The following is a 56,650-nucleotide window of genomic DNA, read 5'->3' as shown; positions in this document are numbered from 1 at the left end:
CACGAAGCCGTCGGTCGAGGCCATGGCGCGGGCACGCGCATTGGCGGTGAAGGGAAACTTGCCGACCTTGTAGGGCGCGTTGCGGGCCTTGAGCTGTTCCTCGGTCTCACCCACCGTCGCCACTTCCGGCCATGTGTAGACCACGCCAGGAATGGCCGCGTAGTTCACGTGGCCATGCTGGCCGGCGAGGATCTCGGCGACCGCGACGCCCTCCTCCTCGGCCTTGTGCGCGAGCATGGGGCCGGTGATGACGTCGCCGATCGCGAAGATGCCGGGGACGTTGGTCGCGAACTTCGCATCCACCGTGACGCGGCCGCGCTCGTCGAAGGCCACGCCCGCTTCCTTGGCGCCCAGGCCCTCGCTGTAGGCGCGGCGGCCGATGGCGAGCAGCACGACATCGGCGGTGAGCGTCTCGGCGGCGCCGCCTTCGGCGGGCTCCAGCGTGAGGGTCACGCCCTCGGGTGACTTCGTCGCACCGGTCACCTTCGTCTTGAGCCGGAACTTGATGCCCTGCTTGCCGAGGATGCGCTCGAAGGCCTTGCCGACCTCGAGGTCCATGGCCGGGACCAGGCGATCGAGGAATTCGACCACGGTCACCTCGGCGCCAAGGCGCTTCCAGACGCTGCCGAGCTCGAGCCCGATATAGCCGCCGCCGATGACGACCAGGTGCTTGGGCACTGCGGAAAGCTCAAGGCCGCCGGTGGAGGTGACGATCTGGGCCTCGTCCACCTCCAGGCCAGGCAACGGGATCGACTCGCTGCCCGTGGCGATGACGATGTTCTTCGTCTCGTATTCGGTGCCATCGACGCTCACCTTGCCCGGCGCGGTGATACGGCCCTCGCCCTTGAGCCAGGTGACCTTGTTCTTCTTGAACAGGAACTCGACACCCTTGGTGTTGGCCGTCACGACCTCGCCCTTGCGCGCCTGCATCCGCGCCAGGTCGAGGCTGACGGTGCCGCCGATCATCACGCCATGCTCGGCGAGCTTGTGATTGGCCTCCTCGAAATGCTCGCTGCTCTGCAACAACGCCTTGGACGGGATGCAGCCGACGTTGAGGCAGGTGCCGCCGAGGGTGGCACGCTTCTCGATGCAGGCGGTCTTGAGGCCGAGCTGGGCCGCGCGGATGGCGCAGACATAGCCGCCGGGGCCGGAGCCGATCACGATGACATCGAAGCTGTCCGGCATGGGAAGCCTTTTTGACGGAGGGAATTCGGGCGGGAAACTGCCGCCGGACGGCGCTGGGCGCAACCCCAGGGAGTTGTTCCAAACCGCGGGGCAGCCTTGCTAGGGTGGCGGCAGAAGCCTCGTGCAAGGGGCGATGTGCTGGAGGATGTCCATGGATCCCATCTCGCCCGGTCTCGGCCGGCGCGCTGCCCTCGCGTTGGGCGCGGCCGCGCTGGCTATGCCCGCCATCGCGCAGCCGCGGTTTCCCGAACGCCCCATTCGGCTGATCGTGCCCTGGCCCCCGGGCGGGTCGGCGGATTCCCAGCTGCGTGGCGTCGCGGAGATCTGTTCGCGCAAGCTGGGCCAGCCGATGCTGGTCGACAACCGCTCCGGCGCCGGCGGCACGCTGCACGCGCTGCACCTCGCACGCGAGGCGCGGCCGGATGGCTACACGGTCGGCCAGATGCACCTCTCGGTCCTGCGCCGGCCCTTCCTGGTGCGCACGCCGCAATGGGACCCGGTCAACGACTTCACGCACATCATCGGCATGACCGGTTGGTTGTTCGGCGTGGCGGTGCGCGCCGACAGCCCGCACCGCACCTGGGCGGACTACATCGCCTTCGCGCGCGCCAATCCCGGCCGGCTCACCTTCTCGACCAGCGGCATCGCGACCACGAACCACATTGCGATGGAGGATATCGCGCAGCGTCTGGGCGTGGAGTTTGTTCATGTGCCTTTCCGCGGCGCCAATGAGGGGGTGACGGCCGTGTTGGGGGGCAATGTGGATTCCATCGCGGACAGCTCGACCTGGGCGCCGCAGGTGGAGGCGGGGTCGATGCGCCTCCTTTGCGTGTGGTCGGCCGAGCGCGCCGCGCGCTTCCCCAACGTGCCGACGCTGAAGGAGCTCGGCATCGATATCGTGGTGAATTCGCCCTACGGCATTTCGGGTCCGCCGCGGATGGACCCTGGCGTCGTGCGCGTGCTGCACGATGCCATGAAAGAGGCGCTGTTCGACCCGCAGAACGCGGCGGTGCGAGCGCAGTTCGACATGCCGCTCGTCTATCTCGACACCGAGGCCTACCGCGATTTCGTGGTGCAGCGCGTCGCCTATGAACAGGCGATGGTGCAGCGCCTCGGGCTGCGGATGGAGTGAGGGGGATGGCAGTCTTCACCCGCCGTGCGGCTTTGGCCGGCTTGGCGCTGGCGACGCCCGCCCTCGCCCAGCCACGCTTTCCCGACCGGCCGATCCGCTTCCTCACGCCCTGGCCGCCGGGCGGCTCGCTCGACGCGCTCCAGCGCACCATGTTCGAGGTGGTGGGACGCGACCTCGGCCAGCCGATCGTCAGCGAGAACCGGCCGGGCGCGCGCGGCACCATGGCGGCGCAGTTCTTAGTGCAGCAGGCGAGGCCCGACGGCTACACGCTGGCGCACCAGCATCTGTCCATCCTGCGCCACCCCTTCCTGACCCGGCAGCCGAGCTGGGACCCGGTGGCCGACTTCACCTACATCATGCAGTTCTCCGGCTTCACCTTCGGTACGGTGGTGCGCGCCGACAGCCCGCACCGGACGCTGGCCGAATTCTTCGAAGCCGCGAAGCGCAACCCCGGCCGGATGACCTATTCGACCAGCGGCATCGCAACCTCGAACCACATCGCGATGGAGGACCTGCTGCGCCGCGTCGGCGCGGAGATGCTGCACGTGCCGTTTCGCGGCGCGCAGGAAGGCGTGACCGCACTGCTCGGCCGTCAGATCGACATGGTCGCGGACGCGCAATCCTGGCGCCCGCAGGTGGAAAGCGGCGAGTTCCGCCTGCTCAGCGTCTGGACGCGAGACCGGCTGGGCGGCTTCCCCAACGCCCCGACGCTGCGCGAGCTGGGGCACGACATGGTGGTGACCTCGCCCTATGGCGTCGCAGGACCCAAGGGCATGGCGCCGGAGGTCGTGGATATCCTCCACCGCAGCTTCAAGAAAGCCTGGGAGGATGAGAGCGCGCAGGCGATCGTGCGGCGCTGGGACATGCCGCGCGAGTATCTCGGGCCAGCGGAGTACTTGGCCTTCGTGGTAGAGAGGGTGGCGTATGAGCGGGAATGGGTGGCGCGACTGAACCTCAGCATCGACTGAGAAAGGCTGGGGAAAAGAATTTCCCCAGACGCATTCTTTGATTTTTGATTCCTTGGTGGCCGTTCGCAAGTGGCACACTCATGCCAGATCAACGTCGTCCGCGCGGCATTCCCAACGATAAAAAAGAAAGAATGGGGCTTTGGGGAAATTCATTTCCCCCATGCTTTTCTACCGGGGCGGCGCTGCTTCCATATGCCCCAACCTGCGCGGATCAGGCATCGCGATCGTGGCCACCAGCACGATCGCCATCATCGCCGCCACGTACCAGTAGAAGCCGCTCTCGATCCCATGCGCCTTGAAGTTCAGGCCGACATATTCGGCGGTGCCGCCGAACATCGCGTTCGCGATCGCGTAGCAGAACCCCACGCCCAACGCCCGCACCTGGGCGGGGAAGAGTTCCGCCTTCACCACGCCGCTGATCGAGGTGTAGAGGCTCACGATCGCCAGCGCTGCCAGCACCAGGCAGACGCTGAGAACCGGCTGGCCGCCGCTGCCCGAAATCGCCGTCATCAGCGGCAGCACCGCCAGCGTGCCCAGCACGCCGAAGGCCAGCATCTGCGGCCGCCGGCCGATGCGGTCCGACAGCGCGCCGAACAGCGGCTGCATCAGCATGTAGACGAACAGCGCAACCAGCATCATCACGCTGGCCTGCTTGGCCGGATAGCCGACCGTGTTGACCAAATACTTCTGCATGTAGGTGGTGAACGTATAGAAGATCAGGCTGCCGCCGGCTGTGATGCCCAGTGTCACCAGCACCGAACGCGGATGCGCGATCAGCGCACGCAGCGTCCCCGCATCCTTGCGCGCCAGCGTGGTCGCATCGCCCGTCTCGTGCAGGCTGCGGCGCAGGAACAACGCCACCAAAGCGGCCGCGGCGCCAATGAGGAAGGGAATGCGCCAGGCCCAGTCGCGCAGCGCCTGCTCGCCCACGCTCTGCTCCAGCGCCACGGCCACCAACACCGCCAGCAACTGCCCGCCGATCAGCGTCACGTACTGGAAGGACGAGAAGAAGCCGCGATTATGGCTGCCGGCCACCTCGCTCATGTAGGTGGCGGAGGTGCCGTATTCTCCGCCGACCGACAGCCCCTGCAGCAGCCGCGCCAGCAGCAGCAACGCGGGTGCGGCGATGCCGATGCTGTCATAGGTCGGCAGCACGGCGATCATGAGCGAGCCCCCGCACATCATCAGCACCGAGAGCATCATGGAAAATTTGCGCCCGCGCCGATCCGCGAGCATGCCGAACAGCCACCCGCCGATCGGGCGCATCAGGAACCCCGCCGCGAAGACCCCCGCTGCGCTGAGCAGCTGCACCGTGGGATCTGAGGCTGGGAAAAACGCATGCGCAAAATACAGCGAGAAGAAGGAGTAGACGTAGAAATCATACCACTCGACGAGATTGCCCGAGGAGCTGGCGACGATCGCCACCACCCGCCGCCGGGTTTCGTGCTCGCCGCTGATGGCACTGGCATCGGCGATGCTGGACATGCTGGTTCTCCCGTGGCTGACAAATCAACGCACGAGCGCGCATACGGCTGCCCGACGATCGAGCCGGGGGAATGCATCCCCCGGCCTCGCCGCCGCTTAGAGGTCCAGCATCAGCCGGCGCGGATCCTCGATGCTTTCCTTCACGCGCACCAGGAAGCTCACCGCCTCCTTGCCGTCGACGATGCGGTGGTCGTAGCTGAGTGCGAGGTACATCATCGGGCGGATTTCGATCTTGCCGCCGACCACCATCGCGCGGTCCTGGATCTTGTGCATGCCCAGGATGCCAGACTGCGGCGGGTTCAGGATCGGCGTGGACATGAGCGACCCGTAGATGCCGCCATTGGTGATGGTGAAGCTGCCGCCCGACAGGTCCTCGAGCTTCAGCCCGCCGTCGCGCGCCTTCTTGCCATAGGCGCCGATGGTCTTCTCGATGCCCGCGAAGCTGAGGTCCTGCGCGTTCTTGAGCACGGGCACGACCAGGCCGGAGGGCCCACCCACCGCGATGCCCATGTGGATGAAGTGCTTGTAGACCACGTCGTCGCCGTCGATCTCGGCGTTCACGGCGGGGAATTCCTGGAGTGCTGCCACGCAGGCCTTCACGAAGAAGGACATGAAGCCGAGCTTCACGCCGTGCTTCTTCTCGAACACCTCCTTGTATTCGGTGCGCAGCGCCATCGCAGCGCCCATATCCACCTCGTTGAAGGTGGTGAGCATGGCGGCGGTGTTCTGGGCCTCCTTCAGGCGGCGCGCGATGGTCGCGCGCAGGCGCGTCATCTTCACCCGCTCCTCGCCATTCTCCAGGGCGCGCGGCGCCTTCGCGGCGACCGGGGCGCCGGCGGGAGCGGCCGGGCGCGCAAGGAAGGCGGCGACATCGCCCTTGGCGATACGGCCATCCTTGGCGGAGCCCTGGCCGACCTGCTCGGCGTTGACGTTGTTGTCGGCCATCATCTTGGCGGCGGCGGGCAACGGCGCATGCGCCGGTGCGGCGGAGGTGGGTGCCGCCTCGGCGCGCGGCGAGGGGCCGCCCGGAACCGCGACGGGACCCGAGGGCGCCCGCACCGGCTCGGTCTTCGCCGGCACCGGGGCAGCCGCGGCGGGGGCCGCGGGTTTCGCCGCACCATTGGCCGCGGCACCCGTACCGGCTGCGATGGTGCCGAGCACGGAGCCAGCGCTGACCTCCGCACCCTCCTGCGCCGAGAGGCTCTCGATCACGCCGCCGGCGGGGGCAGGGACTTCCACCGTGACCTTGTCTGTCTCGAGCTCGACCAGCGGCTCGTCCGCGGTGACGCTCTCGCCCACCTTCTTCAGCCAGCGTGCGACGGTCGCACTGGACACGCTCTCGCCCAGGCTGGGCACAAGGATATCGGTCGCCATTGTCTATTCGCCTTTTCTGAGCCGCGCGGTCACAGCCCGAGCGCTTTCCGCACCAGGGCTTCCTGCTGCGCCGCATGAATCTTGGCGAGGCCCGTCGCCGGGCTCGCCGCTTCCTCGCGCCCGACATAGACCGGCCGCTTGGCCTTGATGTCGAGCGCGCCCAAGACCTTCTCGATGCGCCGGTCCACGAAGGTCCAGCCGCCCATGTTCTCAGGCTCCTCCTGGCACCAGATGACCTCGGCGTTGGTGTAGGGCGTCAGCGTGCGCGCGAGGCTGATGCGCGGGAAAGGGTGCAGCTGCTCCAGCCGGATCAGCGCGACGTCCTTCACGCCCTTGTCGCGACGCTCGGCCAGCAGGTCGTAATAGACCTTGCCGGAGCACAGGACCACGCGCTTGACCTCCGAGGGTGCCACCAGTTCGTCGGTTTCCGGCAGCACCAGGCGGAAGGCGGTCCCGGGGCCGAAATCCTCCAGCTTGCTGACCGCGAGTTTGTGGCGGAGCAGGGATTTCGGCGTCATCAGGATCAGCGGCTTGCGGTAGTTCGCGCGCAGCTGGCGGCGTAGCGCGTGGAAGTAGTTCGCCGGCGTGGTGATGTTGCCCACGCGCATGTTCCGCTCGGCGCAGAGCTGCAGGTAGCGCTCATACCGCGCCGAGGAATGCTCCGGCCCCTGCCCTTCATAGCCATGCGGCAGCAGCATCACGAGGCCGGACATGCGCAGCCACTTGGTCTCGCCGGATGCGATGAACTGGTCGATGATCACCTGCGCGCCGTTCGCGAAATCGCCGAACTGCGCTTCCCACAACACCAGCGTGTTCGGGTCCGCGAGCGAATAGCCGTAGTCGAAGCCGAGCACGCCCATTTCCGAGAGCAGGGAGTTGAACGCCTCGAACCGCGTCTGGCCCTCGCGGATGTTGTTCAGCGGCACATAGTCGGCCTGGGTCACCTGGTCGGTCAACACGGAGTGGCGCTGAGAGAAGGTGCCGCGCTGCACGTCCTCGCCCGAAAGGCGCACCCGGTGGCCGTCGAGCAGCAGCGTGCCGAAGGCCAGCGCCTCGCCGGTGGACCAGTCGATGCCCTCGCCGGTCTCGATCGCCTGCTTCTTGGCTTCGAGCTGGCGAATGATCTTGGGGTTGGCGTTGAAATCGGCCGGCACGCGGGCGAGCGCGGCGCCGACTTCGCGCAGCGTCTCCAGCGGAATCGCGGTCGGCTCGTCCTTCTCCTCTGCATCGGATCCGGCGGGCTTCAGGCCCGACCAGTGGCCCTCCAGCCAATCCGCCTTGTTCGGCTTGAAGCTCTGCGCGGCCTGGAAGGCGTCGTCGAGCTGGCCCCAGAAGGCGTCGTTGATCGCCTTGCTCTCCTCGGCCGGCACCGAGCCTTCCTTGGCCAGCCGCTCCGCATACAAGGTGCGCGTGGTCTGCATCTCGCGGATGCGGGCATACATGATGGGCTGGGTGAAGGCGGGCTCGTCGGTCTCGTTGTGGCCGTGGCGACGGTAGCAGACGATGTCGAGCACGATGTCGGCGCCGAACTGCATGCGGAACTCGGCGCACATGCGCGCGCAGAAGACCACGGCCTCCGGGTCGTCGCCGTTCACGTGCAGGATGGGCGCCTGGATCGCCTTGGCGATGTCGGTGCAGTACAGGCCCGAATAGGCATGCGCCGGGACGGTGGTGAAGCCGATCTGGTTGTTGGTAATGATGTGGACCGTGCCGCCGGTGCGATAGCCGATGAGCTGGCTCATCGCCATCGTCTCATAGACCAGGCCCTGGCCGGCAAACGCCGCGTCGCCATGCAGCAGGATACCCATGACGGAGCGCCGGCCGACCGTGTCGCCCGCCATGTCCTGGCGCGCGCGCACCTTGCCCATCACCACCGGGTCAACCGCTTCAAGATGCGAGGGATTCGGCTGCAGCGACAGGTGCACCATCTGCCCGGAGATCTCGAGGTCGGTCGAGGTGCCGAGGTGGTACTTCACGTCGCCGGAGCCCTGCACGTCATCGGGCGTGGTCGACGAGCCGCGGAATTCCGAAAAGACCTGGGTGAAGGGCTTCTTCACCACATTGACGAGCGTGTTCAGGCGGCCGCGATGGGCCATGCCGATCGCGATCTCCTTCACGCCCTTGGCAGCGCATACCTCGATCACGGTCTGCACCGCATTGATCGTGGTCTCGCCGCCTTCGAGGCCAAAGCGCTTCGTCGTCGCGTATTTCTTCGCGCAGAAGGATTCAAACCCCTCCGCCTCGGTCAGCTGCTGCAGGATCTGGCGCTTGGCGTTGGTGTCGAAGGCCGTCAGCCAGGGCGCGCCCTCGATGCGGCGCTGGATCCAGGATTTCTGCTCGGGATCCTGGATGTGCATGAACTCGACGCCGATCGGGCCGCAATAGCTGGCGCGGCAGATCGCGAGGATCTCGCGAAGGGACGCGGCTTCCTTGCCCAGCACCATGTCGAGGAAGATCGGGCGGTCCATGTCCTCGTCGGCAAACCCGTAGCTCTTGGGATCGAGCTCCGGGTGGAGCTTGATCTTCTGCAAGCCGAGCGGGTCGAGCTGCGCCATCAGATGTCCGCGGACGCGGTAGCTGCGGATCAGCATCAGCGCGCGGATGGAATCGAGAACGGCGCGGCGGGTGGCCTCCGGGTCAGCTTCGGCGGCGCCCTTCGCAGCGGGCTTCTTCGGCTCGGGCGGCTCGCCAAAGCCTCCGCGCGGGCGAGGCGCCCAGGAGGCGCCCGAGGCGTCGGTGAGGACGGAGCGGGCCTCGTCGTTCAGGGCGGCAAACAATTCCTGGAAGGAGGGGTCGACGCTGTCGGGGTTTTCCGCCCAACGCGCGTAGAGGTCCGCGAGGAAGGCGGCGTTGGCGCCGTTCATTACCGTCGCGAGGATGTCCACTCCAGCCATTTAGTCCTCCACAAAAAAGTCCGGGAAAAGAATTTCCCCGAACCCCATTCTTTTATTTTTGATTTTTTGGTGCTGGCCGTGAGGTAGCACCAATAGATAAAAATAAAAGATTTGGGGCGTAAACGTATACGTTTGCGGGGGGAATTCTTTTCCCCCAGTCTTGCTTACCCTGCCAACGCCTTGACCATCGTCGAACCAAGTGCCGCCGGGCTTTCGGCAACATGGATGCCTGCGGCGCGCATCGCATCCATCTTCGCCTCGGCCGTATCCTTGCCGCCCGAAATCACCGCCCCCGCATGGCCCATGCGGCGGCCCGGAGGCGCCGTCGCACCCGCGATGAAGCCCACAACCGGCTTGTTCGGCTTGCCGGGGCCGAAATTCTCCCGCGCGAGGTATTCCGCCCCGAGGATCTCCGCCTGGCCGCCGATCTCACCGATCATGATGATGGACTTGGTCTCGTCATCGGCCAGAAACAACTTCAGCACGTCGATGAAATCGATGCCCTTCACCGGGTCGCCGCCGATGCCCACGCAGGTGGACTGGCCGAGGCCGGCCGCGGTGGTCTGGGCGACCGCCTCATAGGTGAGCGTGCCGGAGCGCGAGACGATGCCCACCGAGCCGCGGCGGTGGATATGGCCCGGCATGATGCCGATCTTGCAGGCGTCGGGGGTGATGACGCCGGGGCAGTTCGGGCCGACGAGGATGGAGTCCGTGCCGCACAAGGCGCGCTTCACGCGCACCATGTCCAGCACCGGGATGCCCTCGGTGATGCAGATGATCAGCGGCAGCTTGGCGTCGATCGCCTCGAGGATGGCGTCGGCGGCAAACGGCGGCGGCACGTAGATGACGGAGGCGTTCGCACCCGTGGCGGCCACGCATTCGGCCACCGTGTTGAACACCGGCAGACCGATATGGGTGGTGCCGCCCTTGCCCGGCGTGACGCCGCCCACGTAGTTCGAGCCGTAGGCGATGCCCTGCTCGGCGTGGAAGGTGCCCTGGGCGCCCGTAAAACCCTGGGTCATGACGCGAGTGTTCTTGTCGACGAGAACGGACATGGTTCAGGCTCCCGTCGCGCCGGAGACGCGCGCTTCGTTGACCGCGGCGACGACCTTGCGCGCGGCGTCGGCGAGGTTGTCAGCGGGAATGATGGCCAAGCCGCTCTCGGCCAGGATCTTCTTGCCGAGCTCGACGTTGGTGCCCTCCAGCCGGACGACCAAGGGAACGGACAAGTGCAGCGTCTTCGAAGCCTCGACGATGCCGGCGGCGATCATGTCGCACTTGGCGATGCCGCCGAAGATGTTGACCAGGATGGCCTTCACGTTGACGTCCGAGGTGATGATGCGGAAGGCTTCCGTCACCCGCGCCGCGTTCGCCGTGCCGCCGACATCGAGGAAGTTCGCCGGCGAGGACCCGTACAGCTTGATGATGTCCATCGTCGCCATCGCGAGCCCGGCGCCGTTGACCATGCAGCCGATCTCGCCGTCCAGCGCCACGTAGTTCAGGTCGTTCTTGACCGCGTCGAGCTCCTTCGGGTCCATCTCGGAATCATCGCGGAGCGCCTCCAGATCCTTGTGGCGGAACAGCGCGTTGTCGTCGAAGGAGACCTTGGCATCCAGTGCGACGATCTCGCCGGCCTTCGTGACCACCAGCGGGTTGATCTCGACGATGGCGCAGTCGAGCTCGTGGAAGGCGCGGGTGAGCGAGGCGACGAACTTCTCGAAGCTGCGCACCTGGCCGCCTTCGAGCCCGAGGCCGAAGGCGAGTTTTCGCGCCTGGAAGGGAGAAAACCCGGCGGCCGGGTCGATCGCGACCTTGAGGATCTTCTCGGGGTGGTGCTCGGCCACCTCCTCGATCTCCATGCCACCTTCGGTCGAGGCCATGATGGTGACGCGCGCGGTCTCGCGGTCGACCAGCAGGCCCAGGTACAGCTCGCGCGCGATGTCGCAGCCTGCCTCGACATAGACGCGGGAGACGAGCTTGCCGGCCGGGCCGGTCTGCTTGGTGACCAGCGTCTTGCCGATCATCGCCTCGGCAGCGGCGCGCGCTTCCTCGACCGATTTGGCGAGCCGGACGCCGCCCTTGCCCTGCGGGTCCTCGGCGAAGCGGCCGGCACCGCGGCCGCCGGCGTGGATCTGCGACTTCACCACGTAGATGGGGCCGGGCAGCTTCTCGGCCGCCGCGGCGGCCTCATCCGCATTCCACGCGATATGGCCTTCGAGCACCGCGACGCCGTAGCGGCGCAGCAGCTCCTTGCCCTGGTATTCATGGATGTTCATGCGGCGAGCTCCGTCACGGGTACGGGATGCGAAAGCGGCCCGGGGAGGCTCCCCGGGCCGCGTGGCCGATCAGCCGACCAGCTTTTTCGAAGCGTCGATCAGTTCCTGCACCGCGGCGCAGGATTTCTTGAAGGCGGCATCCTCGGCAGGGGTGAATTCCACCTCCAGGATGCGCTCGACGCCGCCGGCGCCGATCACGACGGGAACGCCGACATACATGCCGTCGATGCCGTACTGGCCGGACAGCCAGGCGGCGGCGGGCAGCACGCGCTTCTTGTCCTTGAGGTAGCTCTCGGCCATCGCGATGGCCGAGGCCGCCGGCGCATAGAAGGCGGAGCCCTTCTCCAGGAGCTTCACGATCTCGCCGCCGCCATTGGCGGTTCGCGTGACGATCGCGTCGATCTTCTCCTGCGTCGACCAGCCCATCTTGATCAGGTCGGGCACCGGCACGCCGGCGACGGTGGAGTAGCGCGTCAGCGGCACCATCGTGTCGCCATGGCCGCCGAGCACGAAGGCGGTCACGTCCTCGACGCTCACGTTGAACTCATGGGCGAGGAACAGGCGGAAGCGGCTGGAGTCCAGCACGCCGGCCATGCCGACCACCTTCTCCGGCGGCAGGCCCGACTTCTGCTGCATCACCCACACCATCGCATCGAGCGGGTTGGTGATGACGATGACGAAGGCGTCGGGGCAATGCGTCTTGATCCCCTCGGCGACCGTCGCGATCACGCCGGCATTCTTGGCGACCAGGTCGTCGCGGCTCATCCCCGGCATGCGCGGGAAGCCAGCCGTGACGATCACAACGTCGGAGCCCGAGATATCTGCGTAGTCCCCGGTGCCCTTCATCTCGCTGTCGAACCCGTCCACCGGGCCGGACTGCATGATGTCGAGCGCCTTGCCGGCGGCGACGCCGGGGAAGACGTCGAACATGACGACGTCGCCCAGATCCTTCAGGCCAATCAGGTGAGCAAGCGTGCCGCCGATATTGCCAGCGCCGATCAGCGCAATTTTCTTGCGGGCCATCACCGCATCCTTCTCTGAAAGGGCCTCAACCAGGGCGACATAGGGGTCGCGCCTAACTAGACCCTGGCCCTACGCCGGGCAAGGCGCCCGGGTTACGGGCGGCCCAGCCATGCGCGGGCGCTTCGCCGAAGGCGCCTGATTTTCTGGCAACACCGACCGAAAGCGTCAGATCGGCAGGCAGCGCATGATCGTGGTGTGGCCATGCGCCGGCGTCTCGACCGTACCGGTCGGGCAGGAGATGGTCTGCACGCCCGCGGCCTGCGGCAGGCCAGACTGCCAGGCGAAGCGGCGCTCGCCGCCGCAGCGGACCGCGCCCCGGCCGCGCCCGCAGCTGGCGGCGTGGTGCGAGCCGCCGCGGGAGGCGGTCTGGTAATACCCGCCGCGCATCCCAGCGCGCCCGTACGGACCGCGTGCGAAGCGCGAGCCGTAGAGGCTGCCGCGTCGCGAGAACTGGCCGCGGGCGTGGCGCGACAACGGTGTCGCGGCCTGGCGACGCCCGCTCATCTGGCGCGCCATCGGCGGCACGGCGTGGTAGCGGCCGGCGGCGTGACGCGGTGTTTGCATCACGCTCGGGCGGCCGCCATGGGCCTGCCGCGCGACGGCGCCGCGGGTGGAGATCGCGGCGGGCGCCGTCGCCGTCCGCACCGGCCCGGGCTGGCTCACGCCTTGGCCGCGCCCGCGCTCGGAAGCCGCACTCGCCGCGCCCGCCAGGCCGCAGGAGAGAAGCGCCAATAGAATGAATCGCATACGATGATCCCCCTCTTGGTAACCGGGTGACATATCGCGTGAGCGGTTGCAAGCAGGGATTGCCGTTACATCGCATTCGCAAAGACGAGCCCGGGTGGCGGTTGCTCTATCCTTGCGCAGCCGGCGCCAGGATTACGTCAGATGCGGCAGCGCGAGGTAATCCTGGCTCTGCATCTCCGTCAGGCGCGACGCCGTGCGTTCGAACATCGCCGCGTTCTCGCCGCGCTCATAGAGAAGGTCCGGCGTCGCCTCGGCGGAGGCGACCAGCTTGCAGCGATGCTCGTACAGCGCGTCGATCAGGGTGATGAAGCGCCGCGCCTTGTCGAAATTCTCCGGCCCCAGGCGGGGAATGCCGTCGACGACCAGCGTGTGGAAATGGGTGGCGATTGCCAGGTAGTCGGCTGGGCCGAGCGGGCGCCCGCACAGCGCGTCGAAATCGAACCGTGCGACGCCGCGCGCCGCCTGCGGCACCGCGATGGTGCGGCCGAGCAGGCTCAGGCTGTCGGGCTTGCCGTGCGCCTCGCCCGTGAGGTCGGCGAAGGCGGCGTCGAGCGCGCGCTCGGCGCGGCCATCGGCCGGGCTGTGCCAGGTCGGCAGGCCGCGGATGCGCTCGCGGCGATAGTCGCGCGCGGCATCGAGGTGCACCACGTCGATATGCCGCTGGATCAGCGCGATGAAAGGCAGGAAGGCGTCGCGGCCGGGCTTGCCCTTGAACAGGTCGTCGGGCGCGGTGTTCGAGGTCGCGACCACCACCGTGCCGCGCTGGAACAGCGCCTCGAACAGCCGGCCCAGGATCATCGCGTCGACGATGTCGTGCACCTGGAACTCGTCGAAGCACAGCAGCGCGCCATCGGCAGCGATGGCGTCGGCCAGCGGCGGGATCGGGTCCGTCGCGTCGCCATGCTGCTGCTTCCAGACGTGGATGCGGCGGTGGCATTGCTGCATGAACTGGTGGAAGTGCAGGCGCTGCTTGCGCGGCACCTCGGCGGTGGCGAAGAACATGTCCATCAGCATGGATTTGCCGCGCCCGACGGCGCCGACCAGGTACAACCCGTGCGGCGCGTCGGGCGGCGCTTCCTCCATCGCCTTGCGGCGGAAGAAGCGGGCGAACAGCCCGCCCTCCTCCGCGGCTACGCCGGGCTTGGGGTCGTAGTGGCGGGTGCGGCGCCACAGATCCTGCAGCACCTCCGCCGCCTGCGCCTGGGCGGGGTCGGCGTTCAGCGCGCCCTCGGCGATGCGGGCGCGGTAGGCAGCCAGAGGACCGGAATTCGGGCCGGCGCTCGGGGGGGTATCGGCATCCATGGCGGCGCGGATAGCCGCATTGCCGGCCCGCGACAACCAGGGGCGTTTGACAGGCGCCAGTCGCCTCCGCAGCTTGCCGCCGCCAACGCCCGTGAGGAATTCCGCCGTGACCTTGCCCGCACCCGCGGCGCCACGTTTCGCCCTGGTCTACCACCCGGACGGCTACGCGACGAAGGGCGTGGAGCCGCTCGGCCGTCGCGTCGCCGGCGAGGAATTCTTCCTCGCGCTGGTCTGCGAGGGCGGCCTTGCCGAGATCATCGGGCTGGTCGGCGGCCGCGCCAATGGCGAGGCGTTCATCCGCCACGCCGCGGCGCTGAACCCCGCGCTACCCGCCCGCGCCGTGACCGCCGCAGACCCCGCCCCGCTCGACGAGGCCGGCACCCTGTTCATCCCCGGCCCCGGCCTCGCGGACAAGGCCTGGCTGCGGCGACGGCGGCGGCAGGATGGCCATAGCCTGCTCGGCATCACCCACACCACGGCGACGACCCGCGTCATGAACGCGCTGGCGGACAACCTTACCGCCCCGGTGCAGCCCTGGGATGCCATCATCTGCACCTCACGCGCGGTCCGCGCGATGGTCGCGCGCGTGATGGAGGAGCAAAGCGCCTACCTGCGCGAGCGATTCGGCGCGGCGCGCGTCGAATGGCCGCAGCTGCCGGTGCTGCCGCTCGGCGTCGAGACCGAGGGTTTCGCGGCGCTGCCCGTCGCCCGCGCCGCCTGGCGCGCCGAGCTCGGCATCGGGGAGGGCGACGTCGCGGTGCTGTGCGTCGCGCGCTTCAGTCACGAGACGAAGTTCAACCCGCTGCCGCTGTTCATCGCGCTGCGTGAAGCCCAGGTCCAAGCGCCGGCGCAGCGCTTCCACCTGCTGCTGGCCGGCTGGTACGAGAACGACGTCCAATCCGCGCTGTTCGCCGATGGCGCGGCCGCGCTCTGCCCCGGCATCACCATCCACCGGCTCGACGGGCGCGAGCCGCGGGTGCGGCGCGAGATCTGGTCGGCCGCCGACATCTTCACCCTGCCGGTGGACAATGTGCAGGAGACCTTCGGTATCGCCCCGGTCGAGGCGATGGCGGCGGGGCTGCCGGTCGTGACCGGGGACTGGGACGGGTTCCGCGACACCGTCGTGCATGGCGAGACCGGCTTCGCGGTCGCGACCTGCATGGCCGGGCCGCTCGACATGCTCGGCTACCGGCACGAGGCGGCGGTCGACGGCTATGGTCGCTACTGCTCCGCCGTCGCGCAGTCCACCGCGCTCGACGTCGCGGCCCTTGCCCAATCCTTTGCAACCCTCGCGCGCGATCCCGCCCTGCGCCGTCGGATGGGCGAGGCAGGCCAGCGCAGGGCGCGCGCCTTGTTCGACTGGCGCGTCATCGTGCCGCAATACCTGGCCCTTGCCGCGGAGCTGGCGGCGATGCGCGCGCGAGGCGGCGCCCGCGTGCCCGTGGCGCCGGGCCGCCCGGCCAACCCCGCCGCGCAGGATCCCTTCGCGCTGTTCGCCGAATACCCGACCGCGCGCCTTGCCTCCGGGGATCGCTTCGCTCTGTTGCCCGGCACCACGATCGCGACGATCGAGGCAATCGTCGCGCTGCGCAGTGCGGTGGCATTCGGCCGCATGCTGCCGGGGCGCGGCGGCCTCGCCTGCATCATCGCGGCACTCGAGGAGGCGCCCCAGGACGGCGCAGCCCTCGCACGCCGCTGTCCCAACCTGGAACCGGCGGAGGTGATGCGCGGCCTCGGCTGGATGATGAAATTCGGCCTGCTCACACGCGCAACTTGAAACCACTACGGCGTGAGGGCGTTTCGGTCACCGACACCCCCTTCCATCCAAACCTGGAGCTCGCCCCCATGGCCATGAACACGACCGGTACCCAGACCGAAGAAAACCTGCGCAACTCAGCCGAAGCTGCCAAGGACACCGTCCAGGCGGAAATCTCCGCGCTGCGCGCGAAGGTCGAGACGCTGATGTCCGACCGCGTCTCCCCGGCCGTGAGCCGCATCGTCGACCGCGCCGAGAACGTGGCCGGCGACGCCGCCGCGACCGTGCGCGAGCAGGCCAACCGCCTGTCCGACACCGTGCAGGAGCGCCCGATCGCGGCCCTCGCCGTGGCCGCGATCGCCGGCTTCATCACCGCACACCTGCTGCGCCGCTGAGCCATGCGGACCTTTCGGCTTCTTGCTGCTGCGGCGGAAGCCGAAGGGCTCCGGCTCAGGCGCACCGGCGAGGCGTTCGGTCGCCGCGCCGCGTTGACCGCCGTGGCCGCCGTCTGCGGCCTCGGCGCGCTGATCATGATCCACATCGCCGGCTGGTATTTGCTGGTGGTGCCACTCGGTCCTGCCGGTGCCGCGGGCGGGGTCGCACTCGTTGATCTCGTCATCGCCGGTCTCTTCCTGCTGCTTGCGCGACCGCGCTTCGATCCCGTTGCCCAGGAGGCGCTGATGATCCGGCGCGAGATGGTGCGTGCGGCTGTAGGTCCCGGCGCTCTCGGGTCGACCCTGTGGCGCCCGGCCGTCTCCGTGGGGAGCATCCTGACAAACATCCTGCTGGCCCGCCGCCGCCGCTGAGCGCGCGCTTCTCGTATCCGTGTTTCCGCGCGCCGCAACCGGAGTGCGCGGAAACGGTTCAAAGCGCAGCCGGGTTGTTTCCGGCCCATCCAAGGAGAACATCCATGAAGTCGCACAGAAAGATCTCGACAAGCAAGCGCAGCATCATCCTGCCGGCCACGCTCGTCGCCGGCATGATCGCGGCGCCGATGCTCGCCTTCAGCCAGACCGCCCCGGGCGGCGCCAACACCAACCCGCCGCCGGCCGCGTCGCCCGCCAATCCGGCGCCCGCGGCACCTGGCACCGCCGGCACAACGGCGCGCCCGACGACCACGACGACGACAACCACCGCGACCTCTCCGGGCACTGTGACCGGCACCCCGACCAACCGCGCCAGCCGCATCATCGGTGCCAACGTGCACAATGAGCGCAACGAGACGATCGGCGAGATCGAGGACCTGATCATCAACGCCAGCGGCGGCGCTCCCACGGCGATTCTGTCCGTCGGCGGCTTCCTCGGCATCGGCGCGCGCCTCGTCGCGGTGCCGCTGAGCGAGCTGTCTTTCAACACCGAGCGCGAGCGCTGGATGCTCAACGGTGCGACGAAGGAGTCGCTCCAGGCGCGCCCGGCCTATACCTACCAGTCGCGCAGCTGAACAAGGCCGCCAGCCGATTTGGCTGGCGTCAGGGACTGACCAACGGGGCGGGGTGGTGCATCATGCACCCCCCGCCCTAGTTGCGCCGAGGCTTTACAACATGGATGCCGCGCCAGCCTTTCACGAACAGCCAAGCCTGGCGCGGCGCGTCTGGGAGGCGGCCGCGTCCGACCGGATCTCGCTTACGGCCGCCGGCTGCGCCTTCTACGCGATGCTGGCCCTGTTTCCGGCGCTGTCGCTGGTGGTCTCGCTCTATGGCACCCTGTTCGACGTGCGCACCATTGAACCGCAGATCGAGAGCCTGCGCCGTTTGCTGCCGGAGGAGACCTTCGACCTCATCGCCGCGCGCCTGCACGACCTGGTCTCGGCCGAGCGCCACGGGCTGGGCTGGGGGGCGGTCGTGAGCGGCCTGATCGCGTTGTGGAGCGCGGGCGCGGGCATCCGCGCCATGCTGGCTGCGCTCAACATGGCCTGGAGCGCGACCGAGGCGCGCGGCTTCTTCTATTTCCACGCTCTCTCGCTTGGACTGACGGTGGCCGCGATGCTGGTCGCGGCGACGGCGATCGCGCTGCTGGTGCTGATGCCGCCGGCGCTGGCCTTCCTCGGCGTGGCGCAGCTCGACGCGCTGTACTGGCAAGGGGCGTCGCTGGGCGTCACGCTCGCCTTTGTCTTCCTCGGCATCGTCATCGTCTATCGCGTGGGGCCGGTGGGCGGCGGGCAGCATTGGCGGCGCATCGTGCCAGGGGCTGCGATCGCGACGCTGATCTGGGCGTTCGCCTCGGCCGCCTTCTCGCTCTATGTCGGCCGCATCGCCAATTACGACCGGATGTACGGGACGCTGGGCGCCGCTGTGGGTCTGCTGATGTGGTTCTATGTCAGCATTTATGTCGTGCTGCTCGGCGCCGAGGTGAACGTGGCGCTGACCCAGCGCGATGCGGAGCGCACGATCGCCGATGGCCGGGGATAGCCTCGCCCGGCACATCCTCGCCCTCGACCGTCGCGGCGCGCTGCGCGGCGGCGTCGCGTTGGCGGCATTGGCCGCCATCTCGGCACCGGCGCGCGGGGAGGACGAAGTGCGCGAGAACCCCTTCACGCTCGGCGTCGCCTCGGGCGAACCGCGCCCCGACGGCGTGGTCTTGTGGACGCGGCTGACCGGCATTGCCGCGCCGGTGCCGGTCACCTGGGAGGTGGCGGCGGATGAACGCTTCGCGCGCATCCTCCGCCGCGGCGAAGCGGTCGCGCAGGCCGAGGACGGCCACAGCCTGCACATCGAACTCTCCGGGCTCACGCCGTCGAGTACCTGGTTCTACCGCTTCCGCGCCCGCAGCTACGTGAGCCCCACAGGGCGAACCCGCACCGCGCCCGCGCCGGGTACGGAGGCGACAATCCGCTTCGCCAATGCCGGATGCCAGCATTTCGAGCATGGCCATTTCACCGCCTGGCGGCACATCGCCGAGACCCCGCTCGACGCCGTCTTCCACTATGGCGACTACATCTACGAGTATCGCGGCCTGCGCCCGGAGGATGGCGGCTGGGCGGCACGCTCGCGCATCCGCATGCACGAGGGCGGCGAGACGCTGACGCTCGAAGACTACCGCGCGCGCCACGCGCAGTACCGCGCCGACCCAAACCTGCAGGGGGCGCACGCCGCGCACCCCTTCATCGTGAGCTACGACGACCACGAGGTCAGCAATGACTGGGCCGGCGGAGCACCGCCCTCGGCGGAATTCGCGCTACGCCGTACCGCGGCGCTGAAGGCGTGGTGGGAGGCGATGCCGCTGCCGCGCGCCATGCTGGAAGGGCCGGCCTATCGGCGCTTCCGCTTCGGCCGCCACGTCGCCCTCCACGCGCTCGACACCCGCGCCCATCGCGATGCGCAGCCCTGCGGCGGGCGTGGCCGCTGCGACGCGATCACGCGCGCGGATGCACAGATGCTCGGCGCTGCGCAGGAGGCCTGGCTGAGCGAAGGCCTCGCCGCCGCGCGCGACGCGACCTGGCAGATCCTGGCGCAGCAGGTGCCGATGATGCGCCGCGTCCTGGGGAACGGCGCGCTGAGCCTCGACAAATGGGACGGCTACCCGGCCGCCCGCGCGCGGCTGCTCGGTGCGATTGCGGAGCGCGGCATCGGCGGCGCGGTGGTGCTTTCGGGCGATGTCCACCGCGCGTTGGCGGCGACCCTGCACGCCGAACCCGAGGATGCGGCGAGCGCGCCGCTCGCCACCGAGTTCACCGCCACCTCGGTGACCAGCGAGGGCGATGGTGCCGACATCACCGGTCGCCCGGTGCTGCTCGACCGCAACCCGCACATCGCGCATTTCGGCGCCCGCCGCGGCTTCACCCTTCACGAGGCCGGACCACGCGGATTCTCGGCCAGCTTTCGCGCCCTGCCCTACGTCTCGCGCCCGGACGCACCGCAGGCCGAGGACGCGCGTTTCCATGTCGAACCCGGCCGACCCGGGCTGCACCGGGCATGATCACGCGGCGCGCGCTGCTGGGCGCCGTGCCGGTGGTGGCGATGCTGCCACCTGCCTACGCCATCGGCATCGAACCCTACGCGGCGCCGCGCATCGCACGATACGCGCTGGCATGGCCCGGGCCACGCCTGACCATCGCCGCACTGGCCGACCTGCACGCCGGCGGGTCGACCATGACGGAGGCGCGGATCGCCGCCATCGTCGCGGCGACCAACGCGCTGGCGCCGGACCTCATCGTGCTGCTCGGCGATTACGGCTTTGCCAGCCTGCTCGGCGCGCCGCTGCCGCAGGCGGTGGTGGCGGGCCACCTTGCGGGTCTGCGCGCGTCGCTCGGCACCCATGCGGTGCTGGGCAACCATGACTGGTGGGAGGATGGCGCGGCGCGGCGCAGCGGCGATGCCAGCGTGGTGCCCATCATCGCCCGCGAGCTCGCCGGCGTTGGCATCGGCGTCCTTCGCAACGCCGCGCGGCGCTTCGACGGCTTCTGGCTCGCCGGCCTCGACAGCCAATGGGCCTTCGGGCGCAGCCTCGGCGCGCATGATCTTGGCGCGACGCTCGCCGCGATGACCGATCCCGCCCCCGCAATTCTGCTGGCGCATGAGCCGGACAGTTTTGCGCAGATGCCGCGTCGGTTCGACCTCACCCTCTCCGGCCACACCCATGGCGGGCAGGTGAGCGTGGCGGGGCGGGCGCCCTTCGTGCCGTCGCTGTATGGGCAGCGCTATCGTCACGGCCTGATCGTGGAGGATGAGCGCCGGCTGATCGTCTCGGCCGGTCTCGGCACCACCTTCCTGCCGGTGCGCTTCAACGTGCCGCCCGAGATTGTGCTGGTGACGCTCGGGACCTGAGCGGTCCATCATGCGGCCGGGAAAAACGGGAGGAACGGACATGGCACGCATCGGCTTCGTGGGCCTGGGCAACATGGGCGGCCCGATGGCGCGCAACCTGGTCAAGGCGGGGCACGAGGTCGCAGTGTTCGACCTGGTCGCCGAAGCCATGACCAGCGTGACCGGCGCATCGCCTGCAGCGACCGCCGCGGATGCCGCCCGCGGCGCGGAATTCGTCATCACCATGCTCCCCGCGGGCCAGCATGTGCGCGACGCCTGGCTCGGCGCCGGCGGCATGGCCGCCGCCAGCATCGAGGACGCCGTGCTGATCGACTGCTCCACCATCGACGTGGACTCCGCGCGCGCCGTCGCCGCCAGCGCGCACCGGCCCTTCCTCGATGCGCCGGTCTCCGGCGGCGTCATGGGCGCGGAGGCCGGCACGCTCACCTTCATGGTCGGCGGCACAAGCGATGCCTTCGCCCGCGCGCAGCCCATCCTGGCGCAGATGGGCCGCAGCATCATCCATTGCGGCGATGCCGGGGCCGGGCAAGCTGCGAAGCTGTGCAACAACATGATGCTCGCCGCCATCATGGGCGTGACCGCGGAAGCCTTCCTGCTGGCCGAAAAGCTCGGCCTCTCGCACCAGGCGCTGTTCGACGTGGCCAGCAAATCCAGCGGTCAAAGCTGGGCACTCACCACCTACTGCCCGGTGCCCGGCCCGGTGCCGACGAGCCCGGCCAACCGCGACTACAAGGCAGGCTTTGCGACGGCGCTGATGGTGAAGGATGTGGGGCTGGCGCAGGAGGCGGCGGCGGCGGCGGGGCTGGAGACGCCGGTCGCGGCGAAGGCGCTGGAACTGTATCGGCGGTTCGCGGCGGAGGGTGGGGCGGGGAAGGATTTCTCGGGGATTATCGAGATGATGCGGGGGTAGAAGAAGGCGAGGATAGAGTTCCCCTGGCCCTTTTACGCGCCGCTTCCGAAAACCCGCACCGCCGCCGCGAACACCTCGGGCGCCTCACGCGGGATGCAGTGCCCAACAGCGGGAATCACCTCGCGCGCGAAGGGTCCGGTGAAGTGGCGCTGGCAATCCTCGCTCTGCTCCGGCGGTGACACGCCGTCGGATTCCCCGTGCAGCACAACCGTCGGCACCGTGATCAAGGGCTGCGCGGCGAGGGCCGCTTCCATCGCGTCATAGGCGGGATCGCCGGCCGCCGCGCGATGGCGATGCCGGTAGGACTGGATCACCACGGCGGCGTAGTCGGGGTTGGTCCAGTCGGCGGCCGTCTCGAGGAATTCGGCGTCGGAGAAGTTCCAGTCCGGCGACCACATCTGCCACAGCAGCAGGTTCACGTCGGCGGGGGTGTCGCGCATCGCGGCGGCGCCGCGCTCGGTGTGGAAATACCATTGGTACCAGTGGCGGAGTTCCTGTGCGGGCAGGCCGGGCCTCGCGCTGCCGGCGATGTCCCGGATGTTGTAGCCGGTGCCTGTGACGAGGCCCGCGACGCGCTCGGGGTGCAGCGCGGCCACGATGCAGGCGGCGCGCCCTCCCCAGTCATAGCCACCAACGACGGCGCGCGGGATCGCCAGCGCATCCATCAGATCGATCAGATCCTGGCCGAGCGCGGCCTGCTGGCCCGAGCGTGGCGTGTCGTCGCGCAGGAAGCGCGTGGCGCCATGGCCGCGGAGCGACGGAACCACCACGCGCCAGCCCTCGGCGGCCAGGATGGGGGCAACCGCATCGTAGTCGCGCGCGCCATAGGGGAAGCCGGGCAGCAGGATGGCGGGCAGGCCATCCTCGGAGCCGGTGATGGTGCAGTCGATGTCGAGCGTGGGGGTGCGGACCAGGGTCATCGCCATTTCCTGTGCATCCAGAGCCATTGGCCGGGGTGTTCGCGGATCCAGCCCTCGACGACCTGATTCATCGCCGCGGTCGCGCCGGGCACGTCGACCAGGCCCTCCACATCCCGCGGCAGGTCGAGGGCGTCGGTCAAGTCCAGGCGGAAGCGGCCGTTGGGAAGTCGGATGGCGCGCGCGCCATGCACCGGGCAATCGAAGCGGCGGGCGAGCTGAGCGATCAGCGGATTGGCCGCCGCCTCGCGCCCGAGGAAGGTGATGCGCGGGCCGCGCCCGAAGCGCTGGTCGATCAGCATGCCCACATGCAGGCCGCGCTCCAGCGCGCTCGCCATGCGCAGCGGCGCGAAGGGGCCCGCCGGGATCAACTCGCCCATGGAATTCTTGCGCAGCGCCAGGATCTCGCGCGCGACGGCGCGGATATTGGGCGTGCGGTAGAGCGCCGCGGCGGGCAGCCCGCACTTGGCGGCCGCGATCATCGGCAATTCCCAATTCGCCAGATGCGCCGCGAAGATCAGCGCCGGCTTGCCGTCGCCGGCGAGCTCGAGGAAGCGCGCGGCGACCTCGGGCGCGATCAGGATGCGGCCATCCGGCGATGGCGCGTCGGGGTCGTAATCCCAGATCGTCTCCATGTGCACGTATTCGCAGGTGGTGCGGCCGAGATTGTCCCAGGCCTCGCGCAGGACGGCGCGGCACCAGGCCTCGTCGCGGTCGGGGAAGCTCGCCGCGATGTTGTCGCGCGCGATGCGGTTGTAGCTGGTGAGCGGGCCCAGGGTGCGGGTGAGGAAGGCGCCAATGGCCGGCGCCCCGCGCGAGCCGAGGACACGCATGAGCGCAAACAGGCCGCGCAACAGCGCGCCGAGGGCGGCGTCCATCACAGCGTCACGACGATCTTCCCGAACACGCGGCGGCTTTCAAGGCGTTCGAGGCCTTCGGTGAAGCGTTCCAGTGGCACCACGGTATCGACCACCGGCAAAATCCCTCGCGTCATCTTCGCGTAGCCATCGGCGATGTTGCGCATCGCGGCGCCGAAACTGCCGAAAATGCGTAGCTGGCGCTGGAACAGCATCATCAGGTTTGTCTCGGCGGAGACGCCCGAAGTCGACCCGCAGGTCACCAGTCGCCCGCCCATGCGCAGCGACAAAAGGCTACCGGACCAGGTGGTAGCGCCGACATGCTCGAATACGACGTCCACGCCCTTCTTGCCGGTGATGCGGCGCGCGACGGTGGGGAAATTCTGCGTCGAATAATTCACGACATGATCGGCGCCAAGGTCGCGCGCCTTGGCGCATTTCTCGTCATCGCCGGCGGTCGCAATCACCGTGCAGCCGAGATCCTTCGCTATTCGGATGGCGACCGTGCCGATCCCCGACCCCGCCGCATGGATCAGGATGGTCTCGCCGTGCTCGAGCTTCGCATTGTCGAACAGCATGTGCTCGACGGTGGAGAAGGTGATCGGCCCGCAGGCCGCGTCCTCCCAGGAGATGCCGTCCGGCACCGCGACCATCAGCCGCTCATCGAGGTTGGCGAGGTCGCGGGCGAAGCCATCGACGTGGAAGCCCATCACGCCGCGCACGTCCTCGCACAGATTGTCGCGGCCCGCGCGGCACGCCTTGCACACGCCGCAGGTCAGCGCGCCATAGGGGGCGACGCGATCGCCGATCTTCCAGCGCGTCGCGCCGGGGCCGGTGGCCACCACCTCGCCCACGGCTTCCGCGCCGACTGCGAGGGGGAGGTCGCGCTTGGCGAAGGCCATGCCGCGCCAGCCCCAGACATCGATGTGGTTCAGCGCCATGGCGCGCATGCGCACCTGCACCTGGCCGGGGCCGGGCGGGGCCGGCGCATCGACGGTGTCTAGCCGCAGGTCCCGGTCGCCGTGGAGGCGGAGCGCACGCATCATCGTCAGGCCTCGGGAGGTGCGGAGAGCAGCAGGCACACATTCTGCCCGCCGAAGCCGAAGGAGTTGGACAGCACGTGGCGCAGCCCGTTCACCTGGCGCGCGGTGTTCGGCACCACGTCGAGCATGATCGATGGATCGGGCTCCACATGGTTGATGGTGGGCGGCAGCACCTGGTCGCGGATGGAGAGCAGGCTCGCCGCCGCCTCGATGGCACCGGCGGCGGACAGCGTGTGACCGATCATCGACTTGATCGAGGAGATGGGCGGCGGTGCCTCGCCGAAGACGGCGCGCATGCCGAGCGCTTCCATCTTGTCGTTCTCCGGCGTGCCGGTGCCGTGGCCGTTGACGTAGCCGACTTCCACGGGGGCGACGCCGGCATCGGCGATGGCGTTGCGGATGGCGCCAATGATCGCGGCGCCATCGGGGTTGGAGCGGGTGCGGTGGAAGCTGTCGGCGCGCTCGCCGCAGCCGGCGACCAGGCCGATGATGCGCGCACCGCGTGCGCGGGCAGCCTCATAATCCTCCAGCACCAGCGCGGCCGCGCCCTCGGCCATCACAAAACCGTCGCGGGATTTCTCGAAGGGGCGCGCGGCGCGGGCCGGGTCCTCGTTGCGGGTCGACAGCGCGGAGAGCAGCGAGAAGCGGATCAGCGCCTCCGGTTGCACGCTGCCATCCGCACCCACGGCGATGGCGGCCAGCGTCTCGCCACGCTGGATGGCCTCGACCGCAGTCTGGATCGCGGTCGCACCGGTGGCGCAGGCCGTGGTGGTGGAGATCGGCGCGCCCTTGGTGCCGAAGCGCGCCGCGAGACGCTCGCCGATGCCGCCGAACAGGAAGGTCTCGTACAGGTCGCGATGGCCGGTCGCCGCGCGCACCATGTCCGGGTAGCGGCCGGCATGCGCGGCGCGGGCGAGGGCGAAGCGCTGAGGCCATTCATGCTCGACAGGCGGCATGCCGAGCATCAGCGCGCCCGGAAAATCGCCCTCGCTGCCAATGCGCGCTTCCGCGATGGCCTCGGCGATGGCAAAGGCGGCCATGCGCTCGACGCGCTGAGGGGAGGAGAAGGCGGTGCTGCCGCCATCGTCCTCCTCGGGCAGGTCCACGGTGCCGGCGATGGTGGTCTTGAGGTGATCGAGCGGAAACCGCCCGATGCGGCGGATGCCGCTGTCGCCGGCGAGCAGGCGCGCCCACGACAGCGCCGCACCCCAGCCGAGTGGGGTCACCATGCCGATACCTGTGACGGCGACCAGCGGGCGGCCGAGATGGTCCTTCATATTGCGGGCTCCACCAGGGCCAACGCCTCGCCGCGGAAGATGCCGAAGCCGGTCACCAGGATCTGGCGCGGCGCGGCACGCGACACCGTGTCGGCGGGGTCGAGCACGGGGTAGAAGCCGCCTTCCCCGATGGCGGTGGCGGCGAGGGCGACGTGCGCCGGGAAGCTCGCCTCGGTGCCATGGCCGATCAGGGTGCCCGGGCGGCGCGTCACCGCATCGGGCAGCGCGGCGAGGAAGCGCGCCTCATCGGCCTGCACGGCGGCACCCGAATCGCCAGACAGCACGCCAAGCGCACCCGCGGCGATCGGCAGCTTCGCCAGCAAGCCGGTGGCGCTCGCCGCGGCGTCGCCGGGGCCTGCGCGGCGGGATGCGTCGGTCGCCACGCCGCTGAGTTTCGCGATGCCGCGCACGCCGCGTGCGCGCGCATGCTCGGCGTGTTCCAGCACCAGGAATGCGGACATGGCGCCCAGCACCGCGCCACCACCGGCGCGTTCGGAAACCGGCACCGGCGCGCCCTGCCACAACGCGCCGCCCGGCGCGTAGAGCAACACCATGTCCCAGCGCTGCGCCGCGAAGGCGCCCCCCACCAGCGCGATCTCGCCGCGCCCCTCGGCGAGCCGCGCATGCGCGATTCGGATGGCGTCGGCCGCGGCACTCTCCTCGCCCATGAATGTGCGGGAGGAGCCGGTCACGCCATGCACGATGGAGATGTTGCCGGCGAGCAGGTTCGACAGCTGCGCCAGGAACAGCGTCGGGCGCAGTCCGTTGGCCAGGCGCTCGTTCAGGATGGGGCCGGATTCCGTCTCCGGCCGGTCGGCCAGCTCGGTGGCGATCGCCTCATCCACCGTAACGTCGCGCTCGCCGCCGCCGGCGGCGACGATCAGGTGCATGTCGGCGACCAGGCCGCGCGCGCCGGCATCGTCGATGGCCAAGCCCGCGGCATAGGTGCCCAGGCGCTGCCAGGGCTCCATCTGGCGCTGGTCGCCCTTGCGCGGGATCTGCGCATCGAGGTTCAGGACCGGCAGCGGGTGCACCGGGTAGGGCGCGAAGGTCTCGGTGTCGACGACCGGCGTCGCTCCCGCGTTCAGCGCCTGCCAATGCGCGGCGCGGCCCTCGCCCAATGAGGTGACGAGGCCTATGCCGGTGATCCAGATCTCGCGGTTCATGCGGGCGTCATCCCGATCTCGACGGCGCGCGCGCGCATCGCCTGCTCCAGCTTCGGATCCGGGAAATCCATGATGCGGAAGGTGAGCTCGGCGTCGCAGATGCGCTTGCCCTCCGCCAGTATGCGCGCCGAGGTCACGGCATAGCCCGACCCGTCATGGACCAGGGAGGCCTCGATGGTCAGCGCCGCACGCGGGGCGACGAAGCTGCGCAGCTTCGCCTCCTTCACCGAGGCGAGGAACGCCATGCGGGAAAAGTCGATGCGCGAAAGCAGCAGGAAGCCCGAGGCCTGCGCCATCGTCTCGATCAGCAGCACGCCGGGGACCAGCGGGTGGCCGGGGAAATGGCCCTCGAAGACGGGGCTGCTCTCGGGCACCGTCGATGTCGCGGTGATCGCCTCGGGCGTCACGGTCACCACGCGGTCGATCATCGAAAAATATTCGAGCAGCATCGCTGCCGAGCCTCAGGCGGCCTTCGCCGCGACCAGCTCCTCGACGCGGGTGGCGAGGTTCTTCATGACGAAATACTTCTCCGGCGGCGCGGTGCCGGCATTGACCTCCTGCGTCCAGGCCTCGACCGGCACCTTGATCCCAAAGGCCTTGTCGATGGCGAAGACGATGTCGAGGAAATCCAGGCTGTCGATGCCGAGGTCGTTGATCACATGGCTGTCGGGCGTGATCGCATCACGCTTGACCTCGCTGTTTTCGGCAATGATGTCGGCAATACGTTCGAACGCCGAGGCCATGGTGGCGCGCCTCCGGTCAGGGGTGTCGGGCTTTGGTGGGGGGGTCCATGCCCCGAAGCGGGCGGTTTGGCAAGCGCGAGGGCGGGCCGCCGCGTTCCGTGCCATGGTGGGGCACCCCATCCCGAAAGATCCCTCCAGGCGCCGCATGCTTCTGGCCGTGCTCGCGGCGTATCTTACCGTCAGGGCGGAGGAGCCGGTCGTCCGGTTCATGGTCATCGGGTTGCCAAACGGCGCCGCGCTGCCCATCGAGACCCCCCTGGTCTCCGGCGGAGGGGTCCGTGCCGCGCCACCCGGCTCGACGTGGCCGCGCCGACGCAAACCGGCGACTGCCGCGTCCGCCCGAGTTCCACGCCGTGGCGGGTGCCCGCCCTCTGCGGCAGCGAACCCGGCTTCGACCGCAGCGAATTCCACGCGACCTTCAACGCCGAGATCCTGCGCGTCCTGACCGCGGCGCTGCGGCCCTGATCCATCGGCCGTGCGGCGCGCGCGTCAGTCGACCGTGACGCTGGGGGTTGCACCGGCCGGGCGCAGGCGCAGCACGTAGTCCCGCAGCGCGGCAGCATCGTCGCCCTGCAGCGCCAGACCGACATACCCGTCCGGCCGCACCAAATAGGCCCCGTCCTGCGCCAGCCCTGCGTCGCGCGCCGCGTCGGACCAGGGAAATGCATGCAAAGGCAGCGCGAGTCCGCGCGCCGTCTCCGCCAGCGCCGGCGAGGCCTCGCCATAGACGTGCAGCTGCCAGTCCATCGAGGCCAGGGGTGCGAAATTGCCCGCCCCCTCCGCCACCCAGGGCAGGCGATCGCCGCCGGCGACGGCGCCGGCCTTGCCCGCGCTCAGGGGGCTGTCGCGATAGTGGATGCCGATCTGCGACATGGTGCGGAAGGCGGTGCGGCGCGTGCCGCCGAAGCGGGACACGACCAGGCCGACCAGCGGTGCCACGACCCGGCGGATCAGCGCGCCGCGCATTCCGCCGGCGATCATCGGGGTGAAAATGCGATGGGTGGTGGCGACCAGCCGGCGGGCGAAGGCGATGCGCTCGGCCTCGTAGCTGACGAGCAGGCCGGCCTCGGCACGGCCTTTCACGACATCGGCCAGCTTCCAGCCCAGATTGATCGCGTCGCCGATGCCGGTGTTCATCCCCTAGCCGCCGACCGGGCTGTGGATATGCCCGGCATCGCCGAGCAGGAAGGCGCGCCCGACGCGGAACGTGCCCGCGACCCGGTGATGCACGCGGTACCGCGAGAACCAGTTCACCTGCGCGACGCGAATGCCGACGAGCTCCTCCACCTCGGCGCGGAGATCCTCGAAAGTCAGGTCCGCCTTTTCCGCGAGGTGCGGCGGGACCAGGCCGATCAGCCGGTGCATGCCGGTCATTCGCACCGGAAATTTCAGCGCGAGGATGTCCTTGCCGAGGTTGAGGTAGAGGTCGTCATCGGCATTGCCCTCGATCCGCACATCGGTCACGTAGAAGGGCTGTTCGTAGGTGCCGCCGTCGAAGGCGATGCCGAGCCCCGAGCGGACCGCGCTGTGCGCGCCGTCGCAGCCGCACAGGTAGGCGAAGCTGGCCGTCTCGCTGCCCCGTGGGCCCGCGAGGGTCGCCGTGACCTGCGCCGCGTCCTGGTGGAATGCCGTGAGCGCGGTGCCACGCTCCACCGTGACGCCAAGGGCCGCAAGCTGGCGTTCCAGCAGGCGCTCGTGCAGGTCCTGCGGGTAGCTGAGGAGATAGGGGTAGGGGCTCAGGCCCGCGCCGAGATCGCCCAGCGCGATGCGGATCACTTCGTGGCTGCCTCCGGCGCCGTCGCGCTCGCGCAGGTGGATCGCATCGGAGCGGATGCCCTCGGCGATCACGGCGTCGGCGAAGCCGAGCTGGGCGTAGAACTCCAGGGTGCGCGCATGCACGACGATGGCGCGCGATGCTTCACCGGGGCCGGCGGCCTGGTCGATGATGCGGAACGGCACGCCCCGCCGCGCGAGTCCGATGGCGAGGACGAGGCCGGTCGGGCCGGCGCCCACGATCAGGATCTGCTGCTGGGGCAAGGCGCGTCCTCCATTGCCTGGCTTGGCGAAAGGGGCTGGCCCGCCCGAGCCTATGGCCCCATGGCCATGGGCGCCAGGGCCGGGCGCCTAGCGTTTCTTGGCTTTCACCTTGTCCGCCGCGTTCAGCGCGACGGCGGCGCGGACCAGCGCCGCAAAGGCCTGCTCATCCACCTGCTCACCTTCAGCCAGGTCGATGGCGCGCATCGCGTTGCCCTCGAGGCTGGCATTGAACAGCCCCGACGGGTCGGCGAGCTTGGCGCCCTTGCCGAAGGTGATCTTCACCTTGTCCTTGAAGACGCCGCCGGTGCACAGGATGCCGTCGCGCTCCCACACCGGCACGCCCGCCGGGTTGGTCGGCTTGCGCCACTTCACCGTCTCGACAATGGCCGGTTCGGCCTGGCGGATGAGGGCCCGCATGCGGGCGAGCGTCGCCCCGCGCCAATCGCCGATGGCGGCGATCGCGGCGTCGATCAGATCGGAGGCATTTTCCTGGGTCATTGGCCGAACCTCGTTGAGGAGGTGGTGCGGGCGGTCGGAATCGAACCGACACTCCTTTCGGAACCGGATTTTGAGTCCGGCGCGTCTACCAGTTCCACCACGCCCGCACAGGCTGCGATGCGAAACGTCTAGCGCGGGAGACCGGGCGAGGCCAAGGGCCCACTGCCTCAGCCTTCCGGGCCGAGCGCCGGTTCGGGCAGCACGGGCCGGAGGACGGCGTCCGCGGCCGAAAGCGCCCGCCCGTCCAGCGCGGCGATCCGCAGCAGCGCGATGCCCCGCGCGCCGCGCCCGCTGCGCATTTCGCCCTGGCCCAGGCCATCCGCGTCCAGGATCGGGGTGCCGTGCGGCGGAAGCGCGCCCTCGATCGCCACCGGCACCAGGCGGCGCTTCAGCAGGCCGCGATAGCGGGTCCGGGCAGTCAGCTCCTGGCCCATGTAGCAGCCCTTGGTCCAGGAAATGCCCTCCATGGCGTCGAACCCCGCTTCCAGCAGCACGGTCTGCTCAGGCTCCATGTCTGCGGCCTCGGGCAGGCCGAGCGCCAGGCGGTGGGCGTCCCAATCCCCCGGCCCGGCATCGGTCGCGACAGGTAAGGTGGCGAGGATGCGGATCCCCGCCGCCGGCGCGCGCGGGTCGGGCGCGGCGAGCGTGTCCGGGGGGGCCGCGGCGCCGCCCCAGCCCGCATGAACGGCGAATTCCCCAGCGACCCGCAGGGCCACCTTGGCGCGAAGACGGAAGCGCGACAGGCGCTGGACCAGGGGCGCCGCCCCGGCCGCCTCGGTGTCCAGCAGCAGGCGCTCGCCATCGCTGAGGATGAAGAAATCCGCGATCCACTTGCCCTGCGGCGTCAGCAACGCGGCGAAGACCGCCCGTCCAGGCGCGGCGAGCGCCACGTCGTTGGACACGAGGCCCTGGAGGAAGGACACGCGATCATCGCCGCTCACCTCGATCACGGCGCGATTGGGGAGATGGGCGATCGGCATGGGGGGCATGTGTGGCCGCGGCTGGCCCGGTGCAACTGCCCAAGGCGGCTGGCCCATGCTAAGCGCGCTGCCGTGCGCATCCTGTTCATCTCCTCGACCCGAATCGGCGACGCGGTGCTGTCCACGGCCTTGCTCGACCATTTGCTGCGGCAATACCCGACGGCGCGGTTCACCATCGCCTGCGGCGCGGTGGCGGAGGGCGTCTTCGCGCGCATGCCGCGGCGCGACCGCACCATCACCCTTGTGAAGAAGCCCTATGGCCGGCACTGGCTTGGGCTGTGGCGGCAGGTGGCGTTCACCTGGTGGGATTTGGTGGTGGATTTGCGCGCCTCGGCGCTGGCCTTCCTGGTGCCGACGGCCAGGCGCTTCATCGCCCGCGGCGGGCGCCATCCCGGGCACCGGCTGGGGCACTTGGCCGCCCTGCTGCGGATCGACCCGCCGCCGCGCCCGGTGGCCTGGTTCGCCGCGGAGGACAGCGCCCGCGCCGCGGCGTTGGTGCCGCCCGGCCTGCCCTTCATCGTGCTCGGCCCCTCGGCGAACTGGAACGACAAGGTCTGGCCGGCCTCCCGCTTCGTCGCGCTGTTCGAGGCGCTGACCGGGCGCGGCGGCGCCATGCCGGGCGCCAGCTGCGTGGTGCTCGCGGGGCCAGGCGCGCAGGAGCGGGCACTGGCCGCGCCGGTGCTGGCGGCGATCCCCGGCGCGATCGATGGCGTGGGCGCGCTGACGCTCCCCGAATGCGCGGCGCTGCTCGCACGGGCTGCGCTGTTCGTGGGCAATGATTCCGGGCTGATGCACCTGGCCGCGGCCGCCGGCGCGCCGACCATCGGCCTGTTCGGGCCGACGCCAGCCAGCGAATACGGCCCGGTCGGGCCGCGCGCCGTGGCGGTGCTGGCCGATGGGCCGCCGGGCGCGGCGCCGATGGACGCGCTGCCGGTGGAGAAAGTGGAGGCCGCGATCGCGCGGCTGCTGGTGCCGGCATGAAGCTCTCGGCCCTGGTCGTCGCCCGCAACGAGGAAGCGCGGCTGCCGGATTGCCTGATCTCGCTCGCCTTCGCCGACGAGATTTTGGTTGTGCTCGACCGCACGACGGATGGCTCGGCGGAGATCGGACGCGCGGCCGGGGCGCGGGTGCTCGAAGGTGCCTGGGCGATGGAGGGTGCGCGCCGCAACGCGGGCATCGAAGCCTGCACCGGCGAGTGGATCCTGGAGGTGGACGCCGATGAGCGCGTTTCGCCCGAGCTTGCGACCGCCGTGCGCGAGACCATCGCGACCAGCCCCTTCGCCTGGCACCAGGTGCCCAAGGACAATTACGTGGGCGAGCGGCTGATCCGCTTCGGCTGGGCCGGCAGCTTTGGGACCACCTCCGTCCCCGGCCTGTTCCGCAAGGGTGCGAAGCGGTGGCGGATGCAGCGGGTGCATCCCGGGCTCGACTGGACCGGCACACAGGGACCGAAGATCACGCGCGGTGCGCTGGTCCACCTGGTGGACCGCGACATCACGGACATGCTGCGCCGGCTCGACAGCTACTCGACGGCCAAGGCGCGCGACCTGATCGCGGCGGGCGATATCGGCACGCTGCGCGGCAATGTGCGGCGGTTCTTCAGCCGGGCGTGGAAGAGCTATGTCGGGCGGCGCGGCTATCGCGAGGGTGCCTGGGGCGTGCTGCTCGCCTTCTGCACCGGGGCCTTCCCTCTTCTCTCCTACCTCAAGGCGCGACTCGAACCCGAGAAGCATCGCGAATGATGGGGCTCGTGTGAGGGTGGCGCAGGTCATGGCGGGCGCGGCGATGGGCGGGGCGGAAGCCTTTTATGAACGCCTGACGCTCGCCTTGCATGGCGCCGGCGATGCGGTGCTGCCGGTGTTCCGCGCCGATCCGCGGCGCGCCACGCTGCTCGGGGCGCTTGCGCCGGTACAGTTGGGCTTTGGCGGCGTGTTCGACGTCACCACGACGCGGCGGCTGCGCGCATCGGTGGATGGCTTCGCGCCCGATGTGGTGCTGGCCTGGATGAACCGCGCCGCGCGGTACTGCGCGCGCGCCTGGCCGGCGCCGCGCCGGGCGCCGCTGGTGGGCCGCCTCGGGGGGTATTACGACCTGAAATACTATGCCGGCTTCGACCATCTCGTGGGCAACACGCGCGGCATCTGCGACTGGCTGGTGCGGGAGGGCTGGCCCGTCGAGCGCGCGCATATGGTACCAAATTTCGTCGAGGATTTCGCCGGCATTGCGCCAGCGCCTTTGGCAGGCAAGGTGCGGCTGCTGGCGATGGGCCGGCTGCACGCCAACAAGGGATTTTCCACGCTACTGCGAGCGATGCCAGCCCTGCCCGAGGCGCATCTCTCGCTGGCCGGCGAAGGGCCGGAGCGCGCGGCGCTGGAGGCGTTGGCGGCCTCGCTCGGCGTTGCGCAGCGTGTGAACTTTCTGGGCTGGCGGGAGGATCGCGGCGCGATGCTCGCCGGCTGCGACATCTTCGTCTGCCCCTCGCATCACGAGCCGCTCGGCAACGTCGTGCTGGAGGCGTTTTCCGCGTCACGCCCGATCGTGGCCGCTGCCGCCGATGGCCCGCGCGAGGTGATCGCCGACGGGCAGACCGGCCTGCTGGTGCCGGTGGGTGACGCGGATGCGCTGTCCGCCGCCATCGCGTCGCTCATCACCGACCCGGCGGGCGCGACACAACTCGCTGCGGCCGGGCGCGTCGAATTCGAGACGCATCACGCGCAGGCGCCGGTCGTCGCGCAATGGCGGGCCTTCCTCGCGGGGGTCGCGCGCTGATGTGCGGAATCGCCGGCCTCATGCTGCGCGCCGGCGCCACGCCGGACCCGGCCGTGCTGGAGGCAATGAACCGTGCGCTGGCCCATCGCGGTCCGGATGGCGCGGGGCAGCACGTCAATGGCAATGTCGCGCTCGCGCATACGCGCCTCGCCATCATCGACCTGGTCACCGGCGACCAGCCGCTATTCGCCGGCGCTGTCGCGCTGGTCGGCAATGGCGAGATCTACAATTACCGCGAGCTGAAGCGCGACAATCAGTTCCAGTGCATCACGCAATCCGATTGCGAGCCGCCGCTGCACCTGTACCGGCGCGACGGCATCCGCTTCGCCGATGCGCTGCGCGGGATGTACGCCATCGCGCTGCACGACCCCACCGCACGCCGGTTGCTGCTGGCGCGCGACCCCTTCGGGATAAAGCCGCTCTACATCGCCGAGTTTGATGGCGGCATCGCGTTTGCCTCCGAGCCGCGTGCGCTGCTTGATGCCGGGATCGTGGCACCCCTGATCGATGGCGGGCGGCTGAACGAGCTGCTGCAATCGCAATTCACCACAGGCGCCGACACCATCTTCCGCGGCATCACCAGGCTGCTGCCGGGCGAGACCATCGCCATTGCCGATGGCCGCATCGTGGAGCGCCACCGCCGCGCGGCACTGCCCGAAGGTCCGCCGGAGGTGATTGAGGAAGCAGAGGCTCTCACGCGTCTCGACACGGCGTTGGCGGAAAGCGTGGACCTGCACCAGCGCAGCGACGTGCCCTACGGGATGTTCCTCTCGGGCGGCACCGACAGCGCGGCGATCCTAGCGATGATGGCGCGGCTGAACACGCGCCCGGTGCTGGCCTATACCGCCGGCTTCGAGAGCGCCGGCGCGGCGGATGAGCGCGAGGCCGCGACGCGCGCCGCCCGCGCCGCGGGTGCGGAGCACGTCACCATCGGCATCACCCGCGCGATGGTCTGGCAGCACCTGCCGGCCATTGTCGCCGCGATGGATGACCCGGCGGCGGACTACGCCATCATCCCCACTTGGTTCCTCGCGCGCCGCGCGCGGCAGGATGTGAAGGTGGTGCTCTCCGGCGAGGGCGGCGACGAGATATTTGGGGGCTATGGCCGCTACCGCAGCGCCATGCGGCCCTGGTGGCTGGGTGGCAAGGCGCCGCGCGGCAAGGGCGCCTTCGACAAGCTGGACGTGCTGCGCGAGCCGCCCACCGGCTGGCGCGACGGCATCGCGGCCGCCGAGGTCGAGGCCGGCGCCGGCGGCCGTTCCCGCCTGCAGGGCGCGCAGGCGCTCGACGTCGCCGACTGGCTGCCGAACGACCTGCTGCAGAAGCTTGACCGCTGCCTGATGGCGCATGCGGTGGAAGGACGCACGCCCTTCCTCGACGTCGGCATTGCCACCGCTGGCTTCCGCCTGCCCGACGCCCTGAAGGTGAAGCGCGATATGGGAAAGTATTTACTGCGCCGATGGCTGGAGCGGCACTTCCCGGCATCCGAACCCTTCCGCCCCAAGCAGGGATTCACCGTCCCGATCGGCGCCTGGATCGAGGATGATGGCGCGCGCCTTGGCCAACTCGTCGCCCGCCAGTCGGGCGTGGCGGCGATCGCGAAGCCCGACCGGGTGGAGGCGCTGTTCCGCGCGGCGGCCGGCAAGCGGGAGGGCTTCGCTGCCTGGCACCTGCTGTTCTATTCGCTTTGGCACGCTCGTCATATCGAGGGGCGCGACGTCTCAGGCGATGTCTTCGCGACCCTCGGCGGGTAGCGCGCGCGTGGCCGCGATCAGCACCAGCAGCAGCGCAATCCACCACCCCTGCCACAGTCCGTAGCTGAGCGACCCGACCACCGCCGCGGCGGCGAGCGCGCCGATGGAAGACGGCGTGCCCGCGCGCAGCGCCAGCAGCGCCACCAGCAGCGCCGCGAGCACGCTGCCCACGATGCCCATCTCCAGGCGCAGCTGCAGCGGCGCGTTGTGCGGGTGCAGCGGCAGGCTTTCCGCATTGGGCAGCGCGAAGCGCGCGCGCTGGCCGGGATCGGTGACGCCGAGGCGGTCGAGCGTCGCCGGCGTCGCATTGGCCTTGCCGCCGGGGATCGCACGGCTCGATTCGAACCCCCATCCCAGCAGCGGGCGCTCGCCGATGCGCGCCATGGCGAAATCCCAGATGACGACGCGATGCGCGGCGGAGAAGGGGAGGAAGCCGGCGGTGGCTCCGCTGGTCAACGCCGCACCCAGCAGCGCGGGCATCGCCAGGATCGCCAGCGCGAGGCCCGCCGCCAGCACGACGCGCGTGGCGCGCGGCAGCACCCATGCAATGCCATAGGCGGCCACGCCCACGATGATCGCGATCTTCGCGGTCTCCGCCGGCAGCCACAGCGCCACGGCCACGCTGGCCAGCGCCAGCACCGCGCGCATCCATCCCGCCATGGGCGCCGCGATGGCGATCGGCAGCAGCACGGCGAAAACGGTAATCGCCGGCTTCAGGCCAAAGCTCAGCGTGATGTCATGCTCGCGCAGCCCGCGCACTGCGGCGCGCACCGCATTGCCCGTCGCATGGTCCAGCGCCGCGAGGAGCACGCCGCCGGCGAGCCCGAAGGCCAGCCAGCGCAGCAGCGTGTGCCGCGCCGACGCCTCGGCGCGCGAGATGACGCTCGCCGCAGCGGCACCCAGCGCAAAGAATGCACCGAGCAGCAGCGATTCGGTCAGCGCGCGCTTGGGGTCCACGGCCCATGTCGCGCTCAGCGCACCCCAGCCGGCGAGCGCGAGCGCGGCCCAGAGCACCGGCCCGCCTGGCCGGGCGACGCGCCACCCCATCACGACCACAGCGACGAGGGCCGCAATGGCCAGCGGCGCGATGGCGCGGAATTGCAGCACGCTCGCCGCCGGCATCACCAGCAGCAGAAGCGCGAGGGGGTGTGTGGGGGCCATGCGCCGCGGGACTAGCGCCCGGGCGGCGTGGCGTCCACTCTCCCCCTCGCACCCATAGCCAAAAATAAAAGAAGGGGTTCGGGGAATTCTTTCTCCGACCTGCTTCGACGGAGACCCACTCGATGGCCCATTACGACCTGATCCTGCGCGGCGGCGCCTGTGTCACCCCTGGCGGCATCGAGACCCTCGACATCGGCGTGCGCGACGGCCGCATCGTCGCCATGGGCGACCTGCGCGCCGACGAGGCGAACGAGACGCTGGATTGCCGCAACCTTCATGTGCTGCCCGGGCTGATCGACCCGCACGTGCATCTGCGCGACCCCGGCGATCCGGCGGTGGAGACGATGGCCACGGGCACGAAGGCGGCGCTGCTCGGCGGCTTGGCGGCGGTGTTCGACATGCCCAATACCCAGCCCTCCATCACCTCGCGCGACCAGCTCGACCGCAAGCGCGCGCAGATCGGCGCCGAGGCTTGGTGCGATGTCGGCATGTATGTCGGCGGCACGCGCGCGAACACGCCCGAGCTCGCGATGCTGGAGCAGCAGGAGAATGTCTGCGCGGTCAAGATTTTCGCGGGGTCTTCCACCGGCGATCTGATGATCGAGGATGACGAAAGCCTGGAGCGCGCGATGCGCAGCGGGCGCCGGCGCATCGCCTATCATTCGGAAGACGAGTATCGCCTGCAGGCGCGCAAGCCCAACTACACCAAGGGCATGCCGCACATCATGCACGCCGATTGGCGCGACGTGGAGGCGGCGTTCCTGGGCACGCGGCGGCTGATGGCGTTGGCGCGGAAGACTGGGCGGCCCGCGCATATCCTGCATGTCAGTACCGCGGAGGAGCTCGGCTATCTGCGCGATTTCCGCGATGTCGCGACCTGCGAGCTGCTCGTCAACCACCTGTCGCAGACCGACGAAGCGTATGAGCGGCTTGGGGGCTATGCGGTGATGAACCCGCCGATCCGCGAGGCGCGGCACCGCGAGGCGGCCTGGGCCGCGGTGCGCGACGGCATGGTGGATGTGGTCGGCAGCGACCACGCACCGCATTCGCGTGCGGCGAAGGAGAGGCCCTGGCCGGATACGGCGGCGGGGCTGACGGGCGTGCAGACGCTGGCACCCCTGATGATCGACCATGTGAATGCCGGGCGGCTGTCGCTGATGCGCCTGGTGGATCTGATGTGCGCCGGCCCTGCGCGGGTCTATGGCGCGACGGGCAAAGGGCGGCTGGCCGCCGGCTACGATGCCGACTTCACCATCGTGGACATGGCGGCGACGCGCACCATCGAGGATAGCTGGATCGCCTCGCCCTGCGGCTGGACGCCCTTTGCGGGGCAGCGCGTGACGGGGTGGCCGATGATGGTGGTGCTGCGTGGCGCCGTTGCGATGCGCGAGGACACGGTGCTGGGCACACCGCGCGGCCGGCCCGTGCGATTCGGGGCGGCGCGCGGCGCATGATGGGCGTGCATGAGGCCATCGCGGGCCGGCGCTCGATCCGGGCCTTCCGCGACGCGCCGGTCGCGCGTGACGTGGTCGAGCGCATCCTCGCGCTGTCGGCGCGTGCGCCGTCGGGGTCCAACACCCAGCCCTGGCGCGCCTATGGGCTGGCAGGCGCCCCGCGCGACGCGCTGTGCACCGAGATCCACGCGGCGCATATGGCAGGCGATGCCGGGGACCGCGAGTACCTCTATTACCCCGAGCCCTGGTTCGAGCCTTACCTGGCGCGGCGGCGGCAAGTCGGTTGGGCGCTGTACGCGACGCTCGGCATCACCAAGGGCGATAGCGCGCGGATGCAGGTGCAGCATGGGCGCAATTTCTCCTTCTTCGGCGCGCCGGTCGGGCTGATCATCACCGTCGATCGGCGGCTCAATCCCGGCAGCTGGCTCGACCTGGGCATGTTCCTGCAGAACATCATGCTGGCCGCGCGCGGCGAGGGGATGGAGACCTGTCCGCAGGCGGCCTTCGCGCCCTATCACAAGATCATCCGCCGGCACCTGCCGATCGCGCCGGAGGAGATGGTGGTCTGCGGCATGGCGCTGGGCGAGGCCGATTGGGACGCGCCGGAGAATGCGCTGGTGACCGAGCGCGCGCCGCTGGCCGATTGGGCGCAGCTCCACGGCTGGGAATGAGCGTCAGATCCACGGCCTGATGCGTCTATCCCCCATACGGCCGCACGGCTTCAACCCGCGTGCGGGCGCACGACCGTCACCGTGCAGGGCGCGTTCATCGTGACCTCCGCCGAGACGCCGCCGAGCAGGCGTCGCTTGGTCGATGCCGGCCGCGCGCCCAGCACCAGGTGGTCGATGCCGTTCGCTGTCACGTAGTCGATGAGCGCGCCGACGGCATCCACCGCCTCCAGCACGTGGAAGGTCACGCGCCCCTCCGGCAGGCCCAGCGGCGCCGCCCATTGCTGCAGCGCCACCAGGCGCCTCACATGCTTGTTGGCACCCTCGGCATCGAGGCTGGTGTCGGGCGCGAGCCGGTTCTGCCGCAGCACGTGCAGGCAGGCGATCCGCGCGCCGGCATGCGTCGCGAGCAGACCGCGCAGCGCCGCGCGCAGTGCGTCGTCCAGGCGCGGGTCCGGCGCCTCCGCGAGGTCGAGTGCGACCGCCAGGATCGGCGCCGGGGGGGCGGCACCTTCCTCGATGCGGCGGCGGAAGACCGGCCGCGCCTCGGGGTTGAAGCGCCGGCGCAGCGTGTCGCGCCAGCCATCCGCGCGCAGTTTTTCGGCGCGCGGCGTGAGCACCACCTGATCCGGGTTGCGCAGGTCGAAGGCGAGCTGCGCGGCGGAGGGATGGCGGCGCTCAGGGTCCACCTCCAGACACCGCAGGATGGTTTCCTGCAAGGGCTTTGGCACGTCCGGGTTCAGCGCGCGTGGTGGCGGCGGGTCACGCCAGAGCCGGCGCTTGAGGCCGGAGAGCTTCTGCGGATCACCGAAGGGACGGGTGCCGGTCGCGAAGAAATACAGCAGCGCGCCCAAGGCAAAGATGTCGCTGCGCGCTTCGCTGCGCACGCCCATCACCTGCTCCGGCGCCATGTAGGGCGCGGTGCCGTAGGGCAGGCGGAACTCCTCCTCCATCAGATCGGGCAGCTGGTCATGGTGCGACAGGCCATAGTCGATCAGCACCACCGCGCCGGTCTCGCGCAGCAGGATGTTGGAAGGCTTCACGTCCAGGTGGACGACATGCAGGCGATGGATCGCCTCGAGTGCCGTCGCGATCTGCGCGCCGAGCGGGGCGAGCTCCGCGTACGCCATGGGCAGTTGCGCGAGGCGCGGCAGCAGCGACCCACCAGGGATGCGTTCCATCACGATGAAGGGCAGCTCGGAGAAATCGCCGTTTGCGATGAAGCGCGGCACGTGCGGGCCGTGCAGGCGTGGCAGGATCATCTGCTCCATCTCGAAGCTGACGATGGCGGCCGGGTCCTCGCCCTCGAACAGGATCGGCACCTTCATCACCAGCGGAACCGCATGGGCGGGATGCGTCACCGCGTGGATCAGCGCCATGCCGCCGCGATGCAGGCGCGGGCCGACGGTAAAGCCGCCGATGACGTCGCCCTCGGTCAGGCGCACCCGGTGCATCAGTGGCCGTGGAGCAGCCGGCTGGCGAGACGCTCGGGCAGCCCGGCGGCCCGGATCTTGGCCGCCGCCGTGGCGATGTCGTAGGCGACGCGGCGGAAGGTGAGCTCGGCAGTGTCGGTATCGAAGATGGCGTAGCAGGCGGCCGGATTGCCGTCACGCGGCTGGCCCACCGAACCCACGCCCGCGAGCCAGCGGCGCGGCCGCGGCATCGGCACCGGCACGTCGGGAACCGGGCGGAAGCGGGTGATCTTCTCGGTCGCGGTCAGGCCGAACAGCACCGGCACATGGGTGTGCCCGGTGAAGGTCAGGCGCGCCTCTGTCGCCTCGATGCTGTGCCGCGCGGTATCGGCGTCCATCACGTAGCGCCAGCCCCCGGGGCGGGAAGCCTCGGCATGCACATAGAGCCGGTCCTCCTCCACTGCCTCGAGCGGGAGCCGTGCGAGCCAGTCGCGCACATCCGGGGCCAGCGTGGTGCGCGTCCAGGCGATGGCGGCGGCGGCATCGGCGGTCATGCCGGAGAGATCGGAGGTCGCGGCCTCGTCGTGATTGCCGCGGATGGCGATCGTGGCGCGCCCCATCGCCAGGCGTGTGACGGCATTGGGGTCCGCGCCATAGCCGACGAAGTCGCCCAGCGCGACGAGGCGGGCGCCGGGTGCCGCCTGGTCCGCATCGGCGAGGCAGGCGCTGAACGCCTCCAGATTGCCGTGGATGTCGGACATCAGGGCGATGAGCATGCGCGCCTCCCGTTATGGCCGGGTGCGGAGAAATCCCGCGCCCGCCTCCCTTGTTCTCAGGGCCGGATGAAGGTGCGCGTCGCGACGGCGACCTGGAAGATGGCGCCGAACACGTCGCGCGCGATCTGGAACACTTTCGGGTCAAGGTAGGGCAGCGCGATCAGCTCGTCGCCCGCCTGCGGCGGCTGGGTGGGCTCGAGGATGACCTCGCCGCTCGGGCGGCGCAGCATCAAGGTGTCCACGCGGCCGCGGCTGGAGACGCCACCGGCGGCGGCCAGGTACTGCGGAATCGTCCAGTCCGGACGCCAGACCACGGCCTGCGGCGCGTTCACCTCGCCCTGCACCATCACCGTCTGCGAACGCTCGGGGATGACGATGATGTCGCCATCCTCGAGCCGCACCGGATTGCACCGCCCGGTGCTGTCGAACACCACCAGCCGCCCCTCCGGCTGCACCCGGCGCGCGCGCTGGATGTAGGAGGAGATGAACTGCGCCTCCGCGGTGCGCACGGCGGCAACACCTTCCGTGGGCGACGGCGAGAGGAACAGCTGCCGCTCCAGCCGGTCCAGCGCCTCGTCGATCGAGCGGCGCTGCTGCGCGGCGACCGAAGGCCGCAGCAGGAACACGCCGCGCGGATTGGCGAGTGCCGCATCGACCGCGATGTGGTCGAGGATCTGGCACAGGTTCATGCCGCGGTCGGTCACCAGCACGGAGGGAAACAGCCGGCTGCCCTCGACCGATACGCGCACGGTGCTCGCCGCGACGTCGGCGGTGAAGGTGACCGTGTCCTGGTCCTGCAGCACGATGCCGCTGAGATCGTTGATCGTGACATAGCGCGAGAAAGGCTGCGAGCCGCGCACGCCGCGCACCACCGCGTTGGTCGCGGCCGGCAGCGGGCGCGCGAGATCGATCAGCTCGCGCCCGGTGATCGGGCTGCGCGTCGCCGCCTCGAACAGGTAGTTGTTGCGCACGGCGCCATCTGCACCCACCAGCGGGTTCTGCCGCGCGACGAGGATGGTGTCGCCTTCCTGCAGGGTCAGGCGCGGCAGGGTGCCGGCGAGGAGGAAACGGTAGAGGTCCACTTGCGCGACCGAATTGCCGCCGCGCTGGACGGAGATGACGCGGAAGCTGCCGCGGGTGGGATCCACGCCGCCGGCGCGGAGCAGGAAGTCGAGCACGGAATCCGATGCCGCCCCGGCATAGCGCCCCGGGTTGCGCACGAAGCCGGTGACGAAGACGCCGATGCGCTGGGTCTGCAGCACGTTGGCATAGACCTGGACCTGCTGCGTGTAGACCTGCTGCACCGCGCCGGCGACCACGCCCTGCATGTCGCCCACCCGCGTGCCGGCCAGGCGAACGGGGCCGACATTGGGGATGAAGACGTTGCCGGAAGGGTCGATGGCAGCGGTCTGCTCGGCATCCACCGCGCCCCAGGCGCGGATCGACACGCGGTCGCCTGGTGCCAGGACGTAGTTCGGGTTGGGCGCGTCCGACGACGTCGCCGGTTGGCCGGTGAACAGTGCAGCGCCAAACACGGCGGCGAGCGGAAACATCGCCCGCGGCCCCTCGCCCAGCGGCTGCACCAATGTCGGTCCGCCCTCGGCCTGGGTCGGCTGGCCGAGGCGCTCGATCCCGCGCAGCGGGCCCGGCGTATCGGCGAGGCTGCGCTGGTTGAACACCGGTGCCGGCCCGGTCGGGTTGGGTGCGAGGCCCTGGGCGGCGAGCGACGGGTCGGAAGGGCCGACCGGCGCCTGCCCGGTCTGCCCCGCCTGGCCGGATTGCGGCGCCTGCGTCTGGGTCGGCGGGCGCTGCTGCTGGGCGGGCTGCTGCTGCTGCGCCCTGGCACTATCTGGCGGTGCCAGCATCGCGGCGAAAACAAGAACCAACAAAACCGGGCGTAGCCGCATGACCGTCAACTCACGAAGCATTTTCGCGCAATCCAGAAGCGATGAGGCGGCCCACGGCATAGATGATGCAGAGGCAGCCGAACACGGAAAGGACAATCAGCATCCGCCGCGGATACAGCGGGTAGACGGGCAGGCTCGGCTGCACCACACGCGCCAGATAGAGCTGCTGGCGCTGCGTCTCGTAGCGCGCGCCCTCGAGCGAGGTGGTGGCCGAGGAGAGCTGCTTGTCGGCGAATTCCCGCTCCAGCACCAGGCGCTCGAAGGCGGAGACTTGCTGGAGAAGCGCGTCGCCGCCGCGCGTGCTCGCCTGGCGGTCCTCGGCGATCTGCGCCTCGATGGCGCGAATGCGGTTCTGCAGGATGATGTATTGCGGATTGTCGACGCGGAGGAAGTTGCGCGCGTTCTGCGCCTCGGTCCGCACCAGGGTCAGCTGCGCCTGCAGGGCGGTGATGCGTTCGCCCGCGGCGGCGGCGGAGCGGGTCGCGTCTAGGTTCTGCTCGCGCTCGCGGAACTCGGAAATCGCATCGCGGGCGGCCAGAACGCGGGCTTCCGCGATCGCGACCTCGCGGCGGCCGTTGTTGAGCGTGTCGTTGCGCTGGCGCTCGCTGAGCCGGTTGATCAGTCGCTCGGCCAGCGTCATCAAGGTCTCGGCGTAGTTGTGCGCATCCTCGGGCCGAAAGGCGCGGACGCGGAGGATGCCGGTGCCCGTTTCGGAATCGCGCGACACCGTCACCATGTTGTTCACGTAGCGCGTCATCAGCTCGGGCACGTTGCGGTCCAGGCGGAACCACCAATCCGCCTCCTCGCGCTGGTAGATGGCGGCGATGTCGAGGATCTCGTTGGCGTCGCGGATCGCGTCGAAGGAATTCACGTAGTCGCGCAGCGCCATGGCCTCGGCACCGCCGGAGGATGCGCCCGCCGCGGCCGCACCGCCGCCGATGCCGCCGATTGCCGCGGCGACCGGCCCGCCGCCGGCCGACTGTGCTGAACCGCGAACGATGAATCGGGCCTCGGAGACGTACTGGTCGGCGGCGATGCCATAGAGGTAGCCGCCCACGATCAGCGTCGGCAGCACCACGAGCCACAGGAACGGCGCGCGCAGCCGGTCGAGCCAGCTGGGTGGACGCTCATCCTCCTCTCCCGGCCAGCCCAGCTGCTCGCTGGTTTGGGGATCAGAGAGCGTTGTATGTGGCGAGAGCTTCATCGAGATCGTCATGAACCGTGAGGATGCCGGCGTCGAGAATCGCGGCGCGCCGGCAAAACCGATGGACGAGGGTGGGGGCGTGGGTGATGAGCACGAGGGAGGCGTGGCGAAGGCGCTGCTCGATGACATTGTTGAAGCGCTGGTCGGCGACGGCCAGCGCCTCATCGACCAGGTAGCAGTCGAAATCGAAGGCGAGCGAGAGAGCCAGCGCGAGCTTCGTGCGCATGCCGGAGGAATAGGTCGTCATCGGCATATACATGTAGCGGCCGAGTTCGGCGAGGTCGTCGACGAATTCCGCGATGCGCTTCGGCTGGCGGTTATACAGGCGGGCGACGAAGCGGATATTCTCCATCCCCGTGCTGTTGAGCAGGAAGCCCGACTGGAAGCCGAGCGGCCAGGACACCGACATCCGCCGCCGCACCGCCCCGGAGGTTGGCTTTTCCACCCCCGCCAGGATGCGCACCAGGGTCGACTTGCCGGCGCCGTTGCGCCCCAGGATGCCGATGGTGTCGCCGCGCTCCACGCGCAGGTGCACGCCGCGCAGCACGGTGCGGGTGGCACCTTCGACCTTGTAGCTCTTGTAGACGTCGCTGAGTTCAAGGGTCATCGCGCTCAGTCCAGGGCCAGCGTGTCGCGCACGCGACGCAGCGCGGAGAGCCCCAGCACGTGCAGGGCGCCGATGCAGATCAGGATGTACGGGATGTCCCAGTGGTACTTGTAGCGCTCGCCGGCCATGCCGTCGTGCAGCAGGTCGATCGCCAGCGCCCAGGGAAACCAGACCAGGATGTCGCGGATCGGCGGGGGGATGTTGTCGAGGATGAAGAAGATGCCCGACAGCGGCAGGAAAATATAGGAGACGATGTGCGCGCCGCGCTCGATCGCGGGGTATTCGTGCACCAGCGACGCCAGCAGGAAGGCGAGACCCTGGGTCAGCAGCATCACCAGCAGGAACCCCGAGATCATCTTGATGGGGCTGTCGGGGATCCGTGCGCCGAACAGGATGGCCGCGCCCACGAAGATCGTCATCACCGTGATGCTGATCAGGAACTCCACGATATGGCGCGCGACGAAGGAGGCCAGCAGCGTGACCCGGCTGTGATAGAGCAGGTTCTGGGTGACCGAGATCACCATGCCGGCGCGGTTGAGCATGTTGCGCAGCATGTAGAAGCACAGGTAGCCGACCGAATAGAACATCATGATCTCGGCGAACTCGCCGGCATGCATCACGGAGTTGATCGCGGTGATCGCCGCGCCGAGCACCAGCGGTTCGGCGAAGATGAAGAAGATGCCGATGCGGCCATGCCCGATCCGTTCCGCGACGTCGCGCAGGATCAGCGCCTCGATGACGTGGTGCTGCGCGACGAAGTCGCGCAGGACGCGGGAACGGCCGAGCGCGGCGCTCACTGTCTGGAGTAGACGTTGCTGAGCAACGGCCGCGCCTCGCGCCACTGGCCGTTCGGGTCGCGGCATACCAGGCGCAGACGCTCGACGCCGCCGGCGGGGGTTTCCTGCACCTCGCGGCATTCGGCACCGCTGGCTGCCGAGTAGGAGCGGGTGAGCCGGAAGCGGGAGGGCATGCCGGCACCGATATTCGCGCCTTCGGCCCCCGGGGCGGCACCGGCGACGAAGGCGATCAGCGGGTCGCCGGTGGAGACCGTCGCCGTCGTGGCGTCCACCGCGGTCGGCGTCTCGGCCGGGGTGACGCATCCGGCGAGGATCAGCGCCATGGCGAGGGCGGTGGAGACACGCAGGCTGTTACGTCGCGCGAACGACACGCGGCATGCCAAAAGGGTTCGGGACGCGATCATTCGATGCGTATCCGGCAAGATCGCCGCCAGGTCCATGACAATCATCCTTTTCCCGGACAGACTAGAGGAAGCTCCGGGGGGAGGCAAAACACAGCGCCACCGCGCCGCTCTTCTAGCGCAACCTTCGCCCAAAATAGAAGAAAAGATGGTAAACGTTTCAACCCATGCGTTCGTCGCCCGCCGTGTCCCTCGCCCCATCACCGCCCGGCTGGGCCGGCCTGGCCGTGGCGACAGACCCGCGCACGGCCTTGGCGATGCCGGGCCTGCGTCCGTTTTTTCCTGAGACGGTCTGGTCGGAGGCGCCCGAGGCGGCCACCGCCTGGGTCTTTGCGGAGGACGCGCCGGCCGCCGCGCCACCGCGGATTATCCGCGTCGGGCCGGGCCCCTGGCCCTGGGCGCGCTTCGGCGCCCGCATCGGCCGCGCCGCCCTCCTGGCCGCCGAACAGGCCATGCCGGGGCTGGTGCGGGAGGGTACGCGCGGCAGCGGGCTGGTCGCCGCGCCCGAGGCCGCCACCTTCCTCGCCGCGATGCGCGAGGCCCGGGTGGCGGGACCGGCGGGCCTCCCCGACCCCGGCGCCGCCGGGCTGGGTGTCGCCCCCGGTGACGCGGTGCTGGTGCTCGACCGCTGCGAGGCAGGCTGCGCGCGCGCCGTGCGCGCCATGTGGGACAGCGCCCGTGCGGTCGCGGCGGGACGTCCGGTCATCGCGGTACGCATCGGCACCGGGCAGGCCACATTGCCCGGCGCGATCGGCCCCTTCGCGGCCTGGACCCTGATCGAGGCGGCCGCCGAATGGCATGGGTTGGAGGATGACGGCCTCGCCCGCATCGCGGCCGCGGCGGGCGTCTCGGTCTACGCCCAAGCCGCGCGCCCCGCCTTCGGTGACCCCCACGACACGCCCCTCGAGCGCTTCGCCCGGCTGCTCGCCGCCACCCGCTTCGCGGATCCTTTCCGCCAAGTGCCCTGCAGCGCCGAGGAGGCGCTGACCATCATGGCGTCCTGGCAGCGCGCGGCCTCGGAGAACCGGCGGATCGCCGTGGCCTGCGGCATGGCGTCCTGGAAGCGGGCGCGCCTCGGCGCGGCACTGGCGAGCGAGGCGGGTCCCCCGGCCTTCCGCCGAAGCACGCGCGGTGCCGTCGCCGAGGCGAGCCGCCGCGGCGGTGCCATCGCCGTCTGGGCGACCCGCGAACCGCCTGGCCTGCGCAAAGCCGCCGCCGCCGCCGGGGTGGCGGTGCTGCGGGTGGAGGATGGCTTCCTGCGTTCGGCCGGCCTCGGCGCGGGCTTCCTGCCCGGCGGCTCCATTGCGCTCGACGCGCGCGGCGTCGCCTATGATCCCGCCATCGCCTCGGACCTCGAGGTCATCCTGGCGGAGACGGCATTCCCGCCAGCGATGCTGGCGCGTGCGGCGCGGTTGCGCGCGGCGCTGCTCGGGCGCGGGATCACCAAATACAACCTGCCCGGCGCCGACGCACCGCCGGACGTCGCCGCCGGACGCCGGCGCGTATTGGTGCCCGGCCAGGTCGAGGACGACGCCTCGGTGCGGCTCGGGGCCATGGCGGGACCGCGGAAGAACCTCGACCTGCTGCGGGCGGCGCGCGAGGCCGAACCCGAGGCCTTCATCCTGTATCGGCCACATCCGGATGTCGCCGCAGGGTACCGCGCCGGGCACGTGCTGCCCGCCGATGCGCTCGCCTTCGCCGACGTCGTGCAGGAGGGTGCAGCCATGCCGGACCTGCTCGATTGGACCGACACCGTGCACACCATCACCTCGCTCACCGGCTTCGAGGCGCTGCTGCGCGGCAAGCGTGTGGTCTGCCAAGGCATGCCCTTCTATGCCGGCTGGGGACTCACCGAGGATCGCCAGGCGCTGCCGCGCCGGACCCGGCGGCTCAGCCTCGATGCCCTGGTCGCCGGCGCGCTGATCGCCTATCCGCGCTGCATGGACCCCGTCACCGAACTGCCCTGCCCGCCCGAGGTGCTGGTCGACCGCCTCACCCAGCCCGCGGCCTGGCGGGCGGGGCGCGCGGCCTTGCTGCGGCGGATGCAGGGCAGGCTCATGGCCGGCCTCGCGCGTCGCGGCTGGCTGCGGTGAGCGGCGTGGGGCAAAATCTTCATCGGGCGCGGGCTCTTCTGCGCGCGTGAACGCCTGTCCCCCCATTGCCGGTCCGCGCCGCCGCTTCCTGTTCCTCCAGGGGCTGGCGAGCCCGTTCTTCGCGCGGCTCGGCGAAGCGCTCGCCCAGGCCGGCCACGTGGTCGAGAAGATCGCCTTCAACGGCGGTGACGCGATGTTCTGGCCGCGCGCGCGCATCCGCGACTACACCGGCACGCCCGAAGCCTGGCCCGCCGCGCTCGCCGCGATGCTGGCGGCGGACGGGGTGACCGATCTCGTCCTGTTCGGCGATGGCCGCGCCTGCCACGCGACCGCCATCGCCGTGGCGCGGGACCAGGGCATCCCGGCGTGGGTGTTCGAGGAGGGCTACCTGCGGCCCGGCACCATCGCGCTGGAGCTCGGCGGCGTGAACGTCGCCTCGCCGCTGCCGCGCGACCCGGCCGTGATCCGCGCGATGGCGGAGGGACTGCCGCCGGTGCCGCGCGAGGATGGGCCGGGCGAGCCCTTCCCGCGCCGCGCGACGCTCGACATCGCCTACAACATGCGCGTCACCGCCGCGCGCGGGCGCTTCCCGCACTGGCGCACGCATCGTGGCTGGAACGTGTTCCACGAATATCTCGGCTGGGCGCGGCGCGGCGCGCTGAAGCCGCTGCGCGAGCGTGCCTCGGCGCGTTCGATGGCGCGGCTGCTCGGCGAGGCGGAGGCGCATCCCTTCATCCTGTTCCCGCTGCAGCTCGAAGGCGACTACCAGGTGCGGCGCCATTCGGACCTGGCCACGGTGCGTCATGGGGTGGAGCGCGCGATCGCCTCGCTGGCGCGTGGCGCGCCGCCGGCGATGCGCCTGGTGGTGAAGGGGCACCCGCTCGACAACGGTCTGGTGCCCTGGGCACGGATCGTGCCACGCATCGCGGCGCGCGCGGGCGTCGCGGGCCGGGTCTTCTACCTCGACGAGGTGGCCTATGGCCCGCTGCTCGCGGCCAGCCGCGGCGTGCTGACCATCAACAGCACCGCCGGCCTGCAGGCGCTGCGCGAGGGCAAGCCGGTCGCGCTGATGGGGCGCGCGCTGTACGGGCTGCCGGGGCTGGTCTGGCAGGCCTCGATCGATGATTTCTGGGCGGCGCCGGCGGCACCCGACATGACCCTGGTGGACGCCCTGCGCCGGGTGCTGATGGCGCATGCGCTGATCCCCGGTGGCTTCTTCGCCGAACCCGCCATCGCCCGCGCGGTGGCGGGCGCGACCGCGCGGCTGCTCGCCCCGGCGCATGCGAACCCCTGATGGTACCGCGAAGCCTGGTGATCTCCGGCGCCTCGCGCGGGCTGGGTGCCGCGCTCGCGCTGCGCTTCGCGGCACCCGGGGTGACGCTGCGCCTGGTCGCGCGCGGGGCGCGGGCGCTGACCGCGGTCGCCGGCTGCTGCCGGGCGCGCGGTGCCGCGGTCGATTGCGCCACGATCGACGTGCGCGACGCGGCGGCCCTGGGCGCACAGCTCGCGGCTTGGGATGCGGCAGTCCCCATCGACACCATCGTCGCCAATGCCGGCATCTCGCGCGGCCGCACGCCCGAGGGTGGGCGCGAGGGGCACGATGCCGCGGCCGAGCAGGTGGCGGTCAACCTGCTCGGCGCGATGAACCTGATCGAGCCCCTGCTGGACGCGCCCGGGCTGCGCCGCGTGGCGGTGATCGGCTCGCTTGCCGGCTTCGTCGGCCTGCCCGATACGCCGGGCTACTCCGCCTCCAAGGCCGGGCTCATTGCCTATGGCGAGGCGCTGCGCGTGGCGCTGGCCCCGCGCGTCGCGGTGACGGTGGTGGCGCCGGGCTTCTTCGAGAGCGCGATGTCGGCCCGCTTCCTCGGCGCGAAGCCCGGGATGCTGTCGCTGGAGGCTGCGGCGGTGAGGGTCGAGCGCGCGATCCGCAGCGGTGATCCGCGCTGCGCTTTCCCGCCCGGCCTCGCCTTGGGGGTGCGGTTGCTGCCGCTGCTGCCGGCGCGCCTCTCCGACTGGATCCTGCGGCGCGAGCGCTTCCGGATCGCCCCGGAGTGATCGCGCAGCTGTTCGCCGGCGCGGCGCTGGCGCTCGGCGCCTGGCTGGTGCTGCGGCGTGGGCGCGGTGGGCTGAGCTGGATGGCGCTCGATTTCGCCCCGGTGCTGGCACTGGGCTGCGCCGCACTCGCGCTGACCGCGCGGCCGATCCTGTCGGGGGTGCTCGTCGCGGCGCTGCTCCTGGCGCTCGCCATGGTGGATCGCGCGAAGCGCGCGGCGCTCGGCGAGGGGCTGGTCTTCACCGACCATGCGCTGCTGCCGCTGGTGGCGCGCCACCCCTCGCTCTACCTGCCCTTCCTGCCACGCAACGCAGTTCCGCTGGGCGTGGCCGGCTTCGCGGCGTTGCTTGCGGGGCTCACCGCGATGGAGCCGGCGCACGCGGTGCCGCGCCTCCTCCTCGCCGCCGGCGCGATCCTGCTCGTGCTGCTGCTGCGCCGTGCCGAGGTCTTCGCGACCCCCTCCGGCGACCCCGACACCGATGCGGCGCGCTTTGGGCCGCTCGCGACCCTCGCGCTGCACCGGGCGGTCGCGGCGCGGGAGCGGCCGGCGCGGCAGGCGGCGTTGTTGCCGACACCCGCCACGCTGCGCGGAGTGGTGCCGCACCTGGTGCTGGTGCAGTGCGAATCCTTCTGCGATCCGCGCCGCTTCGCCGGGCTTCCCGCAACGGCGCTGCCGCATTGGGACCGGCTCCGCGCGGCGGCCCTGGCGCACGGGACGCTCGCCGTGCCGGGCTTCGGCGCCAACACCATGCGCACCGAGTTCGGCGTGCTCTCGGGCGTGCCGGACGCGGCGCTCGGGCTCGACCGGTTCAATCCCTATGCGAGCTTCGCGCGCCGCCCCGTCCATGGCCTGGCGCATGCCCTTGCCGGGCATCGATCGGGCGTTCTGCACCCGTTCGACCGGCGCTTTTTCGGGCGCGACGCCGTGATGCCCTGCCTGGGCTTTACGGCCTTCGACGCAGCCGAGGCCTTCGCGGATGCCCCGCGCGTCGGCGCCCATGTGGCGGACGCGGCTCTCGGCGCGCGGGTCGTCGCGCAGCTGCGCGCCGCGACCGGACCGGTGTTTCTGTTCGCGATCACCATGCAGGCGCATGGTCCCTGGCCCGGCGCGGATGGCGAGGCCCAGTGGCTCGGCCACCTGGCCGATACCGACCGGATGCTGGGCGCCATCGCCGACGCCGCCGCGGGCCTCGATCGCCCGCTGGTGCTCGCTGCCTATGGCGACCACCGCCCTGCGTTGCCGGCGGCGCGCGGCGGGCAGGACACGGATTTCCTGGTCTGGCGGAGCGATCGGGCTGCCCAGGTCGCGGCGCGCGCGCTCGACACGGCCGCCCTGCATCGCGCGGTGCTGGCCGCGCTCGATGAAATCCGGGAGCTCGGAGACTCTCACGTATGAATGAGCGAGACATCCGCAACAGGAGTGTAATACAACCGCCCTCGTAACGGCCTATGATGGCCCTACGAGATCAATTCGGGCTGTTGGTGAGATTGCGCCCGGTCGGCGCAACCGGTGCGAGGATATGGACAATGAGTGAATACGACCAGGATGGCCGCCTGTTGCGGATCGAGACGACGCTCGGCGCCAACAAGGTCCTGCTCATCGACCTGGAGGGCACCGAGGCGATCTCACGACCCTTCCTGTTCCGCATCACGATGGAGACGCAGGAGCCCGAGGCGAAGGTGCGGGAGATGCTGGGCGAGGCCGTCACCCTGTGGATCGGCGCCTCCGACGATTCCGACGCGCGCCCGATCCATGGCCATTTCCGCCGCATCTCGCGCCAACACACCAAGACCAACGACAACCACGTCTGGCAGGCCGAGGTGGTGCCGGCCCTGTGGTTCCTCTCGCGCAAGGCCGATTGCCGCATTTTCCAGAACATGACCGCGGTGCAGGTCCTGGAGAAGATGTTCAAGGCGCACGGCGTGCAGTTCACCGACAAGCGGACCAACGCCACCTATCCGACGATGAAGTACTGCGTCCAGTACCGCGAGACCGCCTTCGATTTCGTGTCGCGCCTGATGGAAGAATTCGGCATCTTCTACTGGCATGAGTTCGAGGCGAAGAAGCACACCCTCGTCTTCTCCGACGTGAACATCAAAGCCAAGATGATGAAGCCGGACACGGTGACCTATGGCGGGGTCGCCTCGGGCGAAAAGCTCGACTGGCTGACGCGGGATATCGATTTCCGCTCCGGCGCCTTCGCCATGCGCGACTTCAACTTCAAGACGCCCGGCACCATGATGGCCGCGCGCGAGCCGACCTCGCTGGCGGTCCCGCGCATGTCCGACCATGAGGTGTTCGACTATCCCGGGCGTTACCAGACGCCCTCGCGAGGGAGCGCGGTGGCGCGGCTGCGGATCGAGGCCGAGGAGGCGCATTTCAGCACGCTGAGCGGCGGCGGCGACACCAAGTCCTTCGCGGCCGGGTGCCGGGTCAATATCGACGACAGCGTCGTCAACGAGAATAAGCTCCATCTCATCACCGAGGTACGGCACTCCGCGCGCGACACCAGCTTCTGGGTCAAGTCCGGCGGCCATGACAGTCACTACAAGAATGAGTTCGCGGCGATCGAGGCGACGGTCCCCTACCGACCGCTGCGCCTCACCCCGCGCCCGATGGTGATGGGGCCGCAGACCGCGACCGTCACCGGGCCGCCCGGAAGCGAGATCCATACCGACGAGTTCGGCCGCGTGAAGGTGCGCTTCCACTGGGACCGCAACCCCGATGGCCACAGCGACACCAATCCCTCCTGCTGGGTGCGCGTCTCGCAGGGCTGGGCGGGCAAGAACTGGGGCATGATGCACATCCCCCGCGTCGGCCATGAGGTGGTGGTCGACTTCCTCGAGGGCGATCCCGACCGGCCGCTGGTGGTGGGCCGCGTCTACAACAACGAGAACATGCCGCCCTGGACGCTGCCGGCGAACAAGACCCAGTCGGGCATCATGAGCCGGTCCACGCTCGGCGGCGGTGCCGCCAACGCGAACATCTTCCGCTTCGAAGACAAGAAGGGCTCGGAGCAGATCCTGCTGCACGCCGAGAAGAACCTCGATACCGAGGTCGAGAATGACGAGACCCATTGGGTCGGCCACGACCGGACGACGACGATCGACCATGACGACAAGCTTCTTGTGAAAAACAATCTCACCACCGAAGTGAACGCGAACAAGAAGACCACCGTCGGCGGGAATTTCGAGGAGACCATCACCGGAAACGAGAAGCGCACCGTCTCGGGCAAGGTCGACGAGACCGTCACCGGCAACTACACCATGACCGTCAATGGCCGGCTCAACATGCTCGTCGCGCAGGGCGTGGGCATCACCACGCCGCTCGACGTGACCGTCACGAGCTCCACCGGCGTCACTGTCATCGCGCCGACCAAGACGACGGTCGCGCCCTCATGGTTCAAGTCTGGCGCGGCATCCGGTGACGCCTATGGCTTCAAGATGGGCATCGCGGGGATGAAGATGGACATCGTGGGCTTTGCGCTCGGCATGATCGTGCTGAAGATGGATTTCGCTGGAATCAAATTCGACACCTTCGGCATCGCGATCAAGACCGGCGGGCTCGAACTGAAGAATGCCACGCTCAAGGCCAAAACCTACGCCTTCACCATGGCTGCCGGCTTTCACATCAAGACCTGAATGGACGACGAGACGCTCATGCGCGGCTATTGGCAGCTCGGGCTGATCGCCTTGGCGCTCCTGACTGTCATCATCGGCATCCCCGCCGCTGTCTTCGGTCCCGGCTACCTGCGCCACCGCAACGAGGCGCGGCTGCGCAGCGAGGGCGTGTCCGCAATGGCGCGCATCCTCGCGCTCGAGGATACCGGCAGCCGCTTCAACGCCTCGCCCGAGATGATCGTGCGCGTCATGGTCACGCGCGACGGCGCGGCGCCCTGGGAGGCGTCCTTCCGGCGTGTCTTCGAGGTGCAGGACATCCAATTCTTCGTCCCCGGGCGGACCATTCCGGTGCGCTACGATCCCTCCCAGCCGGCAGTCGTGGCCTACGCGCCATGAAGACCATCAAGCCGATGTCGCTCGGCATCCTGCATCGGCCGATCGAGTTCCAGCGGCGTTTCTTCCTCGGCATCGCGAGCACCATGTTCTGCCCGATGGACGAGGCGCCCGGGATCCTGGGCGAGCTTGCGATGTGGAAGTTCCTGGCCACGGTGCTGCCGCCGGAAATCCCGCTCGACATGGCCCTGCCCAAGACGGCGGCCGAGTTCCTGGTCACCGGCAGCGCGTTTTCCCCCAATGGGCAGCGGGTTCGCGCGGTCCCGGTGTCGGCCACGCTTGGCACGTTGACCAAGCGTCTGATGGCCGTCGGCGACCGCTACATCGAGGATGGCCGCGCGAGCGAGCCGGTACCCTTCACCGAGATGCCGATGGGCTGGGACCGCGCCTACGGCGGCCCCAAGGTGGCCGAGAACCCGCTCGGGCGCGGCACCGAGGAGATGCCGCTGCAGGGCATCGGCTACCGCATCCCCCTGCCCAACGTGGTGGAGGCCGACCGCTCCGCCCGCGCGCAGGCGCCGGTGCCGCTCAATTTCGGGCCCATCGACATCGCCTGGCCGCAACGCGCGAAGCTCGCCGGCACCCATGACAAGCGCTGGCTGGAGGAGGATTTCCCCGGCTACGCGCGCGACATCGACTGGCGCATGTTCATGGCCGCCGCGCCCGACCAGCGCTTCGCGGGCTATCTGCGCGGCGACGAGGCCTACACCATCGAGAACATGCACCCGACGCAGCCGGTGCTGACGGGGCGCTTGCCGGGTGTGACGCCGCGCATCTTCGTCGAGCGCAAGGGCGGCGCCGGGCTGGAGGAGGTGCCGCTCAACCTCACCACAGTGTGGTTCTTTCCGAATGTGAAGCGGGTGGTCCTGATCCATCATGGCCGCGTGCGCGTCGCCGAGGAGGATGCCCGCGACATCCTGCGCGTCGTGCAGGGCTGCGACCCGATCGGCGCGCCGCGGCCGGTCGCCGATTTTGCCGAGGTCCTGGCTCGTCGCCTCGACCCCAAATACGGCACGATCGAAGCGCTGCGCGACAGCGCCCTGGTACCCGCCCACCTGATCGTGCCGGACCCGGATATCGAGGCCTCCAAGGCACAGCTCGCCACCGAGGACCTGGTGCAGAAGCGCCTGCGCCGGCGAAAGGAGCTCGAGATCGAGCGTGATCGCGAACGCATCCGTGCCCTCGGCCTCGACCCGGACAAATACGGCATGCCCGCACTGCCGCCCGACGAGCCCGAGCCGACGCTCGAGACGCTGCCGGCCCGCATCGAGGCGGCCGAGAAGGAAGCCGAGGCCAAGCGCATCGAGGGCGAGGCCTTCATCGCGGCGCAGATGGAGCAACTCAACGTCACCCTCGCCGCGCTCGGCCTGCCCAAGCAGGAACCGGCGGAGCGCAAGCTGACCGGGCCGCCGAAATTCTCCGCCTCTGGCAAGCGGCGAGAGCTCGAGGAGGTCGCCATCATGCTCGAGAGCCAGGGCGAGGACGCCTCGATCCTGCGCAACCAGCTCGCCGACACCGCGGCGATGGAGAGCTGGGACAAGGCCGAGGAATCGGTCCGCGAGGGCTATCGCCAGGGCGCGCATGAACAGAACCCCGTGCCGCGGCTGGGCGCTTCGGCCAATGCCGCGCTGCGTGCCTGGCTGCTCGATGGGCGGCGCGAGGCGAAGCGCGCGGATTGCTGCGGCGCCGACCTTTCAGGTGTCGACCTCTCCGGCATGGACCTCTCGGAGGCCTGGTTCGACGGCGCCGATCTCAGCGGCGCCAACCTCACGCGCGCGCGGCTCGACCGCGCCGTGCTGGCGCACGCCAATCTCGAAGGCGCGCGGCTGGCGGGCGCGCGCCTGAAGGAAGCCAATCTCGGCCGCGCCCTGCTGCGTCGTGCCGACCTTTCCGGCGCCATTCTGCATGAGGCGCTGCTGCACAATGCCGACCTGACCGGGGCCAATTTCCGCCGCGCCGATCTCTCCGACGCGCATCTGCACGAAAACCAGCTCGGCGGCGTCGATCTGTCCGATGTGATGGCGCATCGGCTGTTCGTCGCCAATGCCAGGATCGAGGGGTTGGTCGCGATCGGCGCCGACCTCGACGGCGCGATGTTCGTCAGCTGCGAGCTTGCCGGTGCCGATTTCTCCCACGCCAAGATGCGGACCGCGACCTTCATCTCGGCCAAGGCACCGGGTATCCGCTTCACCGGCACCGACCTCACCAAGGCCGTCTTCGTCGAGGCCTGCGAGCTGCCGGGCGCGG

50 protein-coding genes, 1 tRNA gene and 1 pseudogene (2 of these 52 only partly in view) are annotated in these 56,650 nt (G+C 69.9%); 24 read left to right on the top strand and 28 right to left on the bottom strand.

The window, feature by feature from the left end; all coding sequences use genetic code 11:
- Positions 1 to 1,185: the 5' portion of a dihydrolipoyl dehydrogenase gene (gene lpdA, locus GXW79_RS04880; protein ID WP_211873218.1), read on the bottom strand. Its footprint begins 210 nt before the window's first position; 1,185 of the gene's 1,395 nt are visible here — the first part of the coding sequence; it begins with the start codon at positions 1,183 to 1,185; its stop codon lies beyond the left edge, outside the window.
- 151 nt (positions 1,186 to 1,336) lie between these two features.
- Here lpdA and GXW79_RS04875 point away from each other — a divergent pair, with 151 nt between their 5' ends.
- Positions 1,337 to 2,317, top strand: a complete 981-nt coding sequence (locus GXW79_RS04875; RefSeq protein WP_211873217.1) for a tripartite tricarboxylate transporter substrate binding protein — start codon at positions 1,337 to 1,339, stop codon at positions 2,315 to 2,317.
- Positions 2,318 to 2,322: 5 nt separating this feature from the next.
- Positions 2,323 to 3,285 carry a tripartite tricarboxylate transporter substrate binding protein gene (locus tag GXW79_RS04870; protein ID WP_211873216.1) on the top strand — a complete coding sequence of 321 codons (963 nt, stop codon included), beginning with the start codon at positions 2,323 to 2,325 and terminating at the stop codon, positions 3,283 to 3,285.
- 168 nt (positions 3,286 to 3,453) lie between these two features.
- Here the strand turns inward: GXW79_RS04870 and GXW79_RS04865 are convergent, their stop codons facing one another.
- From GXW79_RS04865 to zapE, 8 genes are all read right to left on the bottom strand, one after another.
- Positions 3,454 to 4,770, bottom strand: a complete 1,317-nt coding sequence (locus GXW79_RS04865; protein ID WP_211873215.1) for an MFS family transporter — start codon at positions 4,768 to 4,770, stop codon at positions 3,454 to 3,456.
- Between the two features lie 96 nt (positions 4,771 to 4,866).
- The gene (gene odhB, locus GXW79_RS04860; protein WP_211873214.1) at positions 4,867 to 6,144 is read right to left on the bottom strand and encodes a 2-oxoglutarate dehydrogenase complex dihydrolipoyllysine-residue succinyltransferase; all 1,278 of its coding nucleotides are present in this window, start codon (positions 6,142 to 6,144) and stop codon (positions 4,867 to 4,869) included.
- A gap of 29 nt (positions 6,145 to 6,173) precedes the next feature.
- Complete coding sequence (locus GXW79_RS04855) at positions 6,174 to 9,038, bottom strand: 2-oxoglutarate dehydrogenase E1 component (protein ID WP_211873213.1); 2,865 nt, start codon at positions 9,036 to 9,038, stop codon at positions 6,174 to 6,176.
- Positions 9,039 to 9,202: 164 nt separating this feature from the next.
- Positions 9,203 to 10,093: a succinate--CoA ligase subunit alpha gene (gene sucD, locus GXW79_RS04850; RefSeq protein ID WP_211873212.1), complete on the bottom strand. Its 891-nt coding sequence runs from the start codon at positions 10,091 to 10,093 to the stop codon at positions 9,203 to 9,205.
- A 3-nt stretch (positions 10,094 to 10,096) separates the two neighbouring features.
- Positions 10,097 to 11,314 (bottom strand): ADP-forming succinate--CoA ligase subunit beta, encoded by a 1,218-nt coding sequence (gene sucC / locus GXW79_RS04845; protein ID WP_211873211.1) that lies wholly within the window; start codon positions 11,312 to 11,314, stop codon positions 10,097 to 10,099.
- A 69-nt stretch (positions 11,315 to 11,383) separates the two neighbouring features.
- On the bottom strand, positions 11,384 to 12,337 hold the full coding sequence (gene mdh, locus GXW79_RS04840) for a malate dehydrogenase (RefSeq protein ID WP_211873210.1): 954 nt from the start codon (positions 12,335 to 12,337) through the stop codon (positions 11,384 to 11,386).
- A gap of 165 nt (positions 12,338 to 12,502) precedes the next feature.
- Positions 12,503 to 13,084 carry a hypothetical protein gene (locus tag GXW79_RS04835; RefSeq protein WP_211873209.1) on the bottom strand — a complete coding sequence of 194 codons (582 nt, stop codon included), beginning with the start codon at positions 13,082 to 13,084 and terminating at the stop codon, positions 12,503 to 12,505.
- A 132-nt stretch (positions 13,085 to 13,216) separates the two neighbouring features.
- Positions 13,217 to 14,386: a cell division protein ZapE gene (gene zapE, locus GXW79_RS04830; protein WP_211873208.1), complete on the bottom strand. Its 1,170-nt coding sequence runs from the start codon at positions 14,384 to 14,386 to the stop codon at positions 13,217 to 13,219.
- Positions 14,387 to 14,492: 106 nt separating this feature from the next.
- Between zapE and GXW79_RS04825 the strand changes: the two genes are divergently transcribed.
- From GXW79_RS04825 to mmsB, 8 genes are all read left to right on the top strand, one after another.
- Positions 14,493 to 16,163 carry a glycosyltransferase family 4 protein gene (locus GXW79_RS04825; RefSeq protein WP_211873207.1) on the top strand — a complete coding sequence of 557 codons (1,671 nt, stop codon included), beginning with the start codon at positions 14,493 to 14,495 and terminating at the stop codon, positions 16,161 to 16,163.
- Positions 16,164 to 16,231: 68 nt separating this feature from the next.
- Positions 16,232 to 16,537 carry a hypothetical protein gene (locus GXW79_RS04820; RefSeq protein WP_211873206.1) on the top strand — a complete coding sequence of 102 codons (306 nt, stop codon included), beginning with the start codon at positions 16,232 to 16,234 and terminating at the stop codon, positions 16,535 to 16,537.
- Positions 16,538 to 16,540: 3 nt separating this feature from the next.
- Positions 16,541 to 16,948, top strand: coding sequence for a hypothetical protein (locus tag GXW79_RS04815; RefSeq protein ID WP_211873205.1), 408 nt, complete (start codon positions 16,541 to 16,543; stop codon positions 16,946 to 16,948).
- 104 nt (positions 16,949 to 17,052) lie between these two features.
- Entirely contained in the window at positions 17,053 to 17,583 is a 531-nt protein-coding gene (locus GXW79_RS04810) for a PRC-barrel domain-containing protein (RefSeq protein ID WP_211873204.1), read from the top strand.
- A gap of 100 nt (positions 17,584 to 17,683) precedes the next feature.
- Entirely contained in the window at positions 17,684 to 18,550 is an 867-nt protein-coding gene (locus GXW79_RS04805) for a YihY/virulence factor BrkB family protein (protein WP_211873203.1), read from the top strand.
- Positions 18,537 to 20,057 (top strand): alkaline phosphatase D family protein, encoded by a 1,521-nt coding sequence (locus tag GXW79_RS04800; protein WP_211873202.1) that lies wholly within the window; start codon positions 18,537 to 18,539, stop codon positions 20,055 to 20,057. Before GXW79_RS04805 ends, GXW79_RS04800 begins: the two co-directional genes overlap by 14 nt.
- Complete coding sequence (locus GXW79_RS04795) at positions 20,054 to 20,905, top strand: metallophosphoesterase (RefSeq protein ID WP_211873201.1); 852 nt, start codon at positions 20,054 to 20,056, stop codon at positions 20,903 to 20,905. Before GXW79_RS04800 ends, GXW79_RS04795 begins: the two co-directional genes overlap by 4 nt.
- Before the next feature lie 40 nt (positions 20,906 to 20,945).
- On the top strand, positions 20,946 to 21,815 hold the full coding sequence (gene mmsB, locus GXW79_RS04790) for a 3-hydroxyisobutyrate dehydrogenase (protein ID WP_211873200.1): 870 nt from the start codon (positions 20,946 to 20,948) through the stop codon (positions 21,813 to 21,815).
- A gap of 32 nt (positions 21,816 to 21,847) precedes the next feature.
- On the opposite strand, the gene GXW79_RS04785 is transcribed toward mmsB, so the two are convergent.
- The 7 genes from GXW79_RS04785 to GXW79_RS04755 are packed head-to-tail and all read right to left on the bottom strand — an operon-like array spanning position 21,848 to position 27,818.
- Entirely contained in the window at positions 21,848 to 22,735 is an 888-nt protein-coding gene (locus GXW79_RS04785) for an alpha/beta fold hydrolase (RefSeq protein WP_246503724.1), read from the bottom strand.
- Positions 22,732 to 23,610 (bottom strand): lipid A biosynthesis lauroyl acyltransferase, encoded by an 879-nt coding sequence (locus GXW79_RS04780; protein ID WP_211873198.1) that lies wholly within the window; start codon positions 23,608 to 23,610, stop codon positions 22,732 to 22,734. The genes GXW79_RS04785 and GXW79_RS04780 overlap by 4 nt, the downstream gene beginning before the upstream one ends.
- A complete protein-coding gene (locus tag GXW79_RS04775) occupies positions 23,610 to 24,635 on the bottom strand; it encodes a zinc-binding dehydrogenase (protein WP_246503723.1) in 1,026 nt (341 codons plus the stop codon). Before GXW79_RS04775 ends, GXW79_RS04780 begins: the two co-directional genes overlap by 1 nt.
- 2 nt (positions 24,636 to 24,637) lie before the next feature.
- A complete protein-coding gene (locus GXW79_RS04770) occupies positions 24,638 to 25,909 on the bottom strand; it encodes a beta-ketoacyl synthase N-terminal-like domain-containing protein (RefSeq protein ID WP_211873197.1) in 1,272 nt (423 codons plus the stop codon).
- Positions 25,906 to 27,075: a beta-ketoacyl-ACP synthase gene (locus GXW79_RS04765; RefSeq protein ID WP_211873196.1), complete on the bottom strand. Its 1,170-nt coding sequence runs from the start codon at positions 27,073 to 27,075 to the stop codon at positions 25,906 to 25,908. The genes GXW79_RS04770 and GXW79_RS04765 overlap by 4 nt, the downstream gene beginning before the upstream one ends.
- Positions 27,072 to 27,524, bottom strand: a complete 453-nt coding sequence (locus tag GXW79_RS04760; protein ID WP_211873195.1) for a 3-hydroxyacyl-ACP dehydratase FabZ family protein — start codon at positions 27,522 to 27,524, stop codon at positions 27,072 to 27,074. Before GXW79_RS04760 ends, GXW79_RS04765 begins: the two co-directional genes overlap by 4 nt.
- Positions 27,525 to 27,536: 12 nt before the next feature.
- Positions 27,537 to 27,818 (bottom strand): acyl carrier protein, encoded by a 282-nt coding sequence (locus GXW79_RS04755; protein WP_211873194.1) that lies wholly within the window; start codon positions 27,816 to 27,818, stop codon positions 27,537 to 27,539.
- Positions 27,819 to 28,118: 300 nt separating this feature from the next.
- Between GXW79_RS04755 and GXW79_RS04750 the strand changes: the two genes are divergently transcribed.
- Positions 28,119 to 28,283 (top strand): hypothetical protein, encoded by a 165-nt coding sequence (locus GXW79_RS04750; RefSeq protein WP_211873193.1) that lies wholly within the window; start codon positions 28,119 to 28,121, stop codon positions 28,281 to 28,283.
- A 24-nt stretch (positions 28,284 to 28,307) separates the two neighbouring features.
- Here the strand turns inward: GXW79_RS04750 and GXW79_RS21360 are convergent.
- The 4 genes and pseudogenes from GXW79_RS21360 to ygfZ form a co-directional block, all read right to left on the bottom strand.
- A pseudogene (locus tag GXW79_RS21360) lies at positions 28,308 to 29,831 on the bottom strand (FAD-dependent monooxygenase).
- A gap of 111 nt (positions 29,832 to 29,942) precedes the next feature.
- Entirely contained in the window at positions 29,943 to 30,353 is a 411-nt protein-coding gene (locus GXW79_RS04735) for a DUF1801 domain-containing protein (RefSeq protein WP_211873190.1), read from the bottom strand.
- A gap of 22 nt (positions 30,354 to 30,375) precedes the next feature.
- A tRNA-Leu gene (locus tag GXW79_RS04730) sits at positions 30,376 to 30,460 on the bottom strand.
- A 60-nt stretch (positions 30,461 to 30,520) separates the two neighbouring features.
- Complete coding sequence (gene ygfZ / locus GXW79_RS04725) at positions 30,521 to 31,342, bottom strand: CAF17-like 4Fe-4S cluster assembly/insertion protein YgfZ (protein WP_211873189.1); 822 nt, start codon at positions 31,340 to 31,342, stop codon at positions 30,521 to 30,523.
- Positions 31,343 to 31,405: 63 nt separating this feature from the next.
- Here ygfZ and GXW79_RS04720 point away from each other — a divergent pair, with 63 nt between their 5' ends.
- Genes GXW79_RS04720 through asnB form a run of 4 tightly spaced genes read left to right on the top strand, consistent with a single transcriptional unit; the run spans position 31,406 to position 35,856 of the window.
- The gene (locus GXW79_RS04720) at positions 31,406 to 32,314 is read left to right on the top strand and encodes a glycosyltransferase family 9 protein (RefSeq protein ID WP_211873188.1); all 909 of its coding nucleotides are present in this window, start codon (positions 31,406 to 31,408) and stop codon (positions 32,312 to 32,314) included.
- The gene (locus GXW79_RS04715) at positions 32,311 to 33,075 is read left to right on the top strand and encodes a glycosyltransferase family 2 protein (RefSeq protein WP_211873187.1); all 765 of its coding nucleotides are present in this window, start codon (positions 32,311 to 32,313) and stop codon (positions 33,073 to 33,075) included. Before GXW79_RS04720 ends, GXW79_RS04715 begins: the two co-directional genes overlap by 4 nt.
- A gap of 10 nt (positions 33,076 to 33,085) precedes the next feature.
- Positions 33,086 to 34,102, top strand: coding sequence for a glycosyltransferase (locus GXW79_RS04710; protein WP_367614805.1), 1,017 nt, complete (start codon positions 33,086 to 33,088; stop codon positions 34,100 to 34,102).
- The gene (asnB, locus tag GXW79_RS04705) at positions 34,102 to 35,856 is read left to right on the top strand and encodes an asparagine synthase (glutamine-hydrolyzing) (protein ID WP_211873186.1); all 1,755 of its coding nucleotides are present in this window, start codon (positions 34,102 to 34,104) and stop codon (positions 35,854 to 35,856) included. Before GXW79_RS04710 ends, asnB begins: the two co-directional genes overlap by 1 nt.
- Here asnB and GXW79_RS04700 read toward each other — a convergent pair.
- A complete protein-coding gene (locus tag GXW79_RS04700) occupies positions 35,824 to 37,017 on the bottom strand; it encodes an O-antigen ligase family protein (protein WP_211873185.1) in 1,194 nt (397 codons plus the stop codon). The two genes, asnB and GXW79_RS04700, sit on opposite strands and share 33 nt — an antisense overlap.
- Before the next feature lie 122 nt (positions 37,018 to 37,139).
- On the opposite strand from GXW79_RS04700, the gene GXW79_RS04695 reads away from it, so the two are divergent.
- Positions 37,140 to 38,471 carry a dihydroorotase gene (locus GXW79_RS04695; protein WP_211873184.1) on the top strand — a complete coding sequence of 444 codons (1,332 nt, stop codon included), beginning with the start codon at positions 37,140 to 37,142 and terminating at the stop codon, positions 38,469 to 38,471.
- Complete coding sequence (locus GXW79_RS04690) at positions 38,468 to 39,142, top strand: nitroreductase (RefSeq protein WP_211873183.1); 675 nt, start codon at positions 38,468 to 38,470, stop codon at positions 39,140 to 39,142. Before GXW79_RS04695 ends, GXW79_RS04690 begins: the two co-directional genes overlap by 4 nt.
- A gap of 50 nt (positions 39,143 to 39,192) precedes the next feature.
- Here GXW79_RS04690 and GXW79_RS04685 read toward each other — a convergent pair whose 3' ends face one another.
- The 7 genes from GXW79_RS04685 to GXW79_RS04655 are packed head-to-tail and all read right to left on the bottom strand — an operon-like array spanning position 39,193 to position 46,213.
- Positions 39,193 to 40,584: a serine/threonine protein kinase gene (locus GXW79_RS04685; protein ID WP_211873182.1), complete on the bottom strand. Its 1,392-nt coding sequence runs from the start codon at positions 40,582 to 40,584 to the stop codon at positions 39,193 to 39,195.
- Positions 40,585 to 40,592: 8 nt separating this feature from the next.
- Positions 40,593 to 41,327, bottom strand: coding sequence for a metallophosphoesterase family protein (locus tag GXW79_RS04680; RefSeq protein ID WP_211873181.1), 735 nt, complete (start codon positions 41,325 to 41,327; stop codon positions 40,593 to 40,595).
- 56 nt (positions 41,328 to 41,383) lie between these two features.
- Complete coding sequence (locus tag GXW79_RS04675; protein ID WP_246503722.1) at positions 41,384 to 43,255, bottom strand: polysaccharide biosynthesis/export family protein; 1,872 nt, start codon at positions 43,253 to 43,255, stop codon at positions 41,384 to 41,386.
- A complete protein-coding gene (locus GXW79_RS04670) occupies positions 43,245 to 44,450 on the bottom strand; it encodes a capsule biosynthesis protein (RefSeq protein WP_211873180.1) in 1,206 nt (401 codons plus the stop codon). Before GXW79_RS04670 ends, GXW79_RS04675 begins: the two co-directional genes overlap by 11 nt.
- Positions 44,407 to 45,045, bottom strand: coding sequence for an ABC transporter ATP-binding protein (locus tag GXW79_RS04665; RefSeq protein WP_211873179.1), 639 nt, complete (start codon positions 45,043 to 45,045; stop codon positions 44,407 to 44,409). Before GXW79_RS04665 ends, GXW79_RS04670 begins: the two co-directional genes overlap by 44 nt.
- Positions 45,046 to 45,050: 5 nt before the next feature.
- Positions 45,051 to 45,842: an ABC transporter permease gene (locus tag GXW79_RS04660; RefSeq protein WP_211873178.1), complete on the bottom strand. Its 792-nt coding sequence runs from the start codon at positions 45,840 to 45,842 to the stop codon at positions 45,051 to 45,053.
- The gene (locus tag GXW79_RS04655) at positions 45,839 to 46,213 is read right to left on the bottom strand and encodes a DVU3141 family protein (protein WP_211873177.1); all 375 of its coding nucleotides are present in this window, start codon (positions 46,211 to 46,213) and stop codon (positions 45,839 to 45,841) included. Before GXW79_RS04655 ends, GXW79_RS04660 begins: the two co-directional genes overlap by 4 nt.
- A 197-nt stretch (positions 46,214 to 46,410) precedes the next feature.
- Between GXW79_RS04655 and GXW79_RS04650 the strand changes: the two genes are divergently transcribed.
- From GXW79_RS04650 to GXW79_RS04620, 7 genes are all read left to right on the top strand, one after another.
- A complete protein-coding gene (locus GXW79_RS04650; protein ID WP_211873176.1) occupies positions 46,411 to 48,336 on the top strand; it encodes a capsular polysaccharide export protein, LipB/KpsS family in 1,926 nt (641 codons plus the stop codon).
- A gap of 46 nt (positions 48,337 to 48,382) precedes the next feature.
- Entirely contained in the window at positions 48,383 to 49,630 is a 1,248-nt protein-coding gene (locus GXW79_RS04645; RefSeq protein WP_211873175.1) for a capsule biosynthesis protein, read from the top strand.
- Positions 49,630 to 50,391 carry an SDR family NAD(P)-dependent oxidoreductase gene (locus tag GXW79_RS04640; RefSeq protein ID WP_246503720.1) on the top strand — a complete coding sequence of 254 codons (762 nt, stop codon included), beginning with the start codon at positions 49,630 to 49,632 and terminating at the stop codon, positions 50,389 to 50,391. The genes GXW79_RS04645 and GXW79_RS04640 overlap by 1 nt, the downstream gene beginning before the upstream one ends.
- Complete coding sequence (locus GXW79_RS04635) at positions 50,388 to 51,785, top strand: LTA synthase family protein (protein WP_211873174.1); 1,398 nt, start codon at positions 50,388 to 50,390, stop codon at positions 51,783 to 51,785. The genes GXW79_RS04640 and GXW79_RS04635 overlap by 4 nt, the downstream gene beginning before the upstream one ends.
- 131 nt (positions 51,786 to 51,916) lie before the next feature.
- Positions 51,917 to 54,031 (top strand): type VI secretion system Vgr family protein, encoded by a 2,115-nt coding sequence (locus GXW79_RS04630; RefSeq protein WP_211873173.1) that lies wholly within the window; start codon positions 51,917 to 51,919, stop codon positions 54,029 to 54,031.
- On the top strand, positions 54,032 to 54,406 hold the full coding sequence (locus tag GXW79_RS04625) for a hypothetical protein (protein WP_211873172.1): 375 nt from the start codon (positions 54,032 to 54,034) through the stop codon (positions 54,404 to 54,406).
- Positions 54,403 to 56,650, top strand: the 5' portion of a protein-coding gene (locus GXW79_RS04620; RefSeq protein ID WP_211873171.1) for a DUF2169 family type VI secretion system accessory protein. Its footprint extends 371 nt past the window's final position; 2,248 of the gene's 2,619 nt are visible here — the first part of the coding sequence; the start codon lies at positions 54,403 to 54,405; its stop codon lies beyond the right edge, outside the window. Before GXW79_RS04625 ends, GXW79_RS04620 begins: the two co-directional genes overlap by 4 nt.

The sequence above is a fragment of the Plastoroseomonas arctica genome, assembly GCF_018128965.1.
GTDB lineage: Bacteria > Pseudomonadota > Alphaproteobacteria > Acetobacterales > Acetobacteraceae > Plastoroseomonas > Plastoroseomonas arctica.
This window is presented reverse-complemented; position numbering and strand designations above follow the sequence as displayed.

What these genes read in the sequence shown, in the direction of transcription:
- GXW79_RS04875 (WP_211873217.1), top strand. Translation starts at nt 1,337, where the DNA reads ATGGATCCCATCTCGCCCGGTCTCGGCCGGCGCGCTGCCCTCGCGTTG.
- GXW79_RS04870 (WP_211873216.1), top strand. Translation starts at nt 2,323, where the DNA reads ATGGCAGTCTTCACCCGCCGTGCGGCTTTGGCCGGCTTGGCGCTGGCG.
- GXW79_RS04865 (WP_211873215.1), bottom strand. Translation starts at nt 4,770, where the DNA reads ATGTCCAGCATCGCCGATGCCAGTGCCATCAGCGGCGAGCACGAAACC.
- odhB (WP_211873214.1), bottom strand. Translation starts at nt 6,144, where the DNA reads ATGGCGACCGATATCCTTGTGCCCAGCCTGGGCGAGAGCGTGTCCAGT.
- GXW79_RS04855 (WP_211873213.1), bottom strand. Translation starts at nt 9,038, where the DNA reads ATGGCTGGAGTGGACATCCTCGCGACGGTAATGAACGGCGCCAACGCC.
- sucD (WP_211873212.1), bottom strand. Translation starts at nt 10,093, where the DNA reads ATGTCCGTTCTCGTCGACAAGAACACTCGCGTCATGACCCAGGGTTTT.
- sucC (WP_211873211.1), bottom strand. Translation starts at nt 11,314, where the DNA reads ATGAACATCCATGAATACCAGGGCAAGGAGCTGCTGCGCCGCTACGGC.
- mdh (WP_211873210.1), bottom strand. Translation starts at nt 12,337, where the DNA reads ATGGCCCGCAAGAAAATTGCGCTGATCGGCGCTGGCAATATCGGCGGC.
- GXW79_RS04835 (WP_211873209.1), bottom strand. Translation starts at nt 13,084, where the DNA reads ATGCGATTCATTCTATTGGCGCTTCTCTCCTGCGGCCTGGCGGGCGCG.
- zapE (WP_211873208.1), bottom strand. Translation starts at nt 14,386, where the DNA reads ATGGATGCCGATACCCCCCCGAGCGCCGGCCCGAATTCCGGTCCTCTG.
- GXW79_RS04820 (WP_211873206.1), top strand. Translation starts at nt 16,232, where the DNA reads ATGGCCATGAACACGACCGGTACCCAGACCGAAGAAAACCTGCGCAAC.
- GXW79_RS04815 (WP_211873205.1), top strand. Translation starts at nt 16,541, where the DNA reads ATGCGGACCTTTCGGCTTCTTGCTGCTGCGGCGGAAGCCGAAGGGCTC.
- GXW79_RS04810 (WP_211873204.1), top strand. Translation starts at nt 17,053, where the DNA reads ATGAAGTCGCACAGAAAGATCTCGACAAGCAAGCGCAGCATCATCCTG.
- GXW79_RS04805 (WP_211873203.1), top strand. Translation starts at nt 17,684, where the DNA reads ATGGATGCCGCGCCAGCCTTTCACGAACAGCCAAGCCTGGCGCGGCGC.
- GXW79_RS04800 (WP_211873202.1), top strand. Translation starts at nt 18,537, where the DNA reads ATGGCCGGGGATAGCCTCGCCCGGCACATCCTCGCCCTCGACCGTCGC.
- GXW79_RS04795 (WP_211873201.1), top strand. Translation starts at nt 20,054, where the DNA reads ATGATCACGCGGCGCGCGCTGCTGGGCGCCGTGCCGGTGGTGGCGATG.
- mmsB (WP_211873200.1), top strand. Translation starts at nt 20,946, where the DNA reads ATGGCACGCATCGGCTTCGTGGGCCTGGGCAACATGGGCGGCCCGATG.
- GXW79_RS04785 (WP_246503724.1), bottom strand. Translation starts at nt 22,735, where the DNA reads ATGACCCTGGTCCGCACCCCCACGCTCGACATCGACTGCACCATCACC.
- GXW79_RS04780 (WP_211873198.1), bottom strand. Translation starts at nt 23,610, where the DNA reads ATGGACGCCGCCCTCGGCGCGCTGTTGCGCGGCCTGTTTGCGCTCATG.
- GXW79_RS04775 (WP_246503723.1), bottom strand. Translation starts at nt 24,635, where the DNA reads ATGATGCGTGCGCTCCGCCTCCACGGCGACCGGGACCTGCGGCTAGAC.
- GXW79_RS04770 (WP_211873197.1), bottom strand. Translation starts at nt 25,909, where the DNA reads ATGAAGGACCATCTCGGCCGCCCGCTGGTCGCCGTCACAGGTATCGGC.
- GXW79_RS04765 (WP_211873196.1), bottom strand. Translation starts at nt 27,075, where the DNA reads ATGAACCGCGAGATCTGGATCACCGGCATAGGCCTCGTCACCTCATTG.
- GXW79_RS04760 (WP_211873195.1), bottom strand. Translation starts at nt 27,524, where the DNA reads ATGCTGCTCGAATATTTTTCGATGATCGACCGCGTGGTGACCGTGACG.
- GXW79_RS04755 (WP_211873194.1), bottom strand. Translation starts at nt 27,818, where the DNA reads ATGGCCTCGGCGTTCGAACGTATTGCCGACATCATTGCCGAAAACAGC.
- GXW79_RS04735 (WP_211873190.1), bottom strand. Translation starts at nt 30,353, where the DNA reads ATGACCCAGGAAAATGCCTCCGATCTGATCGACGCCGCGATCGCCGCC.
- ygfZ (WP_211873189.1), bottom strand. Translation starts at nt 31,342, where the DNA reads ATGCCCCCCATGCCGATCGCCCATCTCCCCAATCGCGCCGTGATCGAG.
- GXW79_RS04715 (WP_211873187.1), top strand. Translation starts at nt 32,311, where the DNA reads ATGAAGCTCTCGGCCCTGGTCGTCGCCCGCAACGAGGAAGCGCGGCTG.
- asnB (WP_211873186.1), top strand. Translation starts at nt 34,102, where the DNA reads ATGTGCGGAATCGCCGGCCTCATGCTGCGCGCCGGCGCCACGCCGGAC.
- GXW79_RS04700 (WP_211873185.1), bottom strand. Translation starts at nt 37,017, where the DNA reads ATGGCCCCCACACACCCCCTCGCGCTTCTGCTGCTGGTGATGCCGGCG.
- GXW79_RS04695 (WP_211873184.1), top strand. Translation starts at nt 37,140, where the DNA reads ATGGCCCATTACGACCTGATCCTGCGCGGCGGCGCCTGTGTCACCCCT.
- GXW79_RS04690 (WP_211873183.1), top strand. Translation starts at nt 38,468, where the DNA reads ATGATGGGCGTGCATGAGGCCATCGCGGGCCGGCGCTCGATCCGGGCC.
- GXW79_RS04680 (WP_211873181.1), bottom strand. Translation starts at nt 41,327, where the DNA reads ATGCTCATCGCCCTGATGTCCGACATCCACGGCAATCTGGAGGCGTTC.
- GXW79_RS04675 (WP_246503722.1), bottom strand. Translation starts at nt 43,255, where the DNA reads ATGCTTCGTGAGTTGACGGTCATGCGGCTACGCCCGGTTTTGTTGGTT.
- GXW79_RS04670 (WP_211873180.1), bottom strand. Translation starts at nt 44,450, where the DNA reads ATGACGATCTCGATGAAGCTCTCGCCACATACAACGCTCTCTGATCCC.
- GXW79_RS04665 (WP_211873179.1), bottom strand. Translation starts at nt 45,045, where the DNA reads ATGACCCTTGAACTCAGCGACGTCTACAAGAGCTACAAGGTCGAAGGT.
- GXW79_RS04650 (WP_211873176.1), top strand. Translation starts at nt 46,411, where the DNA reads ATGCGTTCGTCGCCCGCCGTGTCCCTCGCCCCATCACCGCCCGGCTGG.
- GXW79_RS04640 (WP_246503720.1), top strand. Translation starts at nt 49,630, where the DNA reads ATGGTACCGCGAAGCCTGGTGATCTCCGGCGCCTCGCGCGGGCTGGGT.
- GXW79_RS04630 (WP_211873173.1), top strand. Translation starts at nt 51,917, where the DNA reads ATGAGTGAATACGACCAGGATGGCCGCCTGTTGCGGATCGAGACGACG.
- GXW79_RS04625 (WP_211873172.1), top strand. Translation starts at nt 54,032, where the DNA reads ATGGACGACGAGACGCTCATGCGCGGCTATTGGCAGCTCGGGCTGATC.